The sequence below is a fragment of the Lachnospira intestinalis genome (assembly GCF_040095895.1).
GTDB lineage: Bacteria > Bacillota > Clostridia > Lachnospirales > Lachnospiraceae > Lachnospira > Lachnospira intestinalis.
Genome location: NZ_JBBMFS010000017.1, coordinates 1 through 57,671, shown reverse-complemented (window position 1 = coordinate 57,671; position 57,671 = coordinate 1). Strand labels below are relative to the sequence as shown.

Below are 57,671 nucleotides of genomic sequence, written 5' to 3'. Positions count from 1 at the left end.
AATGCCAATTCTTTTAATTTATTCCGGGTGCTCTCGTTGTCGAGACCAGATGACATCAGACTCTTACGATTCATAGTTCTCAATTTTATTTGCGGAATATTTATAATCCATACAATATCGCCTGTCGATCAGCCACATAAAGTTCATAATTACAACATCTTTCAATCAATTCCCTGTCATGGGTGATAATAAAAATACTTTTACCCATGTCACGAAGTTCTTTAAACAGCTGTGCAGTACTTACCATATGACAATAATCCAGACCGCTCGTCGGCTCATCAAATATCAGTATCTCCTTTTCTGCAAGCACAGACGATGCAATAGCCACACGCTGTTTCTGACCACCGGATAATGACATCGGATGTTTATCACGAAATTCCCATATACCAAGTTTTTGCATAATTTCTCTGGCTCTTTCCTGTATCTCTTTTCCGGTATCCGATGCTCCAAGAAGAACTTCATCTTCTACAGATTCACAGAAAAGCTGATGATTTACATCCTGCATTACAAGATAACATTTACGGAGCATTTCCTTTGGTTTATACTGCTTCTCTTCTATGACCGTCTGTCCCTTAAATTTTTTCTCCAATCCGCAAAAGCATCTGACGAACGTAGATTTTCCTGCTCCGTTTTGTCCTGTAATTGCTATAAGTTCATTCTTTGGGAGCTGCATATCTCCAAACTCCAGTACCTTTTTTTCTCCATAGGAAAAATAATAATTTTTCAGTACTATGTCCGACTTTTTGGCAATATACTCATGTCTTTTACTGCTTTCATCACAATGTGGCTGCATTGTACGAAGTCCGAGATTTTGCAGCTTTTGCTCTGAAAATTTCAGAAATTCCTGCATTGTGATATCAAACATAATTCTTCCATGTTCAAGATAGACTACACGGTCACATATTTCCTTAAGCCAATACAACCTGTGCTCCGCTATCACGATTGTTTTTCCCTGCTTTTTCCAGAGTAAAAGCGTATTTTTTAGTCTTTCTATGGATTCTTTATCCAGATTTGATGTCGGTTCATCAAGTACAAATACGTCGGGCTGCATCGCAGTTACAGAACCACAGGCAACTCTCTGCTTCTCACCGCCTGACAATTTAAAAATATCTCTGTCCATAAGATTTTCCATTTCCAGTTCGCTTACAGCCAGTTTTACACGTTCGTTAATATCGTTTTCTACAAGTCCCATATTTTCGCATCCAAACGCAACTTCACTTGTTGTATCCATGCAGAAAAACTGACTTCTTGGATTCTGAAATACACTACCCACCTTTTTTGATATATTATATAGTTCTTCACTCTGCACATTCATTCCATAAACGCTGACATTTCCGCTATACTCTCCTTCATAAAAATGTGGGATAAGACCATTTATAAGGCGCGTTATTGTTGTCTTTCCACAACCTGAAGCCCCACATAACAAAACACATTCTCCTTTATCAACTGAAATCGAAACATCTTTTAACGCTCCTTTTTCCGAATTATTATACTGAAAACTGACATTTTCTATCTGTATCATAATATCCTCCATTTGTAACAAAACCGCACTCTGCCAATATCATGACATCATGCGGTTTTATCTATATATTACATAAATAATCTTGAAATCATTGAAACGATCCATATTACATAAGGAATAAAGCAAATAAGTACTACAATATAGTCCTGAAAATGAAAACCAATCCGGCACACATTGGTCCGCTTTACATCACCGCCAAGTCCCCGTGTAATAGCTGCGGCATTGAGCTCCTCTCCAATTTTTGCGGAGCAGACCATAAGTGGAATCAGTCTGTACTCTATCATTTTATCGACATTTTTCCCGCCGAAGCGAATATCCCGCATACGCATCGCATCATTGATTGCCCGGAATTCATCCGCAATCGTTGGAAAAAAACGAAACATAACAGAAAGTGGTATGGTCAGCTTATCCGTAACATGCATCCTGCTCATAGCCGAAGAAAACTCACTTACTGTTGTTGTCTGCATCAGATAGGTTCCAGCCATGATTCCCGGCAGAAGCCTTGTCATAATCCCGCAGAATGCAAGCAATATAAATCCAATAAAACCTGTCATATGAGGCAGCACAAACACTGTCAGCAAATAAAATACACTGTACAAAATGATGTATCCTGCTGCTCTTTTCCACTTACCTACAAGTATAAAAAACACGAACGGAAGCAGACAGAATAACGGAAGGTACGCACCAAATAATTTATCTCCTGCTCCTCCCAGAACAAATATTGCCATTGTCATTAAAAGAAGCATTTTCGTTCTTGGATCAAATGTGACGTATGTACGTATCATTATGCAATTCCCGCTTTCTCAAAATGCTTTTTCAACAATGATTTTCCAAATACTCCTCCGATCCATCCACAAACCACGCATGCTGCAATAAGTAATGGGATCAGCCATGAGTTCGCAAAGATATCTGTCATTTTAGTGATATACTCCTGTCCAAAACTCTGACGCGTACTGAAATATGCTTCAATATTCACAAACATTGGAACAAAGTTTCCAAAGATGATCAGATTAAATACTCCACAACTTAATATATTTTTCTTACTGCTTTTATAATTTCCCGATTTTACAATAAGGTCTGTAATAACACCACATATAATTCCAAAAATAAACGGCCAGTATCCCATTCCTGTAATCCACAAAAACAATCCAACGATCATAGCATAAATAGTTATCATTCCAAATTTATCAACTTTTGTCAAAAAAAGCATATATGGAATACCGCCAAATATTGGGACAATCACACATAAAAGCGGCATCATGATCGGTATAAATCCCAACATTGCAACTGCTGTCATAATCACACAGTAAATCGCTGCATAGATTCCAATATTGATCAAATCTTTTCCTTTTAATTTCTTTTTATTTTTCATTTTGAATGCTCCTTGTTTTTTATCAATATATTACTTTGTTTCTTAACGTGCCAGTTTCCAGCTGACTGCCTGCTCTCTTGCATCCACAAACCGCTTGTAAATTCCTTCCTGCTTCATCAGCTGCTCATGGGTTCCTTTCTGCACAATCTGCCCTTTCTCTACGACCACGATCTGATCTGCATGGCGTACCGTCTTCAGTCTGTGTGCGATCATAATGATCGTTTTTTCTTTCGTCAGTGCATCCACAGCCTCCACAAGTTCTTTCTCATTCTCAGGATCTACATTCGCTGTTGCCTCATCAAGAATAATGATCGGTGCATCCTTCATAATCGCCCTGGCAATGGAGATCCGTTGTTTTTCACCACCGGAAAGCGTGGCACCGCCCTCTCCGATCACGGTATTATATCCATTTGGAAGTTTGCTGATAAACTCGTGACAGCAGGCTTTCTTTGCTGCTTCCACCACTTCCTCATGACTTGCATCCTGACGTCCGAACTTAATATTATTCTCAATTGTATCTGCAAAAAGATAGACGGACTGAAAGACAAATGCAAAATTATTCATCAGGCTGTTCATGCTGTACTCTTTTACATTTACACCGCCAAGGGTCACTTCTCCGGAATCCACATCCCAGAATCTGGAAATCAGATTACAAAGTGTAGATTTACCTCCGCCAGACGGACCAACGATTGCTGTCGTTGTTTTTTCTGGGATAGAGAGTGATACACCATCAATAATCTTCCGCTTATCGTAGGAAAATGTAACATCTGAAAGTCTGATATCATAGTTTTCCGGCTGTATCTCTTTGCCATCGATATCCATCGTATCCAGTTCCAGAATTGCATTTGCTTTGTCCACACATACACTTACCACATGTAAGAGGGATGAGTAATTTCCTGTACATTCCAGACTGGCATAAAGCATAAATGCTGAGATTGTCATACCAATGGCATAAACCGCACTCATAGTTCCATTGATATAAAAATATGCACTGCATGCCACAATTACGGCTCCTGTTATCTTCGTTATCACGCTTTGTAAAAAATGATACGGGACAAATACCATTTCCATTCTGGTATTGATTTTGGCACTCGCATCGTTTGCATCATTTAATCTCTTTGCCTGTTTTCCAAGCAGATTGTAGGATTTCACTTCTGAGATTCCCTGAAGATACTCCATGATCTGACTTACGAGTTCTGTATCACATACCACCTTTTGTTCCGAATCTTTTTTCCCTGCATTCTGCATCATAGAATTTACACCAAAGAAAATCAGGACTCCAGCTGCAGATATCAGTCCGATTCTCCAATCAAAAACAAGCAGCATAAGGATGATCATCAAAGTCTCTAAAATCCCCTGCGTTGTCAGCATAACCACCCTGGCCGCTACATCTCCTAGTGATTCCATCGTATTGGTTGTCACCGAAGATATCTCTCCAATACTGTTGGAATTAAAATATCCCATCGGAAGGTAACGCAGATGCTCTGCAATTTTGATTCTCGTAAAAGCACTTGCATTATAGCCACCTTCTGTCTGAAGTACCGTAGAACTTCTCTTACATATAACAGCAATCACAATCGCAATGACCATAATGGCTAAGGAACCTCCGATATATTTTCCTATCGGTTTTCCACCAAGCAAACCAATCAATATGTACATAATGGCTGGTATCTTCATTGCAGATGCAAGTGCTTCTACAAGCCCAATGGCCATCGACAGTTTGAATTTGTTTCCATTTTCCCTCCCTGAAAATCGAAAGAATTTCGCCAGAATCTCAAACATATCATTCGCCCTCCCTTACGGTATCTTTTACTGAAATATGGGCATTCCACATTTCTTTATAAAGCGGGCATGACACCAGAAGCTGCTCATGCGTGCCATGCGCTGTCACGTTTCCATCATTTACCACAAAGATCTGGTCACTGTCCTTAACGGTAGAAAGCCTGTGTGCTATGACGATCAGTGTCTTTCCGTCCACCAGTTTTGCAATGGATTTTTGTAATAGAGCTTCGTTTTCCGGATCGGTGTAGGCAGTTGCCTCATCTAAAATGACGATCGGTGCATCCTTTAGCATCGCCCGGGCAATCGAGATACGCTGTCTCTCTCCTCCCGACAGATGTCCACCGGCACCGCCTACAACGGTATCAAATCCATTTTCTAACTGCATGATAAATTCATAACAGCCGCTCTTCTTTGTAACCTCAACCACCTGATCATCCGTAGCGTTTGGATTTCCCTGTCTGATATTTTCACGAACTGTCTCATTAAACAGATAATTGTCCTGCGCGACATAGGCAATTTTCCGGTTGAAATCTGTAAGTGCCAGCTCTTTTACATCAACCCCACCGATTTTAATGCTGCCGGAATCCACATCCCATAAAGATGCGATTAGCTTTGCGATCGTTGACTTTCCGCTTCCGGAAGGTCCAACAATTGCATTTACAGTTCCTGCTTTCAGTTCCATATTTACTCCATGCAGGATTTCTTTGTCGTGATAGCCAAACCTTACATTTTCAAGAATGATGGAATTATCTTTTGGAACATCTTTACTTTTCTCCGGACGTTTTAACTCCGGCTGTTCTAAAATACCTGCTATCTCATCAACGATCACTCCGATTTTCCCAAGGTCATCTGTATAGGAGCCCACCGTGATCAGAGGCCCGACAATTCCCAGTGAGAGAATGATACAAATGACAAAATCAGATAACTCTAAGGTTTTATTCGATACATAATAGGCTCCAAAAGGCAATACTGTAAGAAGTGTATACGGTGTCACCACCATCATCAATGCATGATAGACAGAACATCTTCTCATCCATGAAATGAAAGAGTCCGCATATTCCCTTGCCGCTTTTGTAAATTTAGCATAAGAGCTTTCTGTCTTTCCAAATGCCTTTATGACCTCTATTCCGTTAATATATTCTACCGCAGCATCATTCAGCTCTTTTGTGGTATTAACCGTCCTTTCAAAACTTGGCTTATAATCCAGCATCATTCCAAAATATGAGAAAAGTCCAACAACAATCGGAACTAAAGACCAAAGTGCAAGCCGATAGTCTGTCAGGAAGAAATAAATCAGGATTACAACCGGTGCAAGCAGATTGGAGGTAAATTCTGGTACTATGTGAGCCAGAGTTGTCTCGATACTGTCAATTCTTTCCACCATGATATTTTTAAAAGTACCTGACGGTGTATCTTTCACATACCCAAGAGGTACCCTGGCAAGCTTGTCGCAACACGCTTTTCTTATATTTGCAAGTACCACAAAAGTTGCTTTATGTGACAATGACGTTGAAAGTGAATGAAACAGTTCTGCGATCACAAACGACAGTGCGATCAGGACTGCTTTTATCAGATATTTTTCAAACTCCTTTTCACCGTTTAAAAACAGTTTCACCACATCCGCAATTATAAAGTACGGAAGAATCTTAAAAATAACATTTCCTATTGCGAGCAATACACTCCACACATAGGCACTTCTTTTTTGTCCAGCCCATGTCAGTATCCAGCTGACTGCTGACTTTTTCTTTTCTTTCACACGTATTCACTCCTTGCTATAGTTTTAATTTTGTTAGTTGTGTCTAACCCTTGTATAATAAAATAGGTGGCATGCCGGCATCAGCCACCTGATATTATTTTCTTAAAATGTACCTTTCTGAATCGTAAGCCTAAAATTTAACGTTCCACAATCGCTCCCAGCCACCGGTATTGAATTCCCGAAGCTTGTGCACATTTCTCTTTGCAGTTTCCTTATCTATATCGTGCTCAATGATCTGAAATATAGATGAAAAAAATCCGGTATAAATCATATGCATGAGGCTTTCCCCGACAATCGGTATTTCAATTCCATCCTCCTTCATTTTCTTCACATATTCCAAACTGGATCTCATTTCCCTGTCTACCATATTGTGTATGAATGTCTCAAACTTTCCACTGTCTCCACATTTCAGCAATAATCGGAAATTATCATAATGCTCATAGATATAGTCAATCATCTGATCCATTCCGTTGCCGGATGTGTCCGACATATTACTGGTCTGTTCTTTGGCAGAAAGCTTTTCAAAATCCTCAACTACACGGTCGTAGATCTGATATATATGTTCTATATACGGATCTGTCAGTGCATCAAAAAGCGCCTCTTTTGTCGGATAGTATTTATAAAAGGCACCCGTTGTAAGTCCGGCATCCTTTACAATATTTCTTAAAGATGCCCCGGAAAAGCCATCTTTTAAAAAATGCTTTCTGGCTGTATTTAATATATTTTTCTCTGTATCTTCTGCTTTTGTCGACATCTTTTTCTTATTCTCCTAAACGTCTCTCCAAAATATAACAGTGTTATATAGTACTGTTATATTTTATCTCATTCTATTCATTTGTCAAGTATAATTTTTAGATTTTTCACAACTATTTTTCTCACCACACAATGCATACGCATTCCTTTGCGGATTTCAAATTTTTCCACTTTTAATCCTGCTTTTTTACAACACTTCGTGACCACTACTCTTGTCGGAACAGCAATCCGGCTCTCCTTCTATTTTAGGCAGCTTTTCATATCCTTATCAACAACAACGATAAAATGCCACACAGTTATTAACAACCATGTGACATTTATACTCTTAATACAATTTTGCACCTGCTGGGATTGCATCATCTAACATTACCAGATTCAGTTTTTCTTCTCCATTTACATTGTGAATTGCAGAAAGAAGCATACCACATGAATCTCCTCAAATAAAGGCTCTATTTCAATACCTGTATTATTTTCAACAACTGCTGTCACTTCTTCTGTTACTACTTCATTGTTATCCATTTGATTATAACTCCTTTGCATTAATTTCTCATAATAATATGTAATGTCGGTTGAAACCGCATTACTATTAGCTAGTATACCATAAACATACTGTTTTTAGGAAGAAATGTCCTATTTCATCTATGTATGCATATTGTCAAGTGTATGTGTCATATTTTATATTCAAAATAAAAAAGGCTGCTACTCTCTAAAAATAACAGCCTTTCTTACTATATCAACCTTTTGGAATTTGACCATCGACATACAGAATGTGATTAACTAACCACTCTGTGAGATATTTTAAAATTCCCATAATCTGTTCATCTTGATCTTCTACCTCATCATTGTGATGTTCCATAAATTCATCAAGTTTATGTATAAATTCCTGATGTTGAACTTTCTGTGTAAATATCTTCTTATAATTAATAGATTCCATATACTGCTCTTCATCACTAAAGTGTTTTACTGTATAATTTCGAAGATTTTCTAATATTATATCAATCCTATCATATTTATCCGGTGTAAACTCATCATGAAGCAATTCATATGCCTCATCTGCATATTTAAATAACTGCTTGTGTTCTTCGTCTATCATATCTATACCGATATAATATTCTGGTTTCATTTCATACATAAATTAATCCTACTTTCATTTTATTTGTTTTATGAACCTGTTCAATACTATTCATAATAGGCAAATGCATTTCTCATGAATTTCCTATATTTTCTCGTTTTAAATGTTAGATTCCACCAAAACATTCCCTAATTTTCTTGGAAATATCAGAATCAACAAAACCTTTCTGCGCCATGTCATCGAGCATCTCACACGTTTTTTCGTGCGATAAACCTTTCTTATATGGTCTGTCCTCGGTTAATGCCTGATAAATATCAATACATGCCATAATACGTTCCGGCTCATTTAATTCAGCTGCGGTTTTTCCAAAAGGATACCCTTTTCCATTTAATTTTTCATGATGGAAAGCTGCCCAGTCTCGTATTTCTTCAAAATCATTAACCTCTGATAATATAAGGTATGTATAGCCAGCATGATTCTTCATTTTTGAAAATTCATCATCCGTAAGCTTATCCGGTTTTTCCAAAATTTCATTGCCTACTGCCATCTTCCCAATATCATGCAGTGCACCAGCCAGATAAATTTTTTGCACATTAATAGAATCATATCCGATATATTGAGCAAAAAAAGCTGCTTTTTCAGCCACTCCTATAGAATGTCTGCTTGTAAAAGAAGATTTATAATCTACAATCTTTGCAAAAAAATCTGCGACATTTTTACACGTTTTCCAATCAAAAACCTGTTTTTGTCTTGGGATAATCTCCCATAGCTTCATTTCAAAAGAATTATCACTTAAACATATAAAAGATTCAGAATGTGTGAATGCATGAAAAAAGGCATTCACACATTCTGAATCGAATAATCCATCCCTATTTTTTAAAAGGTACTGACATATAAAATTCCAACTGTTATTTCCAGATCCCGGGTTATTTCCTATAATATCAATGGTATCTGCAAGATGAATAATCCTTGCAAACAATGGAATTTCATTCCACTTTTTTTGAAAAGGACCAGTTCCATCGGCATGTTCATGATGATATAAAATCACATTTGACACATCTGTTTTAAATGGAATTTTAGTAATATTTTTTTCACCATAAATACAATGAAGATTTGTTTTTTTCTCGGATAAATCTTTTTTACAATTAATGACGGAATCCTTTTTCAGTTCTTCCGAAATATATTGTGTCAAAGCATTATCATGCAGTAAAGCACACATGGCTAAATCTTGTAATTCATCACCTTCAATTTTCCAATATTCAGCCATGCATATACTTATATAAGCCACTCTTTTTCCATGTTTGTTTTTGATATTTACCAACTCTGCTTCTATACAGTCCAAAGCATAAGAACAGGCTCCTGCAAGTCCGATGATATCTATACTTAGTTCTTCTTTCATTGGTATAATCCTATCATAATACATTTATTCTTCTGAGAACTGGTCTTTTCCTACAAAGCATAACGGACATTCAAAATCTTCTGGAATATCCTCCCACTTTGTACCAGGTGCAATACCACCTTCTGGATAGCCCTTCTCCTCATCGTATTCCCATCCGCAAACATCACATACGTATTTCATTCGTTGTTCCTCCTTGTAAATATATTAATACACAGCCTATATTACTGTTATATTTGTGTTGTTCTGTAACCTTAATATGTATAAATGCTTTTAGCATTTCCATAATCCATGCAGATTACAATATGCATATACTTCTTCTACCTGTTCACCATCGCAAAGACAAAAATCTGCTACCGGCTCCTGCCCTGGATTTAACTGTTTTCTGTATATTCCCTGGTTTGTATTTAATGTAATCCACTCAATGAAATGCTCTTCAAGCATTGGATGTTTTGTCTCTCCGACCACGACATGAACATGACTGCCTTCTATCGTATATACAGGTACATGCTTCTCGACAGCAGCATCTGTCACTCCGGCTTTTAATTCCTGCATAGGTTCTCCGCAACAAATTACAGGTACACCCTTATCCTTTACCTTTTCAACAATGTTTCCACAATGCTTACAAATATAATATCTTACTTCCATGCCTTTTTCTCCTTCCATGTGTAAAATTTATAATTCAATTGTCTCCATAATCTTTTTCAATGAATCTGCAGATTCCTTAAGCTTTAACGCTTCCTCGCCACTTAAATTAATAGGTATATCAGACTCAATACCATCTGCACCTACAATAGCTGGCATACTTAACGATACTCCGTCAATATCATATACTCCATGAATCATGTGTGATACAGGAAGTATTGATTTTTCATCTCTCATAATCACTTCGCAGATTCTTTTTACAGACATTGCAATTCCATAATATGTAGCGTGCTTTTTGTTTATAATCTCATAAGCACTGTTCTTGACTGCTGCAGCTATTTCTGCCGTGTTTTCCTTGTGCTTGTAATGTCCACGCATTTCACATATTTCACTTAATGGAACACCAGATACATTGGCTGATGACCATGCCACAACTTCGCTGTCTCCATGCTCACCTACTATAAATGCATGAACACTCCTGCTGTCCACAGATAAATGCTCACCAAGCTTATATCTTAATCTGGCACTATCTAACACAGTACCCGATCCAATAACCCTGTTTTCTGGAAGTCCTGATAACTTTATGGCTACCTGAGTCAGGATATCTACCGGATTCGCAACTACAAGCATGATACCTGCAAAATTTCTCTTTGCTATTTCAGGAATGATTGACTTAAATATTGCTACATTTTTATTTACGAGATCAAGCCTTGTCTCTCCCGGTTTCTGTCCCGCTCCGGCAGATATGACAACAATTGCAGCATCAGCCACATCATCATAATCTCCGGCATATATTTTCATCGGACTCGCAAACGGAATACCATGACTGATATCCATCGCTTCTCCTTCTGCCTTGTTCTTATCTGCATCGATAAGGACAATCTCTGTAAACAAGCCACCCTGCATCAGAGCAAATACCGATGCAGAACCAACAAAGCCACAGCCTATCATTACTGCTTTTTTTGAATTAATAACTTTCTTCTTCGTAATAATCTCATCTCCTTAATAATTCTCTTCATGTACTTCAAAATAGCTCTGTGGATGATTACATACCGGACATACTTCAGGTGCCTTAGTTCCTACCACAATATGTCCGCAGTTACGGCATTCCCATACCTTAACTTCGCTCTTTTCAAATACCTGTGCAGTTTCAATATTCTTAAGAAGTGCACGATATCTTTCCTCATGGTGCTTCTCAATCTCACCTACTGCCCTGAATTTTGCTGCAAGCTCAGGGAATCCTTCTTCCTCAGCTGTTTTAGCAAAGCCATCATACATATCTGTCCACTCATAATTTTCGCCTTCTGCCGCTGCCGCCAGGTTTTCCTTTGTATCACCAATTCCTGCTAATTCCTTGAACCACATCTTTGCATGTTCTTTCTCATTATCTGCAGTCTTTAAAAACAATGCTGACATCTGCTCGTAACCTTCCTTTTTCGCTACAGAAGCAAAATAGGTATACTTATTTCTTGCCTGTGATTCCCCTGCAAATGCCTCCTGTAAATTCTTCTCTGTCTGTGTTCCTGCATATTTGTTTTCTGCCATCTCTTTTACCTCCGTTTTCTTTACTACTTTTTCTCCCTGCATTTCGGGCAAATGCCTTTAAATGAAATATCGTAATCCACAAATTCAAATCCATGAGTGTTATGAATTCTTTCCAGCAAATCCGGTATTTGATCCATATCCACATCAAAAATTTCACCGCACTTTATACATCTTACATGGTAATGATTTTTCAATGTAAAATCAAATCGGTTTGGTCCATTCGGAACTTCAACCTTTCTTAATGCACCTTCCTCTACCAATATATCAAGATTTCTATATACAGTTCCTTTTCCAATTGATGGATATGCTTCTTTTATAAATTCATACACTTCATTTGCCGTAACGTGTCTTCTTATTTCGTATACGGTATTTCTTACGAGATCTTTTTGAATGGTATTTCTCCTACTTGTCATTCATCCTCCTTATTAGGATTAGTTCTTAATAAGGATTATATACCACTATTATCCTGTTGTCAATAAAAATAGTAATAATTCTCATTATTATAAAAACTGCCAAACTGAGCATCTTTTACCTGAATAACTATTTTATTTTGCGTTCAAATACATATTCTGAATCTGAAGATAAATCAGACCTAAACGAATATCCGAGTCTGTCAAATTTCTGAATCTCCACCGGATTTTCAATATTATTTTCCGCTATGAATCTGACCATTTCACCACGAGCCATCTTGGCATAGGTACCTTTTGTTACCAATTTATCTCCGGATAACTCACAAAATACAATCGTAATATATCTGTCCTGTGATGTCAGATACTTTTCTATACATTTTGAGTATTCTTTTGATGCAAGATTAATGATAATCCTACTGTCATCGATTACTGAGCGGTATAACAATTCTCCCCAGTACTCATACAGATTTTTTGCATCTCCAATTCCAACCTTTGCCTGCATTTCAAGACGATAAGGAGTCACACCATCCATTGGTTTTAAAATGCCATAAAACGCAGACAAGATTCTTAAATGATTTTGCAAATACTCAAACTGCTGGATTTCAAACACAGATGGTGCCATATATTGAAATGCAATCCCTTCATATGCTAAAACAGCCGGAGTAAGCCTGTTATAAAGATCCATATTTTCCAATCTGTTAAAGTTCTGCTCTGCAATCTTGTCATTACATTTCCAGATAGCTTTCAGTTCTTCTTTTGATTTGCTTTTTATCCAGTTTAATACTTCTGCTGTCTTATCAATATAGACAGGCAGTTCAACCGGTGCTAAGTTATCGGTATCTACAATCATCTTTTTTGCAGGTGATAAAATAATCTTCATTATGCCAATTCCTTAAGCATATTTTCAGGATCATCTGCCGCCTTGACTTTATCATTTGCCTTTATAATGATTCCATGCTCATCAATAAGATATGTAGTTCTTACTACACCCATAGATACTTTTCCATAATTTTTCTTTTCTTTCCAGACATCATATGCTTCAATAACTTTACGCTCCGGATCTGCTAATAGCGTAAATGCCAGTCCGTATTTTTCTTCAAATCTCTTGTGAGACGCTACAGAGTCCTTGCTTACTCCGAGAATAACAGCTCCCTTCTCAGTAAACTGTGGATAACGCTCAGAAAAGCCACATGCCTGCTTCGTACATCCTGGTGTATTATCCTTTGGATAAAAATATAAGATTACTTTTTTTCCTGCATAATCGCTTAATTTATGCATTTCTCCATTCTGATCCGGCAATTCAAAGTCCGGTGCTTTTATTCCTAACTCTAACATTTACTATTCCTCCGCTTTTGTATTTTCCACCTGTTTTCTTGTTCTTTTATTACCTGAAATCATTTTATGACCAGAATAGACTGCCATAATCATGCATATCAGAGAGCCAAACGCAAAGTATTTGTGTGCTGCTTTTAACCCTTTATATCCTGTATAAAAAGTTCCAACCATTGTAACTATTGCTCCGATTGACCAATATTTATGTGCTTTCATTTTATACCTCCAAATTGATTAAGCTATTTCCAAAATAAATATCTCTGGATCATTAACAATATTATACATTCCATCCATTATTTTCGACAAGTAGGGAAAGAAAAATAATCATTCCAAATACAAAAGGATGTATCACGATAATTCTGGCATTACCTTGACACATCCTTTCGTGTTGTATTTTTTTATTCTTCTTAATGACAGCTAAGCAAAAGGTAAATTATTTTCTGTGATATCATCACAAAATAATTGATTCATTCACTGCAAAATATAAGAACCACCTTTCTGCCTTAATCTTGGTGGTTCTTTGTGTCATATATGAAATTTCTGAGAGTCTTAATAAAGAGAAACACAAGATTAGTAGCGACGATCTACTTGCTTTCTGCGATTATCTTCTCTAAACCTGCTACTTCTTCTATCGAAGCAATATGAAGTCAAAAATCATCTATGCTGCATTTTGTTATTGTGGATAATATCGAGTAAATATCTTTACCGCTAAAATGATATAAAAATAGGAACTAAATATGATTTGATCAGCACTCTTTGGTCATGACTTTCCTGCATCAATTCTATCGCTATTCTTGGGGCTGTCGCACTAAGAAATTAGTGCGACAGCCCCTTTGTGGTAATAGGGTAATTAATAATTTATATTTCACATGCTACATCATATGCTGATTTAATAGCATGCTCAATATTACTTGGACGTTCTCCAGCACAATCACCAATATAGTGAAGTGGAAGAGGACAATCAGAAAGCTCTGGAAGGTTCTTTCTTGCACCAACAGCCATTACAACAAAGTCTGAAGCAATTTCTTCTGTTGATGTATTGTCGTCTATTGTTTTTTCAACAACTACAGAATCATCTTTGATTTCTGATAATTTTGCAGATGTTACTATTTGAACATTATAATGCTCTAATTCCCTCATTAGAGTAGGTAAAATAGTGTTACTTTCTTCTTTTGCAATCTGATCCATCATTTCAATAATTGTAACCTTACATCCGCGTGAAGCCAGATATTCAGCGGTTTCAACACCTACAAGACCACCACCGATTACAGAAACATTACCGAATACGATTTCTTTCTTGGCAAGCACATCCCATGCACTTGTAACAGTTGGAAGATCTTTGCCAGGAACAGGGATTATTGCGTTGTTTGCACCTGTTGCCACAATTACTTCATCGAATGAATTATAATCCTGTGATGTGAATTCCTGACCAAGTCTGAATGTTACATCCAATTCAGGAAGTACATTTGTATAATAATTAATGCTTCTCATCATTTCTTCTTTTCTTGGAGGTACACTAGCAATAAGTAACTGACCACCAATCTGAAGTGATTTCTCAAAAATGGTTACATGATGACCTCTTAATGCAGCAACACGTGCAGCTTCAAGTCCAGCAATACCAGCACCAATAATTGCTATTTTCTTTGATGATGCTGCAGGAGTTATATGTCGTGTTGCTTCGTAACCGTTTTCAGCATTAAGTACACAACTTAAGAAAGCACGATTCTGAATATTATCTGTACATCCTTTATTACACATCATACATGTTCTGACATTACAGCAATGTCCATCTGCACATTTGTTTGCAAAGTCAGGGTCTGTAAGAAGAGAACGACCTAATCCAATAATATCAGCAGAACCATTTGTAATAACTGCTTCAGCAGCTTCTGGTGTAACGATACGGCCTACTACAGATACAGGAATAGATACAAGCTCTTTGATTTTTTTAGAATAAGAAACCATAAATCCGTATGGCTGTGTTCCCATGGCAGGGATTGTATCACCCATATTTCCAGTATGGTTAGCCTGTGCAACATGTAATGTGTCAACACCGCAAGCTTCTAATTCTTTAGCAAAAATGCAAGCTTCATCAAGTGGAAGACCACCTTTTCCTCTAAAACTATTTTCTCCAAGAGGAGTAACTATAGGAAGCTTGTAGTCGATAACCATGTCAGGTACGATTGTTTTTAATCTTTTTACAAGTGTTAATGCAAAACGTGTACGATTAGCCAGGTCACCGCCATATTCATCAGTTCTATGATTTAAAATAGGAGAGCAAAGAGAACCAACAAGACGGTCTCCATGTACTTCAATACAATCAACACCAGCTTCGTGTGCTAAGCTAGCACAGTTTTCCATATGCTTTATTATTTCATCAAGCTCTTCTGCAGTTACTTCATTTACAAAGTGCTGCATATCATGGTGAAGTTTAGCTCTTGCTTCCTGCATTTTGCCCTGATGGAACAAGTCGTTTAAAGCTTTAACATTGTAGTCAGGATGGAATAACTGAATTCCAAGTTTTGCGCCATTTTCATGACATGCGTCAGCAAGTTTTTTGAAGCTTTGAACCTGTTCAGATGAATAAAGCTTTGGTGTAGGAGAGAATGTTGGAAGTGGTGCAACATCTCCAATTACTATATATCCGACACCGCCTTTTGCGAGACGCTCGTAAAAACGAAAACTCTGTTCTCCAATTGAACCATCTTTTTCCTCATATCCTGTTGTAAGTGGTGGGAACATAATACGGTTTTTAAACTCAATATTTCCAACTTTTATAGGCTCTAATAATTTCATTGTTCATACTTCCTTTCAAATTGAATATACTATTTAAGTGGTGTTAAAAACTCTAACATTAATTTGTCTAATTCTGCTCTTGCAAAAGCACTGGCAAAATTGTGGTTAGCGCCTTCAATTGTTTTATAATTGCATTTTCCATTGTAAAGTGACTCATATCTATGGCATGTTGCATCATCTACCAAATCATCTGCAGTTCCTCTTATAAGGAGGACTGGTCCGTTGTATCCTTCTGCTGACGAGAATGGCTCATAATTAAATAAATCATGATTAAAAGATGTTGGGAAAGTGAGTCCTTCAATATCGGCCTTGGTGATCCCCTTAGCTTCCATGGCTTCAGCACGATCCTTACATCCAAACCACATTCCAGCACCTGGACACATAAGCATGAGAGCATAAGGATTAACAATAGGAGCGGCAGTAGCAGCTGCGTATCCTCCCATACTCTGACCAGATAAGATAATCTTATCTGGATTGGCAAAATCTTGTGTTTTAGTCCAGTTTATAATATCCTCGATATCGTGTAGGATACCTGTAAAGGTCATGTCCTCGAATTCACCATCACTTTCACCATTTCCGTATAAATCAAAACGGACACTGGCAAATCCATGTTCAGCTAAGAATCTGGCTGTGTGCGTATAAATACTTTTGTAACCGCTTTTATTCCCTGTAAAGCCATGTACATTTACAATAGCAGGAAATCTTGTGCCATCTTCTGGAATGTTAACTATTCCGCGTAAGATGTGTCCATCACGGTTTGTGATTTCTACTTGTTTTGTCAATTTAAAATACCTCCATTTCTAATTTTATTCTGCAGTAGTAGCATTTCGCTTGTCAGCTAAATCCTGTAACATTTCAGCTGTTTTCTCTTTTGTAAGAGGGTAGATAAATTTTAATACCAGAACAGCTAATAAATATCCTACAACATATAAACCTGTATATGTTTTCCAAAGATGTCCTGAGAATGCTTCATTCTGGACAGCTTCATTAACCTGGAATCCAGCAATTGCAAGTGCAAAACTACTCATACTTCCTGATACAGCATTAGCAAGTTTACGGAAGAATGTATATGCTGAATATACAATTCCTTCATTACGTTTTCCTGTCTGAAGTTCTTGATAATCAATTGCATCATTTACAAGTGCCCAAACTAATACTTGGAAACCACTTACTCCAAGATAGCAGATTCCGTTGATGATAATAAAGAGAATAGGATTTTCAATTGGGAAGAAGAATAAAATAGCATAAACAACAACTGAGAAAGTTGCACTGTACATAATCCATTCTTTCTTTCCAAATTTCTTAGCAACAAATTTTGTGCCTACGAATGCAATAAGTGACCAGAGTACACTTAACATACCTGAAACTGCCATGATGGCAACATTTCCAAAATAATCGCGGAATAAATAAGTATTTAATCCGTTAACCATACCTGCTCCAACAATACCGATAAAGCTTGATAACATAACTCCGAGTAATGCTTTGTTTTTAGTAATATCTTTAATTACCTGGAAGTAGTTAAGCTTTTCTTTTTTCTCAACAACTGGCTCTGTAATAATACGCTCTTTACACCAATGAGATGTAAACATAAGACAGATTAATCCAATAACTGCACAGATTGCTGACATAATAAGGAAATGGCTAGGTACTGGCTGGTTATCTTTATATAAGAATACTGGTCCAGCAATAACGATAACTGTCATAAAAATTGTACCGCCAAGACTTCTGAAACGAGAAAGGTCAGTACGTTGGTTAACATCATCAGTCATTACACTTGAAAGACTACCAAATGGAACGCTGACACATGTGTACATAATTTCGTAAACAATATATGTAATGAACATATAAGCAATACGTGCACCATAAGCGAAATTGTATACGTTAACAAATCCTAATATACAGAGTACTGCAGTTGGAAAAGCAAAGAATTTAATCCAAGGAATAAATTTTCCTTTTCCTTTGTTTTTGTGGCTATCAACAAGTGCACCAATTAAAGGGTCATTTATAGCATCCCAAAACTTTGTAACAAGCATAAGGATTCCTACGTGTACTGGATTAACTTTTAATACCAGTGTATAAAAAATAGCAAGATACATGGCACGGAACTGCTCAGTACAGCAACATCCCAAATCGCCAAGAGTGTAACCAATTTTGTCCTTCATGGAAAAAGGTCTTGTTTCTTTCATGATAATTTACCTCCCAAATTTATATTGTTTTAGTAGCTACAATCTTATTATATTGTGGTTATGCTGATATCCATATACAAATATTGCTTGCAAACTACGAAAAATTGATATATTGTATATTTTGACGAAATGAACAAAAAATATAATAGGAAAGTGTACAAAATAGACATATGGAAAAGCAAGGCTACAAAATGGAATATTTGAAAATATTGGATAGTGCCCAGCGAAGCTTTGGGCAAAAGAAGAGCTATACAATTGTATTTATAGCTGGTGGGATAGGGCATATGCACCAGGAGGACGATAATATTGTATGTACTATGGAGGATTTGATATTTATTAAGCCAGGTAATAAAGTAAAACTTGAATATCGTAAAAATAAGTATCCTCTTGAAGTTTATGTTCTTTATATAGGTGGAGAACTTTTAAGGAAATTGTCAGATGAAGAAACAAGACTTGATGAAGCGTTTGATTTTGTTCCGTATCAAGTTAAGATTGTTCATTCTGAGACTGAATCGGCTATGCTTATAAAGAATATATCAAAAAAGCTCTATTCGATGAATAATGAGCCGCCTAAATTTGCCCACTCATTATACGAGAAAAGCCTATTAACTATGATTCTTGTACTTGCACTTCGCTCATCTGTTCAGGAGGATGTGCAGATTAAGACGAATAAGAAAAAGCACGTTGTAATGGATGATATTTTTATTTATATCAGAGAACATTTGACAGAAGATATCTCGTTGGAGCGCTTGGAAAATGAATTTTATATAAGCCGTTATCATATAGTAAGAGAGTTTAAAAAATTGACAGGTGAGACACCTCATTCATACATTGTAAAGAGCAAACTTGATTTATGCCGCCATTATATAGAGCAGGGGAAAAGTATTCATGAGGTATATGCGCTTGGTGGATTTGGAGGGTATAATCATTTTTTTAGAGCATTTAAGAAAGAATATGGTGTTACTCCAATGCAATATTACAAAGATTTAAAGATTGACAGGAATGAAAAGTAATGATTGTGTTTGTAGAATAAAGCAAATAAGGGGCTGTCGCTTTAACGATTGAAAATCGTTAGAGCGACAGCCCCGTGGTATATTCAATCATTCTTTTATTAATCCCTGTACATGTACGTATACATATTACTTCATACATACAAAGCACTGAGATTCTGACCTTTCAGAGTTTATCCAAGTAAGTCACTGTTACCGCTCTTATTGACCGTTTCACAAGATGATATGCACCTTCGCATGATAATTTTAAAAATCAACTTATAAAACTTGGGCTTCTAACCCAATCAATAATGTGTGTCCTTGTCACACTCGGCAACCGACCCGCCCGTCCGCAAGGCTTAACATGTAATATAACCATGTGGTCTGCATGTTGGATAACTCTTATCCAAATCTTTTTTTACTATAATATATCATTTTTTAATGTCAACAGAAAAATAAAATTTTACTCAGATTTCACTTTATTTTTGCATTATTATACATTATCTCAAAAGATATTCTATAATTGCAGCTGTAACTTTATCATTAAGTTTCATAGACATAATGTTTGATATAATAACATTTTTGTTCTCACCGGATGTAAATAATCTGTAAATACTTCTCTTGTCATTATTATCCATCTGTGCCTGCAGAAGAAAATCATATATTTTATCATTAACATTTTCACCGTTGTATACAGGATTGTTTTCTTCATTATCAGCAAATATTTCAAGCTCTGACGCACCATCACAGTTACATGTAACTGTCCATGTATTTGTTTTTATATCGTATTTGGCATTATCTGCATTTTCAAATCTTATACCACGTGCAAATCCTCTTAATATAAAACGGTACTTTCTGTTTCGTGGAATTACCGATAAGTCACCGCTTACATCTATGCTTATTTTTGCCTTATCTTCATTCCAGTCGAGCACAAACTCTGTCAAAGCATATTCGCCTTTTTCGTAGTCAAATCCATCTCCAGAATCTTCGTACATAACAAATGTATTTGATGCACCTGGACATATAACCACATCAACTTTTTTCGGATTAATAATATCATTACTGCCACATTCCGAAGCAAGCGGTATTATTGCACCTGCACGTCCAAGCACAGGAATACTTTGAAGATTTCTACATAAAATCTGACTTTTTCCATTTTTACCGCCATTGTATACATCACCGGTAAATATATCTGTCCATATTCCGGCTGGTATAAAACATTCCTCACCGCTTTTTTGTGAATCTTCATCAATCTTTGTTGTAACAGGACACACAAGCATTTCACTACCAAGAAAATATTGATTTTTATAACTATATGCTTTCTCCTCAAATGGATAATAATAATACATTGGTATTATTACAGGAATATGCTCGCAATGACATCTGTAATTAAGTGTGTACATATATGGAATAAGTGCATGCCTGAATCTTAAAATCTTTTCCATATCACTGCAGTATGGCTCAGGATAATTCCATGGTTCTTTTCCACAGAACGGATTAGAGCTGCTGTGAAGCCTGTTTATCGGTGAAAACACACCAAACTGATACCATCTTAATGCAAGCTCGTTGTCTTTATATCCGTTCATATGACCGCCTATATCATGACTCCACCACGTATATCCCACATTTGATGCCGTTGCTGTAAAATAAGGCTGAAATTCAAGCGATTTCCATGTAACTATCGTATCTCCAGAAAATCCTATCGGATACCTATGGCTTCCAAGTCCGCCATACCTCGAAAGAATAAGTCCTCTTCTGCCTCTTTTTTCCATATCTTTAAAATGAAAATAATTAAGCATCCATAATGGGTCAATTCCGCTTGCTCCTCCGTTGTTGCCCTGTTGCCAGTCTATCCACCAGAAATCAACTCCAGCATTTTCATGTGGATGATGTACAAACTTAAAATACGCCTCAACAAACTCTTTGTTAGTCATATCAAACTCTATAGTTTTTTTACTGTCAGGATTAATTCCTAGATACTCTGCCATATCTTTATACATTTTTTCAAAATTCCGGATACCTGATGCCGGATGGACATTCAGTGTTACATGATAATTATGTTCATGCAGCCATGACAAAAATCTTTCCGGATTCGGAAATAAATCATTATTCCATGTATATCCTGTCCATCCGCCACCAGATTCCATCGGCACATCGACTATATGCCAGTCCATATCCATAACAGCAACGGAAAATGGTATATTTCTTTTTTCAAATTCCGTCAGTAGCTCAATGTAACTTTCTTCACTGTATTTCCAATACCTGCTCCACCAGTTTCCAAGAGCGTATCTTGGAAGAAGCGGAACAGCCCCCGATAATTTATAAAAATCACGCAGACACGCAAAATAATCACGCCCATATGCAAGATAATAAACATCAATCTCTTCATGTTTCCTTTTTGATGGCATATTTTCTTCATCAAACACAAACGATTTGCTGTCATCAAAAAACGTCCTTCCACTCTTATCCATAAGCCCGTATTCAAGTTCAACTTCCCCGTCAGCCCTGTCAAGAGTTCTCATTGTGCCTTTGAGATTATGCTCCCGAGGCGGAAAACTATACGTCTTTGCACCAAAATACCACCTTCCACCGTAATTGGTAAAATCATATTTTACATCTATAAAAAGTCCTTCTTCACTAAATTTCTTTTTATCGTATATCATATGAAATGCTTCTGTCTCTATCTCAAGGCGGTCGTCACTTTGTGTCACTGAATATTCCGGTACCGGAAATTCCCTGTTAAGCACAGTCTGCGTCTGTAAATCTTCAAACACACCAGTCTCTGAATATTCCATTCTCATCATAAACGGCGTAAGCACCGAAAAACGATATTTTCCCCCCTGAACAATACATGCTTTGTTACAACAACTTTTAGCCATTTTTTCCTCCGTTATTAAAATAATCTTTACTTGAAGATTAACACCGTCAGTTATCTTTGTCTACGTAAATAAAAATCAAAAATGCAAATAATACAGAAAAAAAGCTCCAAAACCCTATCAATTTTAAAATCATTTCAGGGTTCTGGAACTCTCTTCTATAAATTATTTGTATTCTACATAGTCAACAGTAACATAACAATTGCTTATTTTATGGCCGACTGCGGCGATTCCCCCTGAATACTTTGCTCCTTTTACATAACCTTCAAAAGAACAGTTTTTCAAGGGATTTTTCCGCCAAGGGGCAACTGCTCCCATTCGGTGACAGGTGCCACCTGTCACGGTGGAAGGAGAAAGTGAACTACCCAACTGAAAAGATATATCAGCAGAAAAGAAAAACAGTAATGTTCCATTAAGCCGCAGCAAACAGCTTGTTATCAAAAGGCAACGGCGAAATCACATTCACCGCCGCTGCCTTTTTTCTTTCTGCTGTGAAAGAGTTAAATCAAATTATTTTTTTACCGCTTGTGCTGTTTTTTTGACCGTTTGTTCCGTTTGAAGGCTCCTTTGGTTATTTGCTCATTTACTCTTTGTTAAGTTTGTAGCTACCGCCATCGGTTCCTGTACCGCCGATAAGTGTTAAGGCGGTTCCGTTTACCGAAAAGGTATAATCGCAATCGCGGACAATATCCTCTGTAAAATCGAGGATGAGCTTTTTACCCTTGACGGTGTAGGCATAAGAATATGTCACATCATCGGCAAGTAATTTGCCTGTACCGTCCTTTTCAAAAACATATTGCGTATGCTCATCATATCTCCATGTGCCGACCAATTCATTTGATTTTTTACCGAATTGGGCAATAATTAAAATTACAGCTGCCGCAACAGTGATTATTATCGCCGCCGAAAGCATTGCTTTCTTCATGGTATTACGCTTTTTTTACGCCGCTTATTCAGCGCAGCAAGCTTGCTGCCGTAGGCTTTATATAAATATTCTTTTGCCATAAAAACCCTCTCCATATAAAATTGCAGCGGCAGCGTATAGTTACGTTGCCGCCGCAATTCTTTTTATTTTGCTCGCTTTTTCTTTGATACTACGGTAGTGAAACCGAGAACAGCAAGTGAGAGCACCGCCGCAAAGCTCCAGACGGCAACCATGTTGTCATCTCCTGTTTTGGGAGATTCGTTCGGAATCTCGGACGCTTTCACCGTGAACTTTGCAGTTGCCGTTCCGCTTTCCGAAACGATTCCGAGCGTATGCTCACCGACGGAAAGTGTAGAAACAAAATTGTTATTCAAGGTAACTATAATGCTGCCTTCTGCCTTTGTATAATCCTTTTCATCAAGAGTTTTGCCGTCAAGCTCTACACGAATGAAATCGGCAAATGCCGCATTGGAACGGAATGTCAAGGATTTCTTCTCTCCGTTGTTTACGGTAGCATTATTGCCTTCTATAATCTCAGGAGGAAGCTTTTTAATAACGGTTTCGATGAGAGAAATCTCTTTTGTGCCGGCTACATCCGCAAAATATTTACCGCAGTTTTCGCAATAATAATACTTTATATTGCCTTGCTCCGTTACGGCAGCATCCTTTGCCTCTACTAACGTAAGTTTATGCTCAAGCATGGCAATTTCCGAACCGGTTGCAATTTTCTTATTACAATCGGTACACCATTTGTCACCGGTGTAGCCCTTTTCCTGCTCGGTAGCGGGCTTTGCATCCCGAATTTCGGTATGCTTGTGATTGGCTACGTCTACATCACCGTACTGCGCCTTGCAAACCTCACAAACTGCCTTACTTACACAAGTAGCCTCACCACCGCTGTGTGCCGCTTTGTCTATAACATTTCCGCAGCCGACAGTCTGACACTCCTTCCAATGATCGTGTTCATTGGTAGTCCAGACAGATGCGGGATTATGAGCATTCTTCGCAATGGACTGTCCGTCTGCGATTTTCTCATTACAATCGCTGCAATAAGTATCGCCGGTATAGCCCTCCTCAAAGCAGGTGGCTTCCTTTTGGTTCTTTAGATATGTTGTGCCCTTATGATTGTTTGCGTCAAGCGGTCCGTAAGAATGTCCGCATTCAGAGCATTCGGCCGGGGATTTGCAGGTTGCCTCACCGCCGTTGTGCGCCGTAATATCAAACTTTGTGCCGAAATAACAGGTATGCCAATGATTTGTGCCGTCGGATTCCCACTTGCCGTCAACATCGGTATGATTGCCGGTTGAGGAAATTTCACTGCCTGATTCGATTTTAGTATTACAGTCGGTGCACCATTTGTCGCCGGTATAGCCGGCTTCACAGCAAGTGGGATCGGTTGCGCCGCGAATTTCGGTGTTCTTGTGGTTGGTTGCGTCTACATCACCGTACTCAATCTTGCATACCTCGCAGATAGCCTTGTTCACACAGGTGGCTTCTCCACCGGAATGATGTGCTTTATCAATGATATTGCCGCAGCCGACTGTCTGACACTCTTTCCAGTGATCGGTTTCATCCGTTGTCCAAACCGACGCAGGGTTATGAGCGTTTTTCGCAATAGATGTTCCTCTTTCTATCTCATGATTGCAGGTAGAGCAATAAGTATCGCCGGTATAGCCTTCTGCGTAGCAGGTGGCTTCCTTTTGTCCCACTAAATATGTATTGCCGATATGATTTGAAAAATCCTTCTCACCGTATTCAAATGTCTCGGAGGATTTTTCATCACAAACAAGGCAGCTTTTGTAATATACTGCGGGGCTTTGGCAGGTCGCAGCCGATTTAAGATACATTTTGCTAACCGTTTCGGTAAACTTATGGTTGCCAAGCTCACCGTATTCCTACCCGCATCCATCACAAACCGCTTTTTTCTGGCAAGTCGCATTGCCGCCGGAATGTGTGTGTGCCTTGACTGTCAGCGCGGCAGAAACGGCGCTTGCTAAGTAGTTGTCGGTTTCCTTGTAGCGCACATAGTAGGTAGCGGGGGCGACCCTGGTGCTACCATTGTCGCAAGTGATCCAGCCGGTGGTGGCATTGGCAGAAATGTTATACTCCATGTCCTCGGCGGTGTTCTTAATCTCTCCGGTGCCGCTGTTCTTAATATCCCCTTTGGTTGTCAGACCGGTAGGAGCCGTCTGCGTAGCCTTATCAATGATATAGGTCACACTGACAGTGACATTGCCAAGGGTAATGCCGGCCGTGTATGTGCCCGCATTCACAGGGGCAGCCGACAGTGCATTGCCGTCCTTGACCGCATACGCGACGGATGGGGCTTTGCCGAACCAGCCTACACTTTCTACTTTCGCATTTTCATCTTTTCCATCGTTAAATTTTGTTTTTTCGGGTTTCTGAATGGTCACGCTGCCGCCGCTGAAATCGTTACCGTTATTATTCGAACAATTTTTGCAGGTTGCGGTAATGGTATCACCGCTTGCGGCGTAAGTCCAGTTATGCACATGGGTAACCATTTTCAGTTCACTGCCGTTCAACTTGGCCACATATCCGTCGGTATCGGAGATGAAGTAGTCGGATGGGGTTTTGTCACTCATATTGTCATTCCAGCCGGAGGTGAACGGGTAATCGCCATAGTCTCCGCTCACAGTCACGCCGAGCTGCGCACCCTCGGACAATTTGTCGGTGCCAATGGTGATGGTCTTGCCGGTGGAAAGATAGACATTGTTCTTCGTGTCGCCAGTGAACTTGCCGTCTGCGCCCTTTGTGCCGCCCTTGGTATTGTCGGTGACGGTCACCTCGCCGCTGACGGTGAAGATACCGCTGCCCACACACACGCCGCCGCCGAAGGTTGATATGTAATCAGATTTGTATGCATTGTTGCCGGTGATGCTGCCGCCGGTCATCTTGAATTCATTGACCGTATACACGCCGCCGCCATAGGCGGCATTGTTGCCGGTGATGCTGCCGTCGGTCATAGTGAAGGTACCGTTGCCCACACACACGCCGCCGCCGAAGGTTGATATGTAATCAGATTTGTATGCATTGTTGCCGGTGATGCTGCCACCCTTCATGGTGAAAGTGGCGCTGGCGTAGTTTATATTCACGCCGCCACCGTAGGAGTCGGCTTTGTTGTTGGTGATGCAGGAACTGCCAGACATCTCGAAGCTGCCGTTTTTGCTAACACACACGCCGCCGCCATAGGCGGCATTGTTGCCGGTGATGCTGCCGCCGGTCATCTCGAAGGTGCTGCTGCTGCCAATTACATACACGCCGCCGCCGTTTTCGGTGGCATTATTGCCGGTGATGGAGGGGATGTTTTGGCCGTCGGCGGACGCGGACATGGTGAATTTTCCGCAGTCCACACACACGCCGCCGCCTCTGTCGGCGGTGTTGGCATCATTCTCATTCGTGCCGCCGATGCTGCCACCGGTCATCTTGAAGGTGCTGCTGCTGCCGACTACATACACGCCGCCGCCGTTTTCGGTGGCATTATTGCCGGTGATGGAGGGGATGTTTTGGCCGTCGGCGGACGCGGACATGGTGAAGCTACCTTTGCCGGTCACATACACGCCGCCGCCTCTGTTGGTTTCGTTGCCGGTGATGCTGCCGCCGGTCATCTCGAAGTTGGCCTTCGCATATACGCCGCCGCCGCCATAGGTGGCCGTGTTGGTCTCACCCGTTTTCGTGCCGCCGATGGTGCCGCCGGACATGGTGAATCCGCCGCCGTCCACATACACGCCGCCGCCATAGCTGTTGGCGGTGTTGCCGGTAATGCTGCCGCCGTACATATTGAATGATGAATTGCTGCCGCTCTTATACACGCCGCCGCCATCGCCGGTGGCACGATTGCCGGTGATGCTGCCGCCGTACATATTGAAGGTGCCGGAACTCACATACACGCCTCTGCCGGTCTTGCTGCTTGCATGGGTGATCGTGCCGACGCCCTTGCAGTCGGTGAGGGTGAAGCTGCCGCCGGTCATATAGATGGCATCCATTCCGTCTGCGGCCGTGATTTTGTGCCCGTTGAGACAGAGGGTGACATTGTTCTCAATCTTAATGGTATACTCCGGGCTAATGTCACTGCCGAGGTAGTAAGTGCCAGTAGGAAGTATGTAGAATGTATCGTTACTGCCTTTTGTCGGTGCCCAGGATTTGTCGCCTATTTTCAGCGTGTTGCCTTCCTGCTTAATCTCCTTTTCAAATGTGGTCTTGTAGGTTTCGTTTTCGTGACCGCTGCCGTTACAGGTGCTGCCCCCGCAAAGGTAGTGGGTGTGCCCGGTTGTTGTTTCCGCCCACACCGTGGCCGGAACTAAACCAAACACCATGCACAAGCATAGAAATACACTTAATAATCTTTTCTTCATAGCGGTATTCTCCTTTTTGCATTGAACTTGCATTATTCTTTCTTCTACGATATATTATATTGTAAATCGTACCTTAGGGGACGAGTCAATAACTTTTACAGAAATTTGGTGAAATAATGATGAAAAAACACGATAACAGCCTATTTCAAATCGGAGAAGTTACAAAAATACTCGGAGTCACCCGCAAGGCACTGCTTGTATACGAAAATATGGGACTTCTGACACCGGCGGTAAAGGACGAAACCAACGGCTTTCGCTATTATTCGGCAGACAACATGACGCAGATCCGCTCTATCCGTTCGCTACAGGCGCTCGGTCTTTCCTTAAAGGAGGTAGCGGAATATTACTACGACACCGAAAATATGGATAAGCTTTTAGATAAGCTTTATGAGCTGCGGAAAATGCTGGACAGAAATATTCAGATGCTTCAGGTGCGTTCGGCAAAGCAAGGCGATTTCACAGTGCATAAAACCGTTCTGCCGCGTCAGGTGTGCTTTTGTCGGGAATATCGGTGTAAAGATGTTGCCGAGGCAGCTATTAAACTGCGGGACACCTACATTGCCGCCGCCAGAACCGGAAAAATGTCCATGGTGGCACGTATGTTCACCGTGCGCATGACGGATGACCTGGGTATTCTTGATTTGATGTGCTGTATTCCGGTGGACGAGAGCTTTGACGGGGTCGAGCGCATGGAATTTGACGAAACGCACGCCTTGTGCATCTACTACCGCGGACCGTATGAAGGAACTGCCGAAGCCATGCGGGTGCTGATGGAACATGTGAGCAAAAACGGCATTAAACCCGCAGGACGGTTACGCTCCGTTTATTTAGAGGGACCACCCAACCGAGGCGATAACAGTGCCGATTATATTACTCAAATCGCTGTGCCGATTAAGAAATTCGAGAAGGTGTAATTGCCGGCTGACAATGCCGTAATAACAGTCAAATATGAAATCACAACAAGCAATCCTGATAAGGAGAAGCCTTGTCATCTAAACAAGGTTCTCGGCAGAAATAAACTATCCTTTTTAAGCACAGCGGATATTCATTCGCTGTGCTTTTTTGGCCTAATCCCGCCATGTGTAAGCATTCGGCGCCTGAAACAGACAAAATTTGCTCCATTCTACCTAACCCGACAAATTTTTTACCGAATGCAATGTATACTGTGTATATCAAACTTATGCGCTCTTCACAGTTGCTCTTGCATCGGATAGAATAAAATCAATGAATCCCCCATACAGCGAGGTAGTTATGAAAACAAGGAGATGTCCCTAACAACCGTGTACACTTTCAAAACATAAGGCACACAGCCGTCATAACAAGACGGTTTTTCTGTCTGCGTCCGCAAGCGGTCGTACTATGCCACAAAGCATAGTGCGGCCGTTTTTTGTTTCTCGCGAACAAATAAATCCATACAGGAGGTGACCCCGATGTATCTTCCGGAAAAAGAATTCGAAGAAATGCAAAATAACGCTCTGCCATAGGTACGGCGCCCTGCCGTTCCTTAACAACAAGGTGAAACGATGGGAAAATACATAGGAAAGACACAGGTGTTGAAATAGCAAAGGCTGTTTGCAAAAAGCACCTTGCTACGCAACAAAAACACCTCTCTTTTTTTGACCCTCGCGGTCGACAAAATTCCAAAACAAACTGTAAAAACGCCGACAAACACTACCTTATAGTCAGCCGGTCCAATAGGAAAACCTGCAACAATGCCTCCTGCGTTGCCATCCGTTGATATGAATACCGAATTCTTAATCTGCAGATTCTTTATCGTTCCATAATTATATAACGCGAAACCCTGCGGTCCGCTTCCGTTCGCATACAGTCCACTGATAGAATGATTGTTACCATCAAATACAAGCTTTTGGTTATTGTATGGATATCCAGATGTTCTGAACACCTCGTCCCACATCCTAATGTCATCCATCTTCGCAACAGGAGTACCATCCTCCTGAATCAATGTTCCTTCATTTACTACGATATCTGCTGTATGCCTTGCACCCTTTGTATAAACTGTCTGTGCATTATCTGCGTAGGCATATAGTTGTCCGGCATTACTGATCTCGTAGACTCCATCTGTTTCATTGTAATGTGGTTTTTCATAATAATCACATCCGGCATTGGTACAGAAGCCATTCTTGACATTGTGATGTGCCTCGCTTGCATCATTGGTATATCCGGTACACCCCTTATAAACCTTATACTTGTCAGATGCACAGGGATTTGGGAGCGAATTTTCCGAAGATAAATTCTGTCCCCATGTAGCAGATGACTGATTTAACAAATACGCAGCCTCACCATTATAAAAGGATTCCTTGGGTAAAAAGGTTTCTCCATCAAATGAGTGATCCCCAAAAAAATGTTGTACTAGTATCAGAGCACTCATAGCAAGAACTCCAAGACATCGTATCATTCGAATAGTTTCAAAAGGTAGAAGAATTTGCATACGTTGATTATAATCATGTTCGTCCACACAGTTATAATGGTTATCGAACCCCATATGAAGCAAGGACGGCAGCATAAATTGATAAGCGCTATTTTTTAGTCACAAGTGTTACAAAAAAGCTTGACCACAACATAATATGCCAGTGGTTTTTTCGGTGTTTTAACTTCTTTCATGGTCTTTCCTCCTGTTGTTCTGCGTTATGCTTTCTCCGTGCATTTTCGTATTATTTATTCTGCCATCTGACTTCGCCCTTGGACAGAAGCGGATAACAGATCAGCTGATCTGAATCCAGATTTTCCGCATGCATGTCAACCGCTGTGATCTGACGATTATCATAAGTCGTATAATAATAAATACCTTTTGCTGTATTACAACAGGACGTGTATATCGTGATCTCATATTTGCCTTCTGTCACCTCACAGCATCCACGCTGCTGATCTACGGATCCTAAGATATGGAAGAACTGGCTTACACTCTCATCCTCTTCTTCACCGGAGATCGAATTTAATTTTGTAAAGGCAACTTTCACAAATCTTGACTGGCTGGAAAGATCTCCAGGTATTCCCATTCCACCCATTCCTCTGCTATATGCATCAAGCTGTAATACTCCTGCAAAAGTACTCTCCGGCTGTTTTCTGGATACTCCGGCATAATTATTCAGTGCAAACATCTGACTCGGGAATGGTGGATTATTGGTAAGCACTCCTACCGGATTATCATATACATGCAGCCCATCTTTCATAGACTCAACAACGATACAGGAGTCTTTGTCTGCAATGATCCAGTGAAGCTGTGCTGTCGGCAGCTGTTCACTGAATGCTGTACCTGTCAGTCTCATTGCTGCCAGCTTCTCTCTCGCCTCTGCTACAGTAGCACACTGTGTAAGGATCCATGGGATGAACTCGAACTGTGCCACCTGGCTGACTTCTGTTTCATCTTCCGGCAAAGCCTCTTCATATGCCGCATTGCCGACAAAATTAAGACCTGCCATTCCAAGGCCTTTTTCATTAACAGCATCATAATAAAGCGGATAACCTTCTGCAACAAATGCCATTCCGATCAAAGCATAATGGCTTTTTATCTTCCCGGCAAACCGGAAATCAAATTCGTAATTTCTTGGCGTTATCGTGATCTGTTCCCCATAGGAAAATTCATAATCAAGCGTTCTGCCCATATAAAAATCTTTTGTTTTGTAAGTTGCTGCTGTACACATATCGAACACCTCTTCTTTCTGCTATAATAGTCCTGCAAACAATCTCATAAACAACTGTCCGAGCCGTAAATATGCACTCCGTCCTGTGCGGTACTTTTCGGTCACTTCCCTGCATTCATTCATGGTTGTTCCCAGATCATCTCTTATATCCAAAACTGTCTGACTATCCGCCATAAAACAACCATTTTCAAAGTGGTGATAAAGCAATGCCATTCAGTTAAGCATCATTTTAGTGGTTTTCTGTCATAGAAAGCCACTGTTTTTATGCCTAAAAACTTTAAAAATATTACAAAAAACAGTTGACAAGTAAGCCAATATATGTTGCGCAAGCCTTGATTATAAACATATTTCAAGGAGACTCATTATGGCTGATTTTTTCTTATCTAATTTAAAATCCACACTCGACAACTGCATCACAGAACTCGATGATATTCACTCCATGTTCTGCCGTAATCCGGAAAGTGATTTTACCAGGAACCGCAAACTTTCTTTCCGCGAGTATATTCAGTTTATGCTCCAGATGCAGAGTAAATCCGTTTCAAATGCAGTAAACATATGCAGAGCATATCTCAAACACGATGGTAACGAAACAGAGTCCATGCTTCTCATACAAAAGTATCTGACACCTGTCAAGTACAATCGAAAATATCCTATCCACCTCCGTCCAAAGAGAAATAGGGATTTCATGTATCAGGTTGCATAAATCTCGTTACCATTATACTGCATTATAAGGCAGATAAGCAATCTGTCTTTTTGTCATAAAAAACCTTATCTAAATGACATTGAATGATTTATTTTCTATCTAAAATTTTATTAAACCGAATAAAGACTCCATAGTTTGTGTGTTTGACTTACTGTTTATATCTATCTTCTCCTAAATATTTTTCTAGTCATTGCAATATAAAATTGCTTATACAGTCTCTCCCTTAAGAGTCCTGATATTCTGGATAATATACAGAGCGACCGATATGACCATCATTATAGCGCACAAACCAATCAACAGATCTGATACCATCGGTGTAATGTGGAACCATATAATATGCACCGCTGCAGTTCCATATAATAAAAAGGTTACTATCTTTCCATGCCAGTCTGCACCATGTACTTTTCCTGTCTTTCGTATCACAAGACATCCACTGACTACCATATACAGTTCCTTACCTGCCATTATTACGATTAAAAGAAGCATATGCGGAAAACGAGTAAACAGACAGATTAACATCGCTGCCTGTGTAAGCTTATCAGCCACCGGATCAAGTATTTTTCCTAAATTACTAATCCTATGGAATCTTCTTGCGATATATCCATCAGCAAGATCCGTAAGACCAGACAGCAATAAGATTTCACCAGCTAACAGAGGATTTTTCTTTACACAATAACTCCATATAATTACCGGAATCAGACAAAGCCGAAAAAAAGAAAGAAGATTAGGAACCGTAATAATTCTATTCAAATTTTCTTCCTGATTCACTTCACTCTGCATGTACGATCACATCACTTTCCTTTTTTTTAGACATAAACCAATAAAATATAACACAAAATGCTAAAGCAAACACAACACCAAAAACATTTTGAATCACTCTAAGACTAACCGCTCCTTGTAGTCCATAAGTCTCTGCAGCAATGGCTAAAGCACCAAATGTGTTAAATACTGCCTGCCAGCCATATTGTGCTGAAAATCCTACACCGATTCCACCAATAATTCCTATATATGCATAGATTGACGAAGGAAGCAGAAAATATAATACTGTAAAACATATAACACCTGCAATATTTCCGACAATCCTTTTACGGACTCTGTAGTGCATATCTTCCATAAATGGCAAAATCGCGGACATGGCCGCAATACCAGCCCACATTGCACGTGGCATATTACAAAGTTCTGCAATGCAAAGGACAATCGGTACGCATAAAATCTGACATATCTGCCATTTTGTTCTGGAAGAAGTGATATCAAATTCTTGTATCAGATCTTTCAGATTTCTTTTATAAGTTCTGTTTTTATGATTTCGATAAAATACGAAGCAGGTAAGTGCTGCACCTAAAGCCATTCCGACTAATCGCATCTGATAGCTTTTTCCCGTAACATCATAACCATATAGCAGCAGATACCCAAGAACCAATGTAGATTGATTAAACATGAATGGATTATGGCATCCGAACAGAATCAACACAGCCAGTGCCGCAATATTTAACAGCATTCCCAATACCGGTGAAAACTGATTTGCTAAATGCGGACATACAGTCATAATTACAAAGAACAAAGCCAAAAGCATCGTAGATTGTCCGGTGTGGATCCCCAGATCCGCATTCCGAAATACCATAAGGCATAATAAAACTACTACACCCACAATACTATTCTCATTTCCAAATAAGATACTGAAAATAGTAACAAATAAAAAACAAAATGCCATTGTAACAGCTATCTTTACCAAATATACCAGTATATGATATGATTTTTCTTTTACTGTTTCACTCTTTTTCAACAGATTTTTAGAACCTGCCTGATTTAACTGCAATTCCTGATAAAATGTCATGTAATTCCTCCTCTATCTGTTTTTCTTAAACTTATATGGCCTCATCTTTCTGTATTGGAAGCTCTACAACAAATCTGCATCCACCATATTCCCGGTTTTCTGCCTTGATTGTTCCTCCGGCACTATCTACGATCCGTTTCACAAGTGCAAGACCTAGGCCATTTCCTTCTGCTTTGTGAGAACCGTCTGCCTGATAAAATTTATCAAATATTCTGGATTTTACATCATCCTCTATTCCTGGTCCTTCATCTTCCAGAATGAACTTAACAGAATCCTGTTCTTGTTTCAGAAACATCGTAATTGTCCCCTTTGAAGGGCTGAACTTAATCGCATTATCCAAAAGATTTATCCAGATATGCATAAAAAGTCCTTCATTCCCAGTATATTTAACTTCCTCCAATTCTACCTGAAAACCAATTTCTTTTTCTGTCCATTTTGTTTCCAATGAAAGAAATGCCTGGCGGATCTGTTCATCCAGACGATATTCTGTTTTTTTCATTGGTATATTCTGATTCTCTAACTTGGATAACAGCAAAATATTACCAACCAATCCGGAAAGTCTTTGGGTGTTAAATAAGATTTTTTCTACATATTCCTCTTGATCCGGAGACAGTTCTTCTCCCTGAAGCAGCATTGTATACCCTTCAATGGCATTAATCGGGGTCTTAAACTCATGAGAAACATTAGATACAAAATCCATCTGCAGCACCTCTGTTGCACGAAGTTCTTTTGTCATAACGTTAAAACTTTGATAAGATTCTCCAACTTCTGCTATACGGCTGTTCGTTTCCAAATGCTGTTCAAAATCTCCCTGAGAAACTTCCTTCATTGCTTTACTAAGTCTGGTAATTGGTTCTAGTAACTTTGCATTAATAAAGGAAGTGATCAGCCCTGCAATCAATGTATTGAAAATCAAAAGCCAGCCAAGCACAGGTATGCTGCCCGGCAGATTAAAAAAATGATTCAAAAAAGCAAATAATAAAGCAGATATGACTGTTGAAAATACAAGTGCCAGCCAGATTGCACCAGTCAGACAGGATCGGATCCGCAATCCTTTTTCTTTCTTTTGTTCCATTATTTTTTCACCACCTTGTATCCAATTCCACGCATTGTTACGATTTCAAAATCAGGGTTATCTTTAAAACGCTCTCTGATTCTTCCTATATGTACCTCTATCGTATGTGGGTCTGCCTCCGTCTCGTATCCCCATACTTCATCCATCAACTGTTGTTTTGTAAATGTTCTGCCTGGCGAAGCTGCAAGCTTATATAAAAGCAGGAATTCTTTTTTAGGCAAAACAAGACTTTCCTTATCAGTTGTAACCGTCATTGCATCATAATCAAACTCTGTTGAACCGATCACAATTTTGTGTTCATTCAGTATCTGTGCACGGCGAAGCAGTGCTCCGACTCTTAAAACCATTTCATTCACATTTACCGGTTTTACCATATAATCGTCACTTCCCGAAAGAAATCCCTGGCGCATATCATCAAAGGAACCTTTCGCAGTGATCATAAGCACTGGTATCTGATATCCTGCTGAACGAAGTTCTGACACCAGTTCATAGCCATCCATAACCGGCATCATAATATCAGAAATGATCAGATCAATATATTCCTTATCCAATACTTCTAATGCCTGTGCTCCATCCGATGCACTTTTGACTTGATATCCATTCTTCTCAAGCACTTTTTGGAATAGCTGGCTTAATTCTTTATCATCTTCTACAATTAATATTTGAAACACGATCTTCTTCCTCCTTTATCAGAACAGATATCTTGCCCATCCAAGCAGATGCTGTACCAAAAGTATGTTTCTCTGACGCTTCTTTGTTAATTCAATTGGCTCTACATGATACGGATCACGATAGGTTCCATCTTCCAATACCTGTCGGGACACTCTTTCATATTCCATCATGCCCTCTTCCAACTGTTTATTAATCTCTTTACTGCGAATTACAAGCATCAGTTCCGTATCCAGATATGCACTTCTCATGTCCATATTAAAGGAACCGATTACAGACAGATCATCGTCAATCAGAATACTTTTTCCGTGGTATGAATAACCGCCTTCATATTCCCAGATATTAATTCCTGTACTTAAGATTCTATTTCTGTTTTTCGCATAATCGGCAGCCCCAAATGGATTCCCATTATTCGCAACTGAATTTGTCATGATAGAAAAATCTGAAACGTTCTCTGCAATCTCCTCCCATGTATTATACATCATATCATTACAAATAATATATGGCGTGTGGATCTTCACACGATTTTTTGCATTTTTCATCAATTCTCCCAACTGATACCACACTACTGGTTCTTTGGAACCTGTGTGAATAGGATTTGACACTAATGCAATCTTTTCTGTCTCAAAAGTTTCGTCCGTGTAATCGGTATCGCAGATTCTTTCCTTATTCTCTTCAAAATATTTCTGATAGCCGTTCTGCAGCTCTAAAACTGCGTTCTTTACAGATTTTCTATTTGCCAGTTTTTTATTGTCATGAAAATAACCACTGTCTTCTTGTTCCCATACCGTTTCAAAATACTCTAACAACTGGTTAACTGAATTTTCTTTCTCAGGTTCATCGCAAACCACTAACACGTCTCTGTCATAGTTCTTATGTCCCGGAAAATCACCCAGGAAATAATTGTATGTATTTCTTCCCCCAAGAATATATCTCTTTCCATCTGCAATCAAATATTTATCATGCATTCTCCCCATCATCTTCCATGGTTTCAACGGATTGGCCTTATTATACAGTTTAATTTCAACATTCTCATGGGAAGATAATCCATAGAAATACGGATTTCCTTCCATATCAATCCAGCTCTCCATTCCATCTACTAACAGACGAATATGTACACCTCTGTCTGCCGCATCATGCAGTGCTCCTAAGATCAATTTTCCACTTTCATCGGATTGAAATGCAAAAGTAGAAAGAATAATTTCCTTTTTTGCATTCTTAATCAAACGCACTCTTTGTAAAAGCGCTTCTGGATTCTTTTCTATGATTACTGCCCGTTCTGTATTTTCACTGCATTCGTTCCATGACCCATTTTTTGTTTCTTTTTTGGTTGTATTGGACACTTCCGGCTGCTTTTTATATGCAACGCAGATTCCGAGCAATTCATAAAAAGCCACACATAAAAAAATTGCCAGTATAACAAGAAGGATTTTACATATTTTATACTTTTTCATTGTACATCACCTGATTCCTTTTTATTTCATACTTATACAATACAAAGTCAATCTCAATTTAACCTCAACAAAATTTATTTTTCATAAAAAATATGACAGGCTTCTTTTTAAAGAAACAGTCATATTTTTATTCTAATATATGAAGGAGCTTTTCTTACTCCGTTGTATTAATCACTATTTTATTTCTTCCATAAGCTGTCGGATTTTTCTCAATGTACACCGCGTAACTGCCAGGTCATCTTCTTGTATATTCGATACGATTTTTTCATAAGCTTCTATCATTTTTTCTTTCTGACAATTGCTTAATTCAATTGCCTTGTTCGTCAAAACAAGGTACGTTCTTTCTTTTTTTTCATCTAATTTCCAGATAATATATCCTTTATTTTCAAGACTTTTTACCATCTTAGATGTTTCTGGAATCGATAATTTCATGTATTCTGCCACTTCTGAAAGATATACTCCTTCATGACAGTCTGATTTTTCAACACATTCCTTTATACTATAAAGGAACAAATAATCTGTTCTTTCGACAAATTCAAATATGCTTTCAACATTGATGCTCTTTAAAAAAAACTCCTCTGCACTGGTTCCTGCTCCCATATTATCGTTCCTCTCTTTCTATATATTCTTTTTTGCTGACTAGACTCTTATATGCCGGGCGAATGATCTTATCTGTAGTTATCAATTCTTCCAGGCGATGTGCACTCCAACCAGCAATTCTTGCTATCGCAAATAATGGCGTGTACAATTCTCTTGGAATATTCAACATGTCATACACAAAACCACTATAGAAATCTATATTAGGACTTACTCCTTTGAATATCTGACGCTGCTTTGCAATCAACTTAGGTGCAATCTTCTCAATATTGTTATAAAGGGTCATATCTTTCTCACGTCCTTTATCCCTTGCGAGTTGTTCTACAAAGCCTTTGAACACTCTTTCTCTCGGATCTGAAATAGAATATACAGCATGTCCCATTCCATAAATAAGTCCTTTCTGATCAAACGCCTCTTTCTTCAAAATCTTACTCAGATATGATGCAATTTCCTCTTCGTCTTCATAATCTTTCACATGACTTTTAATATCATCCATCATATTCATTACCATCAGATTTGCACCGCCATGTTTTTTTCCTTTTAAGGATGACATTGCTGCTGAAATAACAGAATAAGTATCTGAACCTGAAGATGTTACTACACGTGTAGTGAATGTAGAATTGTTACCACCACCATGTTCCATATGTAACAATAATGCTATATCCAGTACTCTTGCTTCCAGTTCTGTGAATTTTGTATCTGGTCTTAATAGGCGCAGGAAATTTTCAGCAATAGATAAATCTTTTTCAGGTCTATGAATATACATACTTTCGTTTTTTTCATAATGACAATAAGCATGGTATGCATATACTGCTAACATAGGAAATGCTGCGATCAACTGCATACTCTGCCTTAGCACATTCGGAATTTCAAGACTTTCTTTCTCCTTATCGTAAGAGCCCAATGTAAGAATACTTCGAGTCATAGAACCCATAATATCTGATGTAGGTGCTTTCATAATGACATCTCTGGTAAAGTTAGTCGGTAGTTCCATACAATCAGATAGTCTTCCCTGAAATTCCATTAACTGTGTATCATTTGGCAATTCTCCGAATAAAAGAAGATATGCTCCTTCTTCAAAGACAAACCTTTTTCCTTTACTTCCTGTTACTAAATCTTTTATATTATAACCACGATAAGATAACTCGCCATCACATGGACTCTTTACTCCATCACGATATTCAAAAGCTTTTATATCAGAAATATTTGTAAGCCCCGTCAACACACCTTGGCCTTTTTCATCTCGTAAGCCTCTTTTTACACCATACTCTGAATACAGATTCTTACTAATGCTATCATTTTGTTCACAAAAAATTGCTTGCTGTTTCATATAATTTTCCAAATTGCTCATTTGAATCGCTCCTTTCATTCTGTTACGAACTTACATACTATACTCAGATATTCTTGTTTCCAGAGCATTCAGCATTGTCTGTTCTTTTTCTTATTCTTATTCATTAGCAATACAATACAATGGAAAACTCAATTTAACCTCAACTAGGTTTGTTTTTTCATCCATGCAAAATCTTCTTTGTACAACAGACTGTTAGATATAGCAAAAACGGCCTTTCAAAAACAGTCAACTTCTAAATCAACTGTTTTTTGAAAGGTCGTTTCATCAGATTCTTATAGCAATCCAGCAAATAATCTCATAAATAATTGTCCCAGTCGCAAATATGCACTTCGTCCGGTTTGATATTGGTCTGTCACATCACGACATTCTCCCATCGTTCTTATCAGATCATTTTTTATTTCCACAACTGCCTGACAATCTGCCATAAAACAGCCGTTTTCAAAATGGTGATATAAACTTCGATAATCCAAATTAATTGTTCCACAAGTTGCCATACAGTCATCTGCCACACTCATTTTTGCATGACAGAAACCAGGAGTCCACTCATAAACACGAACACCATGTTTAACTAATCCATGATAAAAAGAACGCGTTATATTATAAATGAATTTTTTATCAGGGATACCAGGTGTGATAATTCTTACGTCTACCCCTCGCTTAGCAGCCAGACATAACGCATGCGTCATTTCATCTGTTATGATTAGATATGGAGTCATAAACCAACAATATTTTTCAGCTTTATTTATCATACTGATATAAACTTCTTCTCCTACCTGCTCATTATCCATAGGGCTGTCTGCATAAGGTTGAACAAACCCAGTTTGCTGTGCCGCATAATCATAGTGGAAAAGGTATTTACTAAAATCAGAATCATTAGCAGCCTTAGCACTTACTGCATTCCACATTTCCAAAAATGTCACCGTAAGCGACTGAACAGCATCTCCTTCTAAACGAATACCTGTATCTTTCCACTGTCCATACGGGTGTGTGTAATTAAAATATTCGTTTGCTAGATTATATCCACCTGTAAATCCGACTTTTCCATCAATAACTGTTATTTTTCTATGATCACGATTGTTCAAAAACAGATTTAAACCTGGCATAAACGGATTGAATACACGGCAATGAATTCCTATTGCCTCCATCTTTTTCACAAAATCTGTGTTAATAAAGCCTATAGAACCCATATCATCGTAGAATACTCTAACTTCCACACCTGCTTTTACTCGCTCTTCCAGAACATCTTGAATCTTATGCCATGCTTCAGCGTCTTCTATCGCATGATATTCCATAAAGATAAACTTCTGTGCTTTCTCCAAATCCTTAAGCTGTGCCTCTAATCCTTTCACTGCTTCATCAAAATACACAATATCCGTATTCTGATAGATTGGATACTGCGAATTTCTTTGTATGTAACTTGCTATATTTCCTGCTTTCGGAATTGTTTCTTTTATTCTGCTCAAACACTCCTGACTGTCCGGAAGCATTGGTAACAATTTGCTATCAATTTCTGCATATCGCTCACGCATTTTATGTGTGCCACCATTCAAACCAATCAACAAATACAGGCCTACACCCATAATTGGGAAGATTAGAATTAAGATGACCCAAGGCATTTTCATAGAAGAGGTCTTATCTGATGCGTACAATCCCAAAACCAAGATTCCACTCAAAATCCTTGTAAATAAATTTATAATTTCTGCATATTCATTCAAGCGTGTTACGATAGTAATAATAAAAATCACTTCCAGAAGAATGCAGACTATGGAAAAACACAGCCGTTTTACCCCATTTTTTGTTTTTGCTTTGCCCTCTAAAGTATCTTGTTTCATATATATTCCGCCTTCCTAATAAAATACTAATAATTTATTCTACTCAATCATTCTTTCATTAATATCTGCAACCTCATTTGTATGTAACATAACCAGTGATATATGCTACTTTATCATCAAAGTCACATAATAACCTTATATGTTTTACCTCTCTCCGTAGTTCCTCCTGCTTTTCACATTCTTATCAACAACAACGATAAAATGCCACACAGTTATTAACAACCATGTGACATTTATACTCTTAATACAATTTTGCACCTGCTGGAATTGCATCATCTAACATTACCAGATTCAGTTTTTCTTCTCCATTTACATTGTGAATTGCAGAAAGAAGCATACCACATGAATCTATTCCCATCATAGAACGTGGTGGAAGATTTACGATTGCCAATAATGTCTTTCCAACAAGTTCCTCTGGCTCATAAAAAGCATGTACTCCTGAAAGAATCGTTCTCTCATTCTCAGTTCCATCATCAAGTGTAAATCTAAGAAGCTTCTTGCTCTTTGGAACTGCTTCACAATTCTTCACCTTTACAACACGAAAATCTGACTTTGAAAATGTATCAAAATCAACCTGCTCTTCAAATAAAGGCTCAATTTCAATACCTGTATTATTTTCAGCAACTGCTGCCACTTCTTCTGCTACTACTACTTCATTGTTATCCATTTGGTTAATCTCCTTTTCTTCATTTCTCACAATATATTATATCGACAAAAACAAAATCATTAACAGATATACTAGACATTTCGTTTCTATTATTCATATATCTTATCCACCTCAGATTCATACACCGATTCAGTATGAGTATCAAATAGCACCCACTCCACCAGATCAAACCAATCCGGTTTATCCTGCAAAAACCTATTTACTGTATGTACTGCAATCTTTGCCGCTAACTCTACCGGAAAACTATATACTCCCGTTGATATGGAAGGAAATGCAATAGACCTGATTCCATTATCCATTGCCAGCTTCATAGAATTAAAATAACAGTTAGCAAGAAGCTCCTCTTCTCTATCCCTGCCACCATTCCATATCGGTCCTACAGTATGTATCACATAATCACATGGCAGATTATAGGCTTTTGTTATCTTTGCTTCTCCAGTCTCACATCCGTGAAGTGTCCTGCACTCTACCAAAAGCTCCGGTCCTGCTGCTCTATGAATCGCACCATCTACACCACCTCCGCCAAGAAGAGAGTTGTTTGCTGCATTTACGATTGCCTGCACATCTGTTACTTTTGTTATGTCACCTTTTATCGTTTTAATCAAATACATTTTTCCTACCTGCCTATTAATTATATTACCTCTGCCCCAAATGGCATCAGAGACAATTTTGCAATTTTGAAAAACTGCTTTCCAAAAGGAATTCCGATAATTGTTATACAACATATCAGACCTGCCACAGCATTTCCAACTGCCATAGGGATTCCTGATACAATCAGCCAGATAATATTTGCAATTAAACTAACTGCACCGCCACCATATACCACTTCTTTTCCAAACGGAAAAAATGCCAAACCTGCAAACTTAAAGCACTGTAAGCCTATCGGTATTCCTATTATTGAAATGCACCACAGGCAACCTGCCAAAACCCACGACAATCCACTCAACAATCCACCACATATAAACCAAAGTATATTTCCTAATATGCTCATATCAATATTCCTTCTCTATCTCATCATCTATTCCATACATTTTCTTGAATGCATCAAGGTCTGCCTGATTCTTAATCAGCATAATCTCTTCTATCTTACCAGTATGAATGTCCTTAAAGCCCACAACCTGCTCGCCATTACATATGCTCGCCTTGATTACCGGTTTCTTATTTTCTTTATCATAAGTCTTTGTAACTGTCTTTTTCTTAAATAGTCCCACTCTGAGCACCTTCTTTTGACTTTGCCATCAGTATTAGTTTTTCAAAGGACTGTGCAAAGCGTACATCATCATCTTCTGTACGCTTTCCCTGGTCTCCGTTGCCACTCCGGTCCGTGCAGAACCGATGTCCACTGGACATCGTGCACCCTTTCATATGATTCTTATGAGAGCTGCGTCTTGCCTTTTTGTTAAGATGCCGCTCCATAAGCATCTGATCTATGTTCTCATTCGTGTACCACTTACCGGATTGGTGAATAGCATATGTCTACGCTCCGCTTCGGTCGGCTCAAAGCCAAGGTCCACCGGACCTTGTGAGCCCTTTTCCAAGTGCCATCGCAGCAACACCATAATCCTGCGATACTACTACATCCCCTTTATGACATATGCTGATTAGTTTATAATCTACTGCATCTGCTCCTGCACCTACTACAATCACTTCGCTGTAATCAGAATACAAAATATGATTCGTATCACACAACAAGGTGTTAGAAATATTGTATTTCTCTGCTATTGTCTCGACAATGCCCACTACCGGACACGCATCTGCATCTACAAATATCTGCATTTTCTCCCTAAATCCATTTCATATCAGTTATAGTTAATTGGTGTTCGTACTTCTATAAGATTTCCTGATGGATCATAAAATCTTACAAGCTTCTGTCCACCTTCAAGTTCCATTAATTCCGTAACATAACTTACAACATACTTGCCAGACTCCAGTTTTTCAATAATACCTTCTATATCATTATCTTCAAAATAAAGTTCCGTCATATTGTTATGTGGAGTTGTAGGTATTTTTGTACTATCATACCATACATCTACATCCTGTAATACAAGCCCCTCAGACATTATTACATTACCTTCCTGCCTTGTAATCACACGCAGTCCAAACAGTTCTTCATAAAAATCAATTGATTCGTCAATGTTATCAACAATAATCAATACATTTTTCAAACTCATATTTTATGTTCCTGCCTTTCGATTTCTTTTTGAATCCATGTCATAATTACATCTACAAGATAATCCTGCTGCACCTGACTTAGTTCCTTGCCAGGCTGCATTTTATGCCACTTTCGGATGCACTCCCTGCAGCATGTTGCTGTTGCGTGCTGGGCAATAAATACTGGATGTCCACACATTGGTGTCTGTTTACCATCATTTGCTATATATGCCGGAGCTTCTCTCTTTGCAATAAAATCCTTTGCATGTTGTCTTATTGTATCAAGGTCTCATCTCCCGACTCGGTCGTTGCTCCTGCTACGCAGGGTCGTCCACTGGACGACCGCAACCTTTTTCATTTATGTAATCAATATCTTTCTGCTTCAGATGGAAACTGCTACGAAACTTGGAATTATCCAGTCGTTCAAACAACTGCCTATACCATTCATCCTTCGTCATTAAAACTTCACTACTTCCGGCTCATGTGTAAATGATGAAAATGTAGCTGTCGCATTTTTTAAATAGAACACCTCTGTATTTCCATCATCTGCTGAGTACATATTCTGTAAAGATGGATAAGCATCGAGCATAGACTGTCTTGCTTCTCTTCTGTCATCTTCTACAAGTTCTCCGGCTACACGAAGCCACTCGCCATTTTTAAATGTACAGATTTCTACCTTCGGGTTTGCGTGAATCTGCTTTGAAACATCCTTTACCTTGCCAGTCTGAATATACAGTTTTCCTTCAAAAATGTGTGCTGTACCAAAAGGTCTTACCCTTGGCTGGTCTCCTTCCACTGTCGCCAAATAATATGTCTCTGCTTCTTTTAAAAATTGTACTACTCGTTCCATGATGTAATCCTCCTGTATCTCTTATTCAATTAAATTTCATAATAAAGCCAAATATTATCTTAACTATTCATTCTGCCTCTCTCTATATCTTCTCTGGTAATAATCCATTGTCCTATAATCTATCACATCCTTCATCTGCTGGGTCATAACAGGGTTATCAATTAGCGGACGCAATTCTTCTCTTAAACCTAATACCATTTCATCATTTCTAACAAAAAATCCTTTTCCTGATTCCAAAAGAAAATGCACCGGCATAGCAAGAATTTTCTTTAAATGGTCCTTATCTGAAATATCTTTATACTTCTGTAATGTCATATTTTTATCAAGATCTTTCCAGTTTGTTCCAGTTGAGAAAAATTCTTTCCAGCTTGAAAGAAGCTGTTTTTCTGATACTTCCATCAGCACATTTGAGTTATTATAAAATGCCATAAGTACAGGCATCTTATATACCTTTGACATATTTGTGTTTTCGAGCAGACTGATAAATTCTCTTCCAATTCCTTTATAAAACTCTTCTTCTATTTGATTTAGCTCTCCTATATCGTTGAGAAATTCCAGATATTTCTTAAATGGATTATCCTTGGAATGTCTAATTGCAGTTTCATAAATATTATCATCCATATATGTAAACAAATCCAGCCTAGACGGTCGCTTTCCCAAAAACTCTTTTACTCTAAAATACTCATTAATTACTTGATCCCTAAGTTTTAAATGTTTTCTATCCATTTTAGCAAATAGGTCTATCAGCTTCATATCAAAATCCACAAGACAATCATCCGGAAATAGTAATATATCGGACGGATGATATACTTCTCCATGCGTGCTCGATTTCCCTTCAAGAAGAAAACGCACTCTACCCGCTTTCTCATAATTACCAATAAAGTCAAGCACATTCAGAAACTCTTTTCCTCTACATTTTCTAAGTCCTCTCCCAAGCTGCTGAAGGAAAACTATCGGTGATTCTGTAGGTCTTAAGAACATTACCATATCAACAGATGTAATATCAACGCCTTCATTAAACATATCCACAGAAAAAATTACTCTTATTTCGCCATTCTTCAATTTTTGTATTGCAACATTACGTTTTTCTGTATATTCCCCACTTGCATCACTAAATACAGCAACCGATGGTATTCCTCTTGATGAAAACTCTCTCGCCATCTCTCTTGCATGCTCCTTGGAGCAACAGAATCCAAGAGCCTGCCTTGAACCATATTTACAGTAATATTTATAAATCAGCTCATATCTGTGAACATTTCCGATATAGGTTTCATTCAATTCTTTTTCATCATATCTTCCCCTTACAATGTGTAGTTTTGAATAATCAGTATCATCAAAAATCCCATAATAATGAAATGGTACGAGCATTCCCTTATTAATTGCTTCCTTTAATGAAATCTCATAAGGCACATTATAATCACAGATTTCATATATATTACGGCCATCCATTCTCTCTGGAGTCGCTGTAAGTCCCAAAAGGAACTGTGGGTTAAAATAATTTACAATCCTTTGATACTGGTCATTAATTGCATGATGGAATTCATCAATTACAATATAATTAAAATAATCCGAAGCAAAATACTTATTATTCAAGTATTCATTCCTGCCAAGTGTTGCAACCGAGGCAAAAATCACCGATTTGTCCGTGCATTTGCTTTCTCCATCAAAAAAGCCATAATCATCTGAATCCCTCACATTTTTAAAAGATTCTGCTGCCTGCTTTAGAATTTCTTCTCTATGTGCCACAAATAGTACTCTCTCATATTTCTTTGAGTCAAATGCTGCAAGATATGTTTTTCCAACACCTGTAGCAGCCTGAACTAAAGCCCTTCTTGCACCCTCTGCCCTAGTGTTTTCCAGTGAACATAAAGCTTCTATCTGTACCCCTCTTGGTTCAAATAGAACTATATCATTTGAAGTTTCGTTATCCTGTAAATCATATCTATCTAAATCCTTTGATACAGCTGGGCGATGCCAGTTTTTTGAATATCTTTTTAGTTCATCATCATCTATTACCACGGAATGGTTTTCAAATAAATCAACAAATGTATTGTAAAATTTTTCATAGTTTTGGGTATCTGTTTTGCTACTAAATCGATAATTCCATTCAATACCAGATGTCAATGCACTCCTTGAAATATTTGACGACCCAATGTATATCGTACTGTACTCTTTATAATGAAACATGTATGATTTCGGATGAAATGAACGTTTTTTTTCATTATAGAAGCGTAAATCTACCTGTTCACCAAGCCTATGCTTGATAAGATACAATGCTGATGGCTGTGTTATGCCTAGATAGTTTCCTGTAAGAATTCTGATTTTTGCTCCTCGTTTCAACGCATTATCAAGTTCACCAAGCAACATCCTGACACCAGATTCCATCAGAAAAGAAACAACAATATCCACACTATCAGCCTGTTTTAAACTATTAATCAGCTGATAATACAGATACATTCTCTTGTCTTGACCACCAGTTATTGCATCCGTATAATATTCTGTTTCATAAATATCAGCTAATTCTTCTGCAGTATTAAGTTTAACCATTTTTCCTCTCCACGACCTGGTCTTACATCATATGTAATCCACACTTCCTTCAATTTAATATTTTCTATATTCTGAACAAATTTATTAAACTTCTCTTCTGTAAAATCTGTAAAATAACGTCCATTTCTCTCTCCTTCAAAATCACCATACTTGAAAGATGTGTAAATGATTCCATCTCTTTTTAATGCCTTTACCATTTTCCCAAACACCGTTTTAAGTTCATTTTGTGTAAGATGAAGTATTGAAGAACACGCCCATATTCCATCGTATTTTTCTATTTCATCAAGTTCTTGAAACAGCATTTTTTTTACTTTTATACCTGTATAATCACTTGCAATACGACACAATTCCTCTGAGCCATCTATTGCATCAACCCTAAAATTCTGGCTCAAAAAATATTTTATATCTCTTCCAGAACCACACCCAAAATCAAGAATGTATCCTTGCTCAGGCAGTAATTCCTGAAAATGTTTCTGCGTGTCATGAAAGTCCACATCTATCGTTTTTTCTGCAAAACTGCTAGCATTTTTATTATAATAATCCAAAGTTTTATTCTCACTCATATCTATTTTACAGATTGCCTTTCTCTGAATCACTTATTTTATGTCATTTTTATAGTTATTATAACATTTATTAGTAGTATCCTCAATTATTGCTTTCCGAAAATAGTCCGACTATTTTATTTTCATATTAATTCTTTATGCTGTGAATCAAACAATTTTGTATCATCTATACCAGTGGCAGTAATTCTACACACAACCCCACCATCAACTACAAATACTACCTTTCCCTTCGCCTTATCTCCAATTTTGTCATAAAGCCTGCCAGCACTCATAGACTCACCTTTAACAGTAAAAGGACTGTTAGCCACATATCCTATCTTTCCAAGTCCTTTTATCTTTACCTGTATTGCTTCTTTGTCGTACTTATTATCCGGCTCTTTCTCAAGTTTTACTTTCATTCCTTTTTCCATAAAATCACTGCCAAAATAATGGCTGCAACCTGCTATTGTAAAATAAAGTTCTTCCATAATGGTCTCCTTTCCGCAAAACTTTATCGGCTTTACCAGTCTTCTCCGTACTCATCCATTGCATCATCTACACCATCAGCATAATCGCTGTCTCTGTCATATCTGTCATAGTCATAATCACCATCCATATAGATATCGTCATAGCCATCATCATAAGAGTCATATGTACTCTTCTTTGTCGTTGTACTCTTTTTTGTGCCGCTGCTATATGATGACTTGTTTGTTGAATTTGATTTACTATTGTAACTACTGCTTGAACCAGAGCTACTTGTACTGCTCTTAGAAGTACTGCCGGATGATTTATTGCTATATGATGAACTGCTATGGGATGTACTGCTTCCCGTATATGGTTTATGCAGATAACAATAACTGCTTCCACTTGCCTGCTTATTATCACATCCTGCCTTAATGCACTTAGGCTCACTTGCTTCGCCTATTGAACCTATTACAAACAGAACACCTATTATCACAAAAAATATTGTCAGTCCCTGTCCAAATGAATTCTTTCTCATATTAATAGTCCTGCCTTTCCGCTGCCTGCAAACTTTGGGGCGTATCCACAAAGTTGCGTGTGAAAAATTTACTTTTCACACTAGCCTCCTTTGCAAAAAACTCAGTCAAAATCATAATCATCCGGGTCTAACCCTGCCTCTTCCAATGCCTCTGCCCTGTCATCAGGATCCATAAGTTCTAATTCATCAACATCAAGTCCTGCTGCCATTACATCAATCTCAAAATCATCCTTTGCGTCATCCTCGAAGTCTCCGCCATCTCCAAATAATGCTTCATGTTCTTCCCTGCTGGTGCAAAGCATTTCTTCTGCAAACATCATTTCTGTGCCATCAATTTTGCCATCGCCATTTAAATCCATCCAATTTTTCATTGCTATACCTCCTGTAATCAAGAATTATCAAGGTTATTTGTTTCTTCTGATTATATAGTACTACTTAAGCTGTCCTATAATCATCACTTGCATATCGAATCTTTGTTCTTTTACCTAATTATTCATCATCTTCTTCAAGTTGCTGTTCTATTTTCGCTTCTCTGTAATCAATAATATCCGCTATCATAAGTACTATCTCTGACACTGCCACTAATATTAATCCAGTCTTTGCCAGTGTCTTTCCAACATGATCGTCTGTTTTCTTTGCCGCCTCAGCACTTTTCCCAAGCAGACCTATCAAGCCTATATTTGCCAGTCGCTGTAAATTCCTATTTATAGATTTATTTTCCCTATGAATTTCTCTTAATATTGTCTTATTTGTCATGGTAATTATCCTCCTTATTTTTAACCAACCATATCTTCTACTATCTGCATATTCTCTTCCTGCCCATTATCTACAGGCTGCATTTTTGTTACTTCACTATGTTCTGGAACTTCCATTATACCTTCAATTTCCACCAGATTATCTTCACAGGTATCAGCCATGGATTCACAATCAATGTAATCTGTCAATGCATACAGGCAGTTAAGTTCTTTCGTTTTTGCCTTCTTCTCAAGTCTCAACTCTTTAAGCCTCTTAAATACCTTATATCCCTGCGCGACATTGCAATTAGCATCTTCTGTTTCCAAAAGAATATTTTCAATCTCAGCATCTATCTCTTTGATGTCTATCTGTAGATTTGTTATATAATGTCCGGCATTTCTATAAAACTCTGCCTGCTGTCTTGCAAATGATAACCAGTCATTTTCTTTCCCATCAAACGGAGTGTAACTTCTTTCTTCTGCCATTGTTTCTTCACCATCCTTTTCATCAAATGTTGGTTCAATGCTGTATCTTTGCTTTGTATCTGAACTGTCGGAAGCTGTTCTATGTAAATCAGCTCTTTGCAATCTCCTGTCTTTGAGCACGCAATTTTCAAACAACTCTTCGTATTTTCTAGGTTTATACTTTCTTGTTTCCAATCCTTTGATACTTTTTAATGCCTGCTTCGCCCTAGTGACATTGGCATTCGTTCCAAAGCCGGTTTGAAAATACTCGATTCTCTGCAATTCATCCTTGATATCTCTTCTGTTTTCCCTACACACCCTCAGTAGTTCAACCAGATCAGCGGCTTCATTATCATCTGTCTCACATAATTCAATATAATGAAGAATATCGCATATCTTCTGGTCTATATCTGAATGCTTTTTCGACAGCTCCTCCCTATAATCTTTCAAACCCTCTACAAGGTATGTAAAATGTGTAAGATATTCTGCCCAGTCCATTTCTGACAGATCATACGATGCAACATTTTTCTCAATCGGTTCTGTTACCTCATCATATGTTAATTCTTTTATTGGTGAAATGTATTCATCATCGTTATTTTCTTCCTGTTCTTCTACATGTAATGCACCAGAATTGTCGTCCATTTCATTACTGACTGATGCTTCTGTGCTCATGTCTTCCTCTGTTTCTTCAATCGGAACCATACAATAAAATGATGCTTTCTTTCCTACACATATACGGCTGTTCGCCTGTGCAAATGTAAATACTGTTGCATCCTGTTCTCCTGCCACTGCTACCAACTGGTCTGATTTATCAGTTCTATAATAATGACCACTATAGTCCATTATGTAATATAAAGAATCCGTTCCCATAGACACCTCCTATTCTAATGTCCCATCATTTCTGCATACATCGTAATATTCACACATAATGCAGCATCCTCTGAATTCCTTAGCATGTAATACTGTTTTTTTAATCCAATACCATAACCTATCCACTCTGCTACCTCATCTGCTTCAAAAAAAATAAGAACCAGTAAGAGTTTATCTCTTATCTGATTCTTATTATAAAAGCTAAGGTGTCCCATAAACACACCTTGCATATCGAATTTTCGTTCTTATTTTTTATATTGTTTTATCAATCTGTCAATTTCAGCATTCATCATTTCAACCACATTTTGTGGCCCTGCAAGCGTTACTCCCTGACCAAGACCTATAATCCACGCCAGAAACTGCCTGCTGACTGCAACCTCCACATTGACTACAAAACGTTTATCATCCAATCTGATCATGGATACATCTTTGCCAAAGCGGTCTATCATAACACCAGCAAAAGAATTGTCGCACTCAATGCGCACCCACTCTTCTTTGCCTCCATACATGCCAAACATTTTTCTGGCATATGCAGCCATATCAAATGATTTAAATGCCTGCCTTCCTTCTCTTCCTTTGCCATTTGACTTGATATAAAGCATTTTATCTACACGAAAATGTTTTATTATTCCCTCATTACTGTCATACGCAATTAAGTAATAATTTTCATCATCCCAGGATAATGACCATGGGCTAACTTCATAAAGTGCTCCATCATGGCGCAGTTCCATCTTCTTGTCAACGTTCCATTGAAAATACTGGAATGTTATCCTCGAATTTTCTGCTATTGCTGTATGTATCCTGTCAACATTGTAATAAATGCTCTCATTCATCGTCTTTACACGACCAGTCACAAATACCTGCCTGTGTAACTGTGATGCCTCGTACTTACTGGCAAGTCCTTCTATCTTTTTTATAAGCTCATTTGACTTCTTAGCTGTAATAAATTTTGCCGACTGCACAGAATCAACCAATAATTTTAATTCTGCAAGTTCAAACTGTCTGTTCCCTATATGATAGGAATATGTCCTGTCTTCCTGCGTTCCTATAACATCCAGACCATACACTCTTAAATTTTCAATGTCATTATATAAGCTTTTGCGTTCCGCACTTATGTCATACGCAGCGAGTGCTTCAATAATCTCCGGCATGGTAATACTGTGCGTTTCATCCGTCCGCTCCAGAAGAATTTTCATAAGATATATCAGTTTCAATTTCTGATTTGATGATTTAGGCATAATGCACCTCCAAACTTTCAGATAAAACCAAAAACTTCTCTTATATGATACCATAAATAACCATATAAGAGAAGATATATAATTACTGCAAGTCCTAATGTCTGTACACCATTATATTTAATCTGCCTATGCTACTTTGCAGAGCAACATATCACAATTAAAACCAGTACTACAATAGCAATTATCAATAAAACAGGCTGGGTAAATAACCATAATACTGCGAATAACAATACAAAAAATCCTACAAACTTACCTATTGCAGCTATTCCGGAATAATCCCCATCACAAGCAGCAATAATTGAACCGACTACAAATATTAAAATAAACGCTAGTATATGCATAACTGCCACCTCCGTAAAAGTTCATGCTTTAACTCATGTATCTGTTCCTTATGCTTTATTTATAGCACTTTGTACTGTCCAATAATCATCTCTTGCACATCGAATTAATGTTCTGTATTTCGATAAAACTGTACAAAAAAAGGACGCAGAATCTCTTCCACGTCCTCACATCTATCTGGCTTTATCTTCTCTTACCTTCGGTGCTGTGTCCCTGATACCATATACTGTGAACCGGTTATCCAAATCAACATTTGTCTGATGGTTAAAGATGTTAAGCGAACCATTTACAAAAAGCTCCAGTGACAATGCAATGTCGATATACAACTTTATCACACAGCGGTCAATGATTGACTTCTATCTAGAATTTAAGCTGTCCCCGATGCACTGCTATCTGAAAGAATCTCAAATGGCAGTCCGATATACCTTTGTGTGCTCCATATTAATCTTACATATTAGATAAATGCATGTAAAATTTCTTTTACATAGCTTAATTGCGGTCTATTTAGCTTGTTTCCTGACTACTCAGGAAAAATATTTCTACCCTCGCCCCACCTGTATTTTCAGAACTTGAAAGTTTAATCCCTCCGCCATATTTTTCAGCCACAGTTTTTGCGAAAAAAAGCCCAATCCCATAATGGGCTTCGCCATTTCTACTTGTGTCATCCATAAAAAACTGCTCTGTGCCATGCAATAATGCTTCTTTTGTAAATCCTGATCCGCTATCCTCCACAATGAATGTCAGCCGGTCATCCTGCTCCTTTGCGTCAATATAAATGATTCCATTTTCTTTTGTATGCTCCACTGCATTCTGAATCACATTCATTACGGCTCGGAACATTGGATCATAAACAATCGTTACCTTTTTATCACTTTGTTCCGCCTTCCAATCTATCTTCTGGTGATAGATTTCTGCCAGTCCGAGCGCCTGTTCCTTTATATCTGCGAAAAAATCTTCTAACCTCACCGTTGTATAGGTAACATCACTGCAATTCCATGATTTTGTGACATCTATCAACTGTTTTACATAACTTTGTATCTGTGTTGTGCCGTTCAAAACATAAGTGATATTATTCTTCTGTTCTGTGGTCAGTTCAGTCTCTGAAAGTAGTTCTGCATTTCCCCGTACAATCGTAAGAGGTGTTTTAATATCATGCGCCAAAGCAGACATCTGTTGTTTCTTTTCCTGCTCTGTTTTCCACTGCTTTTCTAAAGATTCTCGCAATGCATCTCGCATATCATCGATTGCCGATAAACAGTCATCAAACTCTTTGATACCGGAACAGGATGTCTCATATTCCAGATTTTGATCCTTTATTTGTCTGATTGCGTCTAATACAGGCTGCATCTGCTTTTTGATTCTTTTTCCAAAACGTATGGACGGAATGATGATAATCGCTACTGCTCCAATCACAGACATAATACTCATCACATTCTGAGGTCCTATAAAATGCTCCCTCAAAAAAGCTGAATGATATTGAGGTGTCAGGCAATATTGCAATACAACATATTCATTTTCCCTTACAATTACTTTATAAAAATATTTCCCGGATGCAGTTCCATACTTTGCAGCATTCCATGCTATCTGTTCGTATTGTTCTGACAGATCTCCACCTATTTTCTCTCCATTCTCTGAAAAGATTACATAATCACAAAGTGCGGGAATCATCTCAGCAGTCACTTTATCTGCACGTAGAATCGTATCATATGCTTCATTAATCTTTTGCTCTGCATAATTCGCCGGATAGATGCAGCCCACACTAATCAAAAGGCAAAGCAGCAGCCAAGCAACAATCACCAAACCAACTAATGATCCAAGCATGACCAGTACATATCTCATAAAAATCCTGCTGAGTGTATTGCTTCTCTTTACTCTTCCCATTTATATCCAATCCCCCAGACTGTTTTTATCGGCATATAATCATAATCCGCAAATTTTGCTCTTATATTTTTGATATGCGTGATTATAGTACTGTCATTACTCTCATTGTCAAAGCCAAAGACCGCTTCCAATATCTGTTCCTTCGAGAAAACCTGTCCTCTGTTTTTAGCCAGAAATTCACAGATTTCGTACTCTGCTTTCGTAAACGGAAGTTCTTTATCATCCATCAACAGTTTCTTTTGAGATATCTGAATGCAGACTCTCCCTAAAACCATCCGGACAGAATGTTCCCTGTGCTCTCTTCTAAGATGTGCATTGATCCTTGCCCGAAGTTCCATCACTCCAAATGGCTTTGAAATATAATCATCTGCTCCTAAAGAAAGTCCGTTTACCAGACTGTTTTCCTCCGTTTTTGCCGTAAGAAACAAAATCGGACAATCCACAAGTGCCCTGATTCTTTTGCATAATTCGAAGCCATCCATTCCAGGCATCATAATGTCCAGTAAAATCAGGTCATAACGATGTAATTCTTCCATATTAATTTTTAGTGGATTACTTACTTTGGTAACCAGATGTCCATCCTTATTCAAAATGCTTTCTATCATTTCCAAAATTGCCGGTTCATCATCAACTGCCAGTATTTTTGCCATAGTTTCCCTCGATTCTATTCCGATATTCTGTTTCCTTCCCAGTGGTTTACCCACCAAAAATAGTATACCATACTAATCCCTGTAAATATTAAGAAACCTGGTATGAATGACAACCATTCACCTACACTAGTTTCTCCCAATACAGATTGCAGATAAGTATATGGTACTCTACCCGTCCAGCAGACAAATACATATTTCCACACATAATCTCCAAGTCCGGTAAGCATCAGTGCACTAATTAGTCCTGATATAATCCCTGCTCCAATGGATACCCCTTTTCCAAACTGAAAAGCCAGAATCAGCTGCCACAGATAAAGTGGAACACTGCTTCCCCACAGCAGCACTGCTGCAAATATACATCCTTTCATGATTCCGATGTCGCTTGATGCGATTCTTCCAAATCCAATTCCGAATATGATTGCTGTCAATAGGATAGAGCACAGACACAAAACCAGTAGCATCAACAGTTTCGATAAAAATGCTGCAGGTTTATCCGGTAAAGACAACAGATTTTGAAAATCACCTGCATTTTGTTCCTGTTCCATCACACTTGCTGTAAAAATTCCAATAAGTACCGGAAGTCCTGCTCCTATTGCCTGATAAAATGCAATCACTTTCATATTTTCATTCCATGGTGAAAAAAAGTAATATATTAAAAATATAACGCTGGTTATAATCGGAATCAGTAAGTGTGCCAGAATCACAGATGTTCCTTTCATCTTTCGCAAGTCTGCATTAAGAGATCTTCCAATCATCTTATTTCACCTCTCTTCTCTCAAACCATTTCAAAAACAGAACCGTTACTAAAACAAACCAGATGATTGAGAGACACATTCCCGGAACAATGACTCCCGTATCCAAAAGAGGATTCCCTGCTTCTGCGGCAAGTCCATTTGGTAAAACATGAAGCAACGGGCACATCATTCGCATAGGGATTGCAGAAACAAGTACATACCAGATTCTGGTTTGTGATATTACCACACCGCTGACGGTAATAAATAGGCAGACGAACAGGTTTACAATCATTCCAAATCGTTCACTTAAAAATAAAGCTACCGGAATCTCCCATAACTCAGAAACCGTCAGAAACAATACTGCAATCAACGCTCCTCCAACTGGAACATGTGTCGTTAGAAGAAAGCCTCCAAGCGTTGCTCCTGCAAACACAATCACATTAGAAAACAAAATCATGTACCCAATATAAATAATTTTCCCCAGCAACAATTTTCTTCTGTCTGTGGGAATAGTCATTAAATGATAGTATTTTATCTTTTTCTCCTGCGCCACAGAAAGATAACAAAATAGAGCAATCATCCCCGGCAGCAAAAGTGTATACCACCAGTTCCAAACACTTTCTGCATAAGCATTTGTCATCCCAAGAGTAAATATAAATGCCATGACAAATGTAAGAAGAGGAAATCCCCAGATAAACTTCTTTCGCATGGTTCTTTTGGCTTTTTGATGTTCTGCTTTTATAATATTAACCATGGATTTCACCTGCTTTCTGGTTTTTTCTTACCACATTCATAAACAAATCTTCAAGATTATCTCCCTGCTTTAATTCTCCTTCGTATCCTAAGATTCCACCTGAAATAATCCCGACTTTATCTGCAAGTAACTGTACCTCCGAGAGAATATGACTGGAGAGAATTACCGTGATTCCATGTTCCGGAAAAGACCGGATCAGCTCTCGTAATTCCTCGATGCCTATTGGATCTAATCCATTCGTAGGTTCATCCAATATCAAAAGTTCCGGTTCTCCAAGCAATGCCATTGCAATGCCTAGTCTTTGCTTCATTCCCAAAGAAAACTGCCCTGCTTTCTTCTTTCCGGTGTTTGTAAGTGATACGATCTGCAAGACCTCATCAATTCTGTTTTCATCTGTACCAAGCAATAATTGTCTTACCTTCAAATTTTCTCTGGCGGAAAGATTTTCATAAATAGGTGGATTTTCAATTAACGCTCCTATTTTTGATAAATCTTTCCTATCCAAAAGTTTTCCATCAAAGTAAATCTTGCCTGCAGTTGGTTTCATCATACCGGTCAGCATTTTCAATGTGGTAGATTTACCTGCGCCATTCGGTCCAAGCAGTCCATAAATCTGTCCCTTTTCGATATTAAGTGAAACATTATTTACCGCTTTCTGTTTTCTAAAATATTTACATAGATTTTGTGTCTGCAACATCATTTCCATCTTTACTATCCTTCCTTCTATATTTCATTTCTTACTGAAATATAACCTAACAGAAAAAAATAAAGATTTGATGAAGATTGCTAAATAATTCGTCTACTCTATTTTTATTCTCGTATGGAATAAACCATCAATTGAATATCATTATCAGAACTCGGCTTTCCACTGAAATCAGCAAAGCTGTTACAAATACGAAGTCCTAATTTACCGAATATCTCCGTGATTTCATCCAAACTATATAACCTTATAGGATTTCCTTCTGCTATTTGTGTATTTATTATAGATTATATGACCTTAAAAAATCTGTCCAGTTAATTGTAGCCTATCCAATTTCAAAACCAGCCATACCGTAATGTGGTGGTAAGTGATTTAACTTATGTAAGGGTAGGAAACCACTGGAATTATATCTGTATACTGATAGACCTTTTTAACAGGGAAATCGTTGGATACAGTGCAGGAGAACATAAAACAGCAGAGCTTGTAAAACAGGCATTTAGGAAAGTAGAAGGCAATCTGTCGGAAATCCATATCTTCCACACAGACCGGGGAAATGAATTTAAAAATGAGACGATTGAGGAACTGTTAGAAACGTTTCATATAGAACGTTCCCTGAGCCATAAGGGATGTCCTTATGATAATGCA

At 38.3% G+C, this 57,671-nt stretch carries 59 protein-coding genes and 4 pseudogenes; 4 read left to right on the top strand and 59 right to left on the bottom strand.

Annotated features, from left to right (window positions below):
* Positions 1 to 100 precede the first annotated feature (100 nt).
* The 20 genes from WMO37_RS14140 to WMO37_RS14045 all read right to left on the bottom strand — a co-directional run bounded on the left by WMO37_RS14140 (position 101) and on the right by WMO37_RS14045 (position 18,564).
* Complete coding sequence (locus tag WMO37_RS14140; RefSeq protein WP_349155329.1) at positions 101 to 1,522, bottom strand: ABC transporter ATP-binding protein; 1,422 nt, start codon at positions 1,520 to 1,522, stop codon at positions 101 to 103.
* A 68-nt stretch (positions 1,523 to 1,590) separates the two neighbouring features.
* Positions 1,591 to 2,307 carry an energy-coupling factor transporter transmembrane component T gene (locus WMO37_RS14135; protein ID WP_349155328.1) on the bottom strand — a complete coding sequence of 239 codons (717 nt, stop codon included), beginning with the start codon at positions 2,305 to 2,307 and terminating at the stop codon, positions 1,591 to 1,593.
* Entirely contained in the window at positions 2,307 to 2,894 is a 588-nt protein-coding gene (locus WMO37_RS14130) for an MptD family putative ECF transporter S component (protein ID WP_349155327.1), read from the bottom strand. Before WMO37_RS14130 ends, WMO37_RS14135 begins: the two co-directional genes overlap by 1 nt.
* A 42-nt stretch (positions 2,895 to 2,936) precedes the next feature.
* Positions 2,937 to 4,676: an ABC transporter ATP-binding protein gene (locus tag WMO37_RS14125; protein ID WP_349155326.1), complete on the bottom strand. Its 1,740-nt coding sequence runs from the start codon at positions 4,674 to 4,676 to the stop codon at positions 2,937 to 2,939.
* Between the two features lies 1 nt (position 4,677).
* Positions 4,678 to 6,432: an ABC transporter ATP-binding protein gene (locus WMO37_RS14120; protein WP_349155325.1), complete on the bottom strand. Its 1,755-nt coding sequence runs from the start codon at positions 6,430 to 6,432 to the stop codon at positions 4,678 to 4,680.
* A gap of 130 nt (positions 6,433 to 6,562) precedes the next feature.
* Positions 6,563 to 7,186 carry a TetR/AcrR family transcriptional regulator gene (locus WMO37_RS14115; protein WP_349155324.1) on the bottom strand — a complete coding sequence of 208 codons (624 nt, stop codon included), beginning with the start codon at positions 7,184 to 7,186 and terminating at the stop codon, positions 6,563 to 6,565.
* A 392-nt stretch (positions 7,187 to 7,578) separates the two neighbouring features.
* Positions 7,579 to 7,704, bottom strand: a complete 126-nt coding sequence (locus WMO37_RS14110; RefSeq protein ID WP_349155323.1) for a hypothetical protein — start codon at positions 7,702 to 7,704, stop codon at positions 7,579 to 7,581.
* Between the two features lie 214 nt (positions 7,705 to 7,918).
* Complete coding sequence (locus WMO37_RS14105; RefSeq protein WP_055288227.1) at positions 7,919 to 8,317, bottom strand: bacteriohemerythrin; 399 nt, start codon at positions 8,315 to 8,317, stop codon at positions 7,919 to 7,921.
* Positions 8,318 to 8,423: 106 nt separating this feature from the next.
* Positions 8,424 to 9,680, bottom strand: a complete 1,257-nt coding sequence (locus WMO37_RS14100; protein ID WP_436970296.1) for an HD-GYP domain-containing protein — start codon at positions 9,678 to 9,680, stop codon at positions 8,424 to 8,426.
* On the bottom strand, positions 9,681 to 9,836 hold the full coding sequence (locus WMO37_RS14095; protein ID WP_227090094.1) for a rubredoxin: 156 nt from the start codon (positions 9,834 to 9,836) through the stop codon (positions 9,681 to 9,683).
* Positions 9,837 to 9,926: 90 nt separating this feature from the next.
* Positions 9,927 to 10,301 (bottom strand): desulfoferrodoxin family protein, encoded by a 375-nt coding sequence (locus WMO37_RS14090; protein ID WP_023920586.1) that lies wholly within the window; start codon positions 10,299 to 10,301, stop codon positions 9,927 to 9,929.
* A 27-nt stretch (positions 10,302 to 10,328) separates the two neighbouring features.
* Entirely contained in the window at positions 10,329 to 11,288 is a 960-nt protein-coding gene (locus tag WMO37_RS14085; protein ID WP_320055234.1) for an L-lactate dehydrogenase, read from the bottom strand.
* Between the two features lie 12 nt (positions 11,289 to 11,300).
* Positions 11,301 to 11,843: a rubrerythrin gene (rbr, locus tag WMO37_RS14080; protein ID WP_226969065.1), complete on the bottom strand. Its 543-nt coding sequence runs from the start codon at positions 11,841 to 11,843 to the stop codon at positions 11,301 to 11,303.
* Between the two features lie 23 nt (positions 11,844 to 11,866).
* Entirely contained in the window at positions 11,867 to 12,256 is a 390-nt protein-coding gene (locus WMO37_RS14075) for a Fur family transcriptional regulator (RefSeq protein WP_349155322.1), read from the bottom strand.
* A gap of 127 nt (positions 12,257 to 12,383) precedes the next feature.
* A complete protein-coding gene (yaaA, locus tag WMO37_RS14070) occupies positions 12,384 to 13,133 on the bottom strand; it encodes a peroxide stress protein YaaA (RefSeq protein WP_349155321.1) in 750 nt (249 codons plus the stop codon).
* Positions 13,133 to 13,588, bottom strand: a complete 456-nt coding sequence (gene bcp, locus WMO37_RS14065) for a thioredoxin-dependent thiol peroxidase (RefSeq protein WP_349155320.1) — start codon at positions 13,586 to 13,588, stop codon at positions 13,133 to 13,135. The genes yaaA and bcp overlap by 1 nt, the downstream gene beginning before the upstream one ends.
* A gap of 3 nt (positions 13,589 to 13,591) precedes the next feature.
* A complete protein-coding gene (locus tag WMO37_RS14060; RefSeq protein ID WP_015516636.1) occupies positions 13,592 to 13,801 on the bottom strand; it encodes a DUF6219 family protein in 210 nt (69 codons plus the stop codon).
* A 642-nt stretch (positions 13,802 to 14,443) separates the two neighbouring features.
* Positions 14,444 to 16,378, bottom strand: a complete 1,935-nt coding sequence (gene bilR, locus WMO37_RS14055; protein ID WP_349155319.1) for a bilirubin reductase, long form — start codon at positions 16,376 to 16,378, stop codon at positions 14,444 to 14,446.
* Between the two features lie 29 nt (positions 16,379 to 16,407).
* A complete protein-coding gene (locus WMO37_RS14050; protein WP_227090872.1) occupies positions 16,408 to 17,160 on the bottom strand; it encodes an alpha/beta hydrolase in 753 nt (250 codons plus the stop codon).
* Between the two features lie 24 nt (positions 17,161 to 17,184).
* Entirely contained in the window at positions 17,185 to 18,564 is a 1,380-nt protein-coding gene (locus WMO37_RS14045; RefSeq protein WP_227090870.1) for an MFS transporter, read from the bottom strand.
* Positions 18,565 to 18,755: 191 nt separating this feature from the next.
* Here WMO37_RS14045 and WMO37_RS14040 point away from each other — a divergent pair, with 191 nt between their 5' ends.
* Complete coding sequence (locus tag WMO37_RS14040) at positions 18,756 to 19,577, top strand: helix-turn-helix domain-containing protein (protein ID WP_349155318.1); 822 nt, start codon at positions 18,756 to 18,758, stop codon at positions 19,575 to 19,577.
* 476 nt (positions 19,578 to 20,053) lie between these two features.
* Here the strand turns inward: WMO37_RS14040 and WMO37_RS14035 are convergent, their stop codons facing one another.
* From WMO37_RS14035 to WMO37_RS14020, 4 genes are all read right to left on the bottom strand, one after another.
* The gene (locus tag WMO37_RS14035) at positions 20,054 to 22,216 is read right to left on the bottom strand and encodes a glycoside hydrolase family 31 protein (protein ID WP_349155317.1); all 2,163 of its coding nucleotides are present in this window, start codon (positions 22,214 to 22,216) and stop codon (positions 20,054 to 20,056) included.
* A 796-nt stretch (positions 22,217 to 23,012) separates the two neighbouring features.
* The gene (locus WMO37_RS14030; RefSeq protein WP_349155316.1) at positions 23,013 to 23,354 is read right to left on the bottom strand and encodes a DUF5640 domain-containing protein; all 342 of its coding nucleotides are present in this window, start codon (positions 23,352 to 23,354) and stop codon (positions 23,013 to 23,015) included.
* Between the two features lie 143 nt (positions 23,355 to 23,497).
* Positions 23,498 to 25,201 (bottom strand): hypothetical protein, encoded by a 1,704-nt coding sequence (locus WMO37_RS14025; RefSeq protein ID WP_349155315.1) that lies wholly within the window; start codon positions 25,199 to 25,201, stop codon positions 23,498 to 23,500.
* A gap of 48 nt (positions 25,202 to 25,249) precedes the next feature.
* On the bottom strand, positions 25,250 to 27,727 hold the full coding sequence (locus WMO37_RS14020) for an autotransporter outer membrane beta-barrel domain-containing protein (protein ID WP_349155314.1): 2,478 nt from the start codon (positions 27,725 to 27,727) through the stop codon (positions 25,250 to 25,252).
* Between the two features lie 116 nt (positions 27,728 to 27,843).
* On the opposite strand from WMO37_RS14020, the gene WMO37_RS14015 reads away from it, so the two are divergent.
* Positions 27,844 to 28,641 carry a MerR family transcriptional regulator gene (locus WMO37_RS14015; RefSeq protein ID WP_349155313.1) on the top strand — a complete coding sequence of 266 codons (798 nt, stop codon included), beginning with the start codon at positions 27,844 to 27,846 and terminating at the stop codon, positions 28,639 to 28,641.
* A 590-nt stretch (positions 28,642 to 29,231) separates the two neighbouring features.
* Here WMO37_RS14015 and WMO37_RS14010 read toward each other — a convergent pair.
* The 3 genes from WMO37_RS14010 to WMO37_RS14000 all read right to left on the bottom strand — a co-directional run bounded on the left by WMO37_RS14010 (position 29,232) and on the right by WMO37_RS14000 (position 31,602).
* A complete protein-coding gene (locus WMO37_RS14010) occupies positions 29,232 to 30,014 on the bottom strand; it encodes a hypothetical protein (protein WP_349155312.1) in 783 nt (260 codons plus the stop codon).
* Between the two features lie 385 nt (positions 30,015 to 30,399).
* Entirely contained in the window at positions 30,400 to 31,389 is a 990-nt protein-coding gene (gene bsh / locus WMO37_RS14005) for a choloylglycine hydrolase (protein ID WP_227090105.1), read from the bottom strand.
* Between the two features lie 21 nt (positions 31,390 to 31,410).
* On the bottom strand, positions 31,411 to 31,602 hold the full coding sequence (locus tag WMO37_RS14000) for a phospholipase D-like domain-containing protein (protein WP_320055232.1): 192 nt from the start codon (positions 31,600 to 31,602) through the stop codon (positions 31,411 to 31,413).
* A 151-nt stretch (positions 31,603 to 31,753) separates the two neighbouring features.
* Here WMO37_RS14000 and WMO37_RS13995 point away from each other — a divergent pair, with 151 nt between their 5' ends.
* The gene (locus tag WMO37_RS13995) at positions 31,754 to 32,092 is read left to right on the top strand and encodes a hypothetical protein (protein ID WP_349155311.1); all 339 of its coding nucleotides are present in this window, start codon (positions 31,754 to 31,756) and stop codon (positions 32,090 to 32,092) included.
* Positions 32,093 to 32,299: 207 nt separating this feature from the next.
* Here WMO37_RS13995 and WMO37_RS13990 read toward each other — a convergent pair whose 3' ends face one another.
* The 32 genes and pseudogenes from WMO37_RS13990 to WMO37_RS13830 all read right to left on the bottom strand — a co-directional run bounded on the left by WMO37_RS13990 (position 32,300) and on the right by WMO37_RS13830 (position 57,032).
* Positions 32,300 to 32,872, bottom strand: coding sequence for a CDP-alcohol phosphatidyltransferase family protein (locus WMO37_RS13990; RefSeq protein WP_349155310.1), 573 nt, complete (start codon positions 32,870 to 32,872; stop codon positions 32,300 to 32,302).
* Positions 32,862 to 33,926, bottom strand: a complete 1,065-nt coding sequence (locus tag WMO37_RS13985; RefSeq protein ID WP_349155309.1) for an FUSC family protein — start codon at positions 33,924 to 33,926, stop codon at positions 32,862 to 32,864. The genes WMO37_RS13990 and WMO37_RS13985 overlap by 11 nt, the downstream gene beginning before the upstream one ends.
* Positions 33,927 to 33,957: 31 nt before the next feature.
* A complete protein-coding gene (locus WMO37_RS13980) occupies positions 33,958 to 35,001 on the bottom strand; it encodes a HAMP domain-containing sensor histidine kinase (protein WP_349155308.1) in 1,044 nt (347 codons plus the stop codon).
* Positions 35,001 to 35,672 carry a response regulator transcription factor gene (locus WMO37_RS13975; RefSeq protein ID WP_003698938.1) on the bottom strand — a complete coding sequence of 224 codons (672 nt, stop codon included), beginning with the start codon at positions 35,670 to 35,672 and terminating at the stop codon, positions 35,001 to 35,003. The genes WMO37_RS13980 and WMO37_RS13975 overlap by 1 nt, the downstream gene beginning before the upstream one ends.
* An 18-nt stretch (positions 35,673 to 35,690) precedes the next feature.
* Positions 35,691 to 37,124 (bottom strand): phospholipase D family protein, encoded by a 1,434-nt coding sequence (locus WMO37_RS13970; protein WP_349155307.1) that lies wholly within the window; start codon positions 37,122 to 37,124, stop codon positions 35,691 to 35,693.
* A 174-nt stretch (positions 37,125 to 37,298) separates the two neighbouring features.
* On the bottom strand, positions 37,299 to 37,724 hold the full coding sequence (locus WMO37_RS13965; protein WP_349155306.1) for a MarR family winged helix-turn-helix transcriptional regulator: 426 nt from the start codon (positions 37,722 to 37,724) through the stop codon (positions 37,299 to 37,301).
* 1 nt (position 37,725) lies between these two features.
* On the bottom strand, positions 37,726 to 39,090 hold the full coding sequence (locus WMO37_RS13960) for a citrate/2-methylcitrate synthase (RefSeq protein WP_349155305.1): 1,365 nt from the start codon (positions 39,088 to 39,090) through the stop codon (positions 37,726 to 37,728).
* A gap of 254 nt (positions 39,091 to 39,344) precedes the next feature.
* Positions 39,345 to 40,904 carry a cardiolipin synthase gene (gene cls / locus WMO37_RS13955; protein WP_118584012.1) on the bottom strand — a complete coding sequence of 520 codons (1,560 nt, stop codon included), beginning with the start codon at positions 40,902 to 40,904 and terminating at the stop codon, positions 39,345 to 39,347.
* A gap of 241 nt (positions 40,905 to 41,145) precedes the next feature.
* On the bottom strand, positions 41,146 to 41,571 hold the full coding sequence (locus WMO37_RS13950) for an EMAP domain (RefSeq protein WP_015559630.1): 426 nt from the start codon (positions 41,569 to 41,571) through the stop codon (positions 41,146 to 41,148).
* Between the two features lie 89 nt (positions 41,572 to 41,660).
* Complete coding sequence (locus WMO37_RS13945) at positions 41,661 to 42,182, bottom strand: O-acetyl-ADP-ribose deacetylase (RefSeq protein WP_349155304.1); 522 nt, start codon at positions 42,180 to 42,182, stop codon at positions 41,661 to 41,663.
* A gap of 20 nt (positions 42,183 to 42,202) precedes the next feature.
* Positions 42,203 to 42,562: a YccF domain-containing protein gene (locus WMO37_RS13940; protein WP_117823096.1), complete on the bottom strand. Its 360-nt coding sequence runs from the start codon at positions 42,560 to 42,562 to the stop codon at positions 42,203 to 42,205.
* Position 42,563: 1 nt separating this feature from the next.
* Positions 42,564 to 42,782 carry an aspartate dehydrogenase gene (locus WMO37_RS13935; RefSeq protein WP_227090098.1) on the bottom strand — a complete coding sequence of 73 codons (219 nt, stop codon included), beginning with the start codon at positions 42,780 to 42,782 and terminating at the stop codon, positions 42,564 to 42,566.
* Positions 42,769 to 43,347: pseudogene (locus WMO37_RS13930) on the bottom strand (DUF188 domain-containing protein). The gene WMO37_RS13935 and the pseudogene WMO37_RS13930 overlap by 14 nt, the downstream one beginning before the upstream one ends.
* A gap of 23 nt (positions 43,348 to 43,370) precedes the next feature.
* Positions 43,371 to 43,742 carry a VOC family protein gene (locus WMO37_RS13925; RefSeq protein WP_227090097.1) on the bottom strand — a complete coding sequence of 124 codons (372 nt, stop codon included), beginning with the start codon at positions 43,740 to 43,742 and terminating at the stop codon, positions 43,371 to 43,373.
* A pseudogene (locus WMO37_RS14925) lies at positions 43,739 to 44,180 on the bottom strand (DUF4186 domain-containing protein). Before WMO37_RS14925 ends, WMO37_RS13925 begins: the two are co-directional and overlap by 4 nt.
* Positions 44,180 to 44,572: a pyridoxamine 5'-phosphate oxidase family protein gene (locus tag WMO37_RS13910; RefSeq protein WP_349155303.1), complete on the bottom strand. Its 393-nt coding sequence runs from the start codon at positions 44,570 to 44,572 to the stop codon at positions 44,180 to 44,182. Before WMO37_RS13910 ends, WMO37_RS14925 begins: the two are co-directional and overlap by 1 nt.
* 63 nt (positions 44,573 to 44,635) lie before the next feature.
* Positions 44,636 to 47,119, bottom strand: a complete 2,484-nt coding sequence (locus tag WMO37_RS13905) for a DEAD/DEAH box helicase family protein (RefSeq protein ID WP_349155302.1) — start codon at positions 47,117 to 47,119, stop codon at positions 44,636 to 44,638.
* The gene (locus WMO37_RS13900; protein WP_349155301.1) at positions 47,089 to 47,682 is read right to left on the bottom strand and encodes a class I SAM-dependent methyltransferase; all 594 of its coding nucleotides are present in this window, start codon (positions 47,680 to 47,682) and stop codon (positions 47,089 to 47,091) included. Before WMO37_RS13900 ends, WMO37_RS13905 begins: the two co-directional genes overlap by 31 nt.
* A 122-nt stretch (positions 47,683 to 47,804) precedes the next feature.
* Positions 47,805 to 48,149, bottom strand: coding sequence for an HIRAN domain-containing protein (locus WMO37_RS13895; RefSeq protein WP_349155300.1), 345 nt, complete (start codon positions 48,147 to 48,149; stop codon positions 47,805 to 47,807).
* 32 nt (positions 48,150 to 48,181) lie between these two features.
* Positions 48,182 to 48,661: a hypothetical protein gene (locus tag WMO37_RS13890; protein ID WP_349155299.1), complete on the bottom strand. Its 480-nt coding sequence runs from the start codon at positions 48,659 to 48,661 to the stop codon at positions 48,182 to 48,184.
* A gap of 101 nt (positions 48,662 to 48,762) precedes the next feature.
* Entirely contained in the window at positions 48,763 to 49,032 is a 270-nt protein-coding gene (locus tag WMO37_RS13885) for a hypothetical protein (RefSeq protein ID WP_349155298.1), read from the bottom strand.
* Between the two features lie 118 nt (positions 49,033 to 49,150).
* Positions 49,151 to 49,417, bottom strand: a complete 267-nt coding sequence (locus WMO37_RS13880; RefSeq protein ID WP_349155297.1) for a hypothetical protein — start codon at positions 49,415 to 49,417, stop codon at positions 49,151 to 49,153.
* Positions 49,418 to 49,437: 20 nt separating this feature from the next.
* On the bottom strand, positions 49,438 to 50,730 hold the full coding sequence (locus WMO37_RS13875) for a hypothetical protein (RefSeq protein ID WP_349155296.1): 1,293 nt from the start codon (positions 50,728 to 50,730) through the stop codon (positions 49,438 to 49,440).
* Between the two features lie 14 nt (positions 50,731 to 50,744).
* Entirely contained in the window at positions 50,745 to 50,945 is a 201-nt protein-coding gene (locus tag WMO37_RS13870; RefSeq protein ID WP_349155295.1) for a hypothetical protein, read from the bottom strand.
* 30 nt (positions 50,946 to 50,975) lie between these two features.
* Positions 50,976 to 51,968 carry a helix-turn-helix transcriptional regulator gene (locus WMO37_RS13865; protein WP_349155294.1) on the bottom strand — a complete coding sequence of 331 codons (993 nt, stop codon included), beginning with the start codon at positions 51,966 to 51,968 and terminating at the stop codon, positions 50,976 to 50,978.
* Between the two features lie 131 nt (positions 51,969 to 52,099).
* Positions 52,100 to 52,309 carry a hypothetical protein gene (locus WMO37_RS13860; RefSeq protein WP_347996699.1) on the bottom strand — a complete coding sequence of 70 codons (210 nt, stop codon included), beginning with the start codon at positions 52,307 to 52,309 and terminating at the stop codon, positions 52,100 to 52,102.
* Positions 52,310 to 52,516: 207 nt separating this feature from the next.
* Positions 52,517 to 52,696, bottom strand: a pseudogene (locus WMO37_RS13855) (hypothetical protein); the annotation flags it as partial.
* A 115-nt stretch (positions 52,697 to 52,811) separates the two neighbouring features.
* Positions 52,812 to 54,188 carry a sensor histidine kinase gene (locus WMO37_RS13850; protein WP_349155292.1) on the bottom strand — a complete coding sequence of 459 codons (1,377 nt, stop codon included), beginning with the start codon at positions 54,186 to 54,188 and terminating at the stop codon, positions 52,812 to 52,814.
* Complete coding sequence (locus tag WMO37_RS13845; RefSeq protein WP_349155291.1) at positions 54,176 to 54,838, bottom strand: response regulator transcription factor; 663 nt, start codon at positions 54,836 to 54,838, stop codon at positions 54,176 to 54,178. The genes WMO37_RS13850 and WMO37_RS13845 overlap by 13 nt, the downstream gene beginning before the upstream one ends.
* A gap of 14 nt (positions 54,839 to 54,852) precedes the next feature.
* Complete coding sequence (locus tag WMO37_RS13840) at positions 54,853 to 55,593, bottom strand: lantibiotic immunity ABC transporter MutG family permease subunit (RefSeq protein ID WP_227090087.1); 741 nt, start codon at positions 55,591 to 55,593, stop codon at positions 54,853 to 54,855.
* Between the two features lies 1 nt (position 55,594).
* The gene (locus tag WMO37_RS13835) at positions 55,595 to 56,326 is read right to left on the bottom strand and encodes a lantibiotic immunity ABC transporter MutE/EpiE family permease subunit (protein WP_227090086.1); all 732 of its coding nucleotides are present in this window, start codon (positions 56,324 to 56,326) and stop codon (positions 55,595 to 55,597) included.
* A complete protein-coding gene (locus tag WMO37_RS13830) occupies positions 56,319 to 57,032 on the bottom strand; it encodes a lantibiotic protection ABC transporter ATP-binding protein (protein WP_227090085.1) in 714 nt (237 codons plus the stop codon). The genes WMO37_RS13835 and WMO37_RS13830 overlap by 8 nt, the downstream gene beginning before the upstream one ends.
* A 345-nt stretch (positions 57,033 to 57,377) precedes the next feature.
* Between WMO37_RS13830 and WMO37_RS13825 the strand changes: the two are divergent.
* Positions 57,378 to 57,671: pseudogene (locus WMO37_RS13825) on the top strand (DDE-type integrase/transposase/recombinase); the annotation flags it as partial.

Coding starts and splice junctions, on each gene's coding strand:
- WMO37_RS14140 (WP_349155329.1), bottom strand. CDS start 1,522: ATGATACAGATAGAAAATGTCAGTTTTCAGTATAATAATTCGGAAAAA.
- WMO37_RS14135 (WP_349155328.1), bottom strand. CDS start 2,307: ATGATACGTACATACGTCACATTTGATCCAAGAACGAAAATGCTTCTT.
- WMO37_RS14130 (WP_349155327.1), bottom strand. CDS start 2,894: ATGAAAAATAAAAAGAAATTAAAAGGAAAAGATTTGATCAATATTGGA.
- WMO37_RS14125 (WP_349155326.1), bottom strand. CDS start 4,676: ATGTTTGAGATTCTGGCGAAATTCTTTCGATTTTCAGGGAGGGAAAAT.
- WMO37_RS14115 (WP_349155324.1), bottom strand. CDS start 7,186: ATGTCGACAAAAGCAGAAGATACAGAGAAAAATATATTAAATACAGCC.
- WMO37_RS14110 (WP_349155323.1), bottom strand. CDS start 7,704: ATGGATAACAATGAAGTAGTAACAGAAGAAGTGACAGCAGTTGTTGAA.
- WMO37_RS14105 (WP_055288227.1), bottom strand. CDS start 8,317: ATGTATGAAATGAAACCAGAATATTATATCGGTATAGATATGATAGAC.
- WMO37_RS14100 (WP_436970296.1), bottom strand. CDS start 9,680: ATGTATTATGATAGGATTATACCAATGAAAGAAGAACTAAGTATAGAT.
- WMO37_RS14095 (WP_227090094.1), bottom strand. CDS start 9,836: ATGAAATACGTATGTGATGTTTGCGGATGGGAATACGATGAGGAGAAG.
- WMO37_RS14090 (WP_023920586.1), bottom strand. CDS start 10,301: ATGGAAGTAAGATATTATATTTGTAAGCATTGTGGAAACATTGTTGAA.
- rbr (WP_226969065.1), bottom strand. CDS start 11,843: ATGGCAGAAAACAAATATGCAGGAACACAGACAGAGAAGAATTTACAG.
- WMO37_RS14075 (WP_349155322.1), bottom strand. CDS start 12,256: ATGACAAGTAGGAGAAATACCATTCAAAAAGATCTCGTAAGAAATACC.
- yaaA (WP_349155321.1), bottom strand. CDS start 13,133: ATGAAGATTATTTTATCACCTGCAAAAAAGATGATTGTAGATACCGAT.
- bcp (WP_349155320.1), bottom strand. CDS start 13,588: ATGTTAGAGTTAGGAATAAAAGCACCGGACTTTGAATTGCCGGATCAG.
- WMO37_RS14060 (WP_015516636.1), bottom strand. CDS start 13,801: ATGAAAGCACATAAATATTGGTCAATCGGAGCAATAGTTACAATGGTT.
- bilR (WP_349155319.1), bottom strand. CDS start 16,378: ATGAAATTATTAGAGCCTATAAAAGTTGGAAATATTGAGTTTAAAAAC.
- WMO37_RS14045 (WP_227090870.1), bottom strand. CDS start 18,564: ATGAAAGAAACAAGACCTTTTTCCATGAAGGACAAAATTGGTTACACT.
- WMO37_RS14040 (WP_349155318.1), top strand. CDS start 18,756: ATGGAATATTTGAAAATATTGGATAGTGCCCAGCGAAGCTTTGGGCAA.
- WMO37_RS14035 (WP_349155317.1), bottom strand. CDS start 22,216: ATGATATACGATAAAAAGAAATTTAGTGAAGAAGGACTTTTTATAGAT.
- WMO37_RS14030 (WP_349155316.1), bottom strand. CDS start 23,354: ATGAAGAAAGCAATGCTTTCGGCGGCGATAATAATCACTGTTGCGGCA.
- WMO37_RS14025 (WP_349155315.1), bottom strand. CDS start 25,201: ATGTATCTTAAATCGGCTGCGACCTGCCAAAGCCCCGCAGTATATTAC.
- WMO37_RS14020 (WP_349155314.1), bottom strand. CDS start 27,727: ATGAAGAAAAGATTATTAAGTGTATTTCTATGCTTGTGCATGGTGTTT.
- WMO37_RS14015 (WP_349155313.1), top strand. CDS start 27,844: ATGATGAAAAAACACGATAACAGCCTATTTCAAATCGGAGAAGTTACA.
- bsh (WP_227090105.1), bottom strand. CDS start 31,389: ATGTGTACAGCAGCAACTTACAAAACAAAAGATTTTTATATGGGCAGA.
- WMO37_RS14000 (WP_320055232.1), bottom strand. CDS start 31,602: ATGGCATTGCTTTATCACCACTTTGAAAATGGTTGTTTTATGGCGGAT.
- WMO37_RS13995 (WP_349155311.1), top strand. CDS start 31,754: ATGGCTGATTTTTTCTTATCTAATTTAAAATCCACACTCGACAACTGC.
- WMO37_RS13990 (WP_349155310.1), bottom strand. CDS start 32,872: ATGCAGAGTGAAGTGAATCAGGAAGAAAATTTGAATAGAATTATTACG.
- WMO37_RS13985 (WP_349155309.1), bottom strand. CDS start 33,926: ATGACATTTTATCAGGAATTGCAGTTAAATCAGGCAGGTTCTAAAAAT.
- WMO37_RS13980 (WP_349155308.1), bottom strand. CDS start 35,001: ATGGAACAAAAGAAAGAAAAAGGATTGCGGATCCGATCCTGTCTGACT.
- WMO37_RS13970 (WP_349155307.1), bottom strand. CDS start 37,124: ATGAAAAAGTATAAAATATGTAAAATCCTTCTTGTTATACTGGCAATT.
- WMO37_RS13965 (WP_349155306.1), bottom strand. CDS start 37,724: ATGGGAGCAGGAACCAGTGCAGAGGAGTTTTTTTTAAAGAGCATCAAT.
- WMO37_RS13960 (WP_349155305.1), bottom strand. CDS start 39,090: ATGAAAGGAGCGATTCAAATGAGCAATTTGGAAAATTATATGAAACAG.
- cls (WP_118584012.1), bottom strand. CDS start 40,904: ATGAAACAAGATACTTTAGAGGGCAAAGCAAAAACAAAAAATGGGGTA.
- WMO37_RS13950 (WP_015559630.1), bottom strand. CDS start 41,571: ATGGATAACAATGAAGTAGTAGTAGCAGAAGAAGTGGCAGCAGTTGCT.
- WMO37_RS13945 (WP_349155304.1), bottom strand. CDS start 42,182: ATGTATTTGATTAAAACGATAAAAGGTGACATAACAAAAGTAACAGAT.
- WMO37_RS13940 (WP_117823096.1), bottom strand. CDS start 42,562: ATGAGCATATTAGGAAATATACTTTGGTTTATATGTGGTGGATTGTTG.
- WMO37_RS13925 (WP_227090097.1), bottom strand. CDS start 43,742: ATGAGTTTGAAAAATGTATTGATTATTGTTGATAACATTGACGAATCA.
- WMO37_RS13910 (WP_349155303.1), bottom strand. CDS start 44,572: ATGGAACGAGTAGTACAATTTTTAAAAGAAGCAGAGACATATTATTTG.
- WMO37_RS13905 (WP_349155302.1), bottom strand. CDS start 47,119: ATGGTTAAACTTAATACTGCAGAAGAATTAGCTGATATTTATGAAACA.
- WMO37_RS13900 (WP_349155301.1), bottom strand. CDS start 47,682: ATGAGTGAGAATAAAACTTTGGATTATTATAATAAAAATGCTAGCAGT.
- WMO37_RS13895 (WP_349155300.1), bottom strand. CDS start 48,149: ATGGAAGAACTTTATTTTACAATAGCAGGTTGCAGCCATTATTTTGGC.
- WMO37_RS13890 (WP_349155299.1), bottom strand. CDS start 48,661: ATGAGAAAGAATTCATTTGGACAGGGACTGACAATATTTTTTGTGATA.
- WMO37_RS13885 (WP_349155298.1), bottom strand. CDS start 49,032: ATGAAAAATTGGATGGATTTAAATGGCGATGGCAAAATTGATGGCACA.
- WMO37_RS13880 (WP_349155297.1), bottom strand. CDS start 49,417: ATGACAAATAAGACAATATTAAGAGAAATTCATAGGGAAAATAAATCT.
- WMO37_RS13875 (WP_349155296.1), bottom strand. CDS start 50,730: ATGGGAACGGATTCTTTATATTACATAATGGACTATAGTGGTCATTAT.
- WMO37_RS13870 (WP_349155295.1), bottom strand. CDS start 50,945: ATGGGACACCTTAGCTTTTATAATAAGAATCAGATAAGAGATAAACTC.
- WMO37_RS13865 (WP_349155294.1), bottom strand. CDS start 51,968: ATGCCTAAATCATCAAATCAGAAATTGAAACTGATATATCTTATGAAA.
- WMO37_RS13860 (WP_347996699.1), bottom strand. CDS start 52,309: ATGCATATACTAGCGTTTATTTTAATATTTGTAGTCGGTTCAATTATT.
- WMO37_RS13850 (WP_349155292.1), bottom strand. CDS start 54,188: ATGGGAAGAGTAAAGAGAAGCAATACACTCAGCAGGATTTTTATGAGA.
- WMO37_RS13845 (WP_349155291.1), bottom strand. CDS start 54,838: ATGGCAAAAATACTGGCAGTTGATGATGAACCGGCAATTTTGGAAATG.
- WMO37_RS13840 (WP_227090087.1), bottom strand. CDS start 55,593: ATGATTGGAAGATCTCTTAATGCAGACTTGCGAAAGATGAAAGGAACA.
- WMO37_RS13835 (WP_227090086.1), bottom strand. CDS start 56,326: ATGGTTAATATTATAAAAGCAGAACATCAAAAAGCCAAAAGAACCATG.
- WMO37_RS13830 (WP_227090085.1), bottom strand. CDS start 57,032: ATGGAAATGATGTTGCAGACACAAAATCTATGTAAATATTTTAGAAAA.